Origin of the sequence: Stutzerimonas stutzeri (assembly GCF_002890915.1) — a bacterium.
Taxonomy (GTDB): domain Bacteria; phylum Pseudomonadota; class Gammaproteobacteria; order Pseudomonadales; family Pseudomonadaceae; genus Stutzerimonas; species Stutzerimonas stutzeri_AF.
This window is the reverse complement of sequence record NZ_POUT01000002.1, coordinates 677,988-723,823: the sequence shown is the minus strand read 5'-3', so window position 1 is coordinate 723,823 and position 45,836 is coordinate 677,988. Positions and strand designations below refer to the sequence as shown.

46 protein-coding genes and 3 tRNA genes (1 of these 49 only partly in view) are annotated in these 45,836 nt (G+C 59.6%); 23 read left to right on the top strand and 26 right to left on the bottom strand.

Translation table 11 applies throughout. The annotated features are described in order from the left end of the window. Positions 1–544: 544 nt before the first annotated feature. The 3 genes from CXK94_RS07150 (at position 545) to CXK94_RS07140 (ending at position 3,582) form a co-directional block, all read left to right on the top strand. Complete coding sequence (locus CXK94_RS07150; RefSeq protein ID WP_049247407.1) at positions 545–1,513, top strand: DUF932 domain-containing protein; 969 nt, start codon at positions 545–547, stop codon at positions 1,511–1,513. Between the two features lie 78 nt (positions 1,514–1,591). Next, positions 1,592–2,596 (top strand): YqaJ viral recombinase family protein, encoded by a 1,005-nt coding sequence (locus CXK94_RS07145; protein WP_049247408.1) that lies wholly within the window; start codon positions 1,592–1,594, stop codon positions 2,594–2,596. Between the two features lie 92 nt (positions 2,597–2,688). Beyond that, on the top strand, positions 2,689–3,582 hold the full coding sequence (locus tag CXK94_RS07140; RefSeq protein ID WP_049247409.1) for a hypothetical protein: 894 nt from the start codon (positions 2,689–2,691) through the stop codon (positions 3,580–3,582). A gap of 336 nt (positions 3,583–3,918) precedes the next feature. On the opposite strand, the gene CXK94_RS07135 is transcribed toward CXK94_RS07140, so the two are convergent. Beyond that, positions 3,919–4,266: a helix-turn-helix domain-containing protein gene (locus CXK94_RS07135; RefSeq protein ID WP_049247410.1), complete on the bottom strand. Its 348-nt coding sequence runs from the start codon at positions 4,264–4,266 to the stop codon at positions 3,919–3,921. Positions 4,267–4,441: 175 nt separating this feature from the next. Between CXK94_RS07135 and CXK94_RS07130 the strand changes: the two genes are divergently transcribed. The 3 genes from CXK94_RS07130 (at position 4,442) to radC (ending at position 6,542) form a co-directional block, all read left to right on the top strand. Then, the gene (locus CXK94_RS07130) at positions 4,442–5,455 is read left to right on the top strand and encodes a hypothetical protein (protein WP_049247411.1); all 1,014 of its coding nucleotides are present in this window, start codon (positions 4,442–4,444) and stop codon (positions 5,453–5,455) included. A gap of 7 nt (positions 5,456–5,462) precedes the next feature. Further along, the gene (locus tag CXK94_RS07125) at positions 5,463–5,927 is read left to right on the top strand and encodes a hypothetical protein (RefSeq protein WP_049247412.1); all 465 of its coding nucleotides are present in this window, start codon (positions 5,463–5,465) and stop codon (positions 5,925–5,927) included. Between the two features lie 120 nt (positions 5,928–6,047). Then, positions 6,048–6,542, top strand: a complete 495-nt coding sequence (gene radC / locus CXK94_RS07120; protein WP_049247413.1) for a RadC family protein — start codon at positions 6,048–6,050, stop codon at positions 6,540–6,542. Between the two features lie 186 nt (positions 6,543–6,728). On the opposite strand, the gene CXK94_RS07115 is transcribed toward radC, so the two are convergent. From CXK94_RS07115 to CXK94_RS22250, 3 genes are all read right to left on the bottom strand, one after another. Continuing rightward, positions 6,729–6,923 (bottom strand): AlpA family transcriptional regulator, encoded by a 195-nt coding sequence (locus tag CXK94_RS07115; protein WP_025297465.1) that lies wholly within the window; start codon positions 6,921–6,923, stop codon positions 6,729–6,731. Positions 6,924–6,972: 49 nt separating this feature from the next. Next, the gene (locus tag CXK94_RS07110) at positions 6,973–7,635 is read right to left on the bottom strand and encodes an inovirus Gp2 family protein (protein ID WP_049247414.1); all 663 of its coding nucleotides are present in this window, start codon (positions 7,633–7,635) and stop codon (positions 6,973–6,975) included. Between the two features lie 157 nt (positions 7,636–7,792). After that, a complete protein-coding gene (locus CXK94_RS22250; protein WP_124086567.1) occupies positions 7,793–8,611 on the bottom strand; it encodes a hypothetical protein in 819 nt (272 codons plus the stop codon). A 540-nt stretch (positions 8,612–9,151) separates the two neighbouring features. On the opposite strand from CXK94_RS22250, the gene CXK94_RS22245 reads away from it, so the two are divergent. Beyond that, positions 9,152–9,793, top strand: coding sequence for a hypothetical protein (locus tag CXK94_RS22245; RefSeq protein ID WP_146032303.1), 642 nt, complete (start codon positions 9,152–9,154; stop codon positions 9,791–9,793). Between the two features lie 202 nt (positions 9,794–9,995). Beyond that, on the top strand, positions 9,996–10,952 hold the full coding sequence (locus CXK94_RS07100; protein WP_073624872.1) for a phospholipase D-like domain-containing protein: 957 nt from the start codon (positions 9,996–9,998) through the stop codon (positions 10,950–10,952). A 621-nt stretch (positions 10,953–11,573) separates the two neighbouring features. On the opposite strand, the gene CXK94_RS07095 is transcribed toward CXK94_RS07100, so the two are convergent. The 11 genes from CXK94_RS07095 to CXK94_RS07045 form a co-directional block, all read right to left on the bottom strand. After that, positions 11,574–13,727: an AAA family ATPase gene (locus CXK94_RS07095; RefSeq protein WP_049247417.1), complete on the bottom strand. Its 2,154-nt coding sequence runs from the start codon at positions 13,725–13,727 to the stop codon at positions 11,574–11,576. A gap of 472 nt (positions 13,728–14,199) precedes the next feature. Further along, a tRNA-Pro gene (locus tag CXK94_RS07090) sits at positions 14,200–14,276 on the bottom strand. Between the two features lie 85 nt (positions 14,277–14,361). Next, positions 14,362–14,718, bottom strand: a complete 357-nt coding sequence (locus CXK94_RS07085; RefSeq protein WP_037037076.1) for a MerR family transcriptional regulator — start codon at positions 14,716–14,718, stop codon at positions 14,362–14,364. Further along, the gene (gene ihfA / locus CXK94_RS07080) at positions 14,699–15,001 is read right to left on the bottom strand and encodes an integration host factor subunit alpha (protein ID WP_003282572.1); all 303 of its coding nucleotides are present in this window, start codon (positions 14,999–15,001) and stop codon (positions 14,699–14,701) included. Before ihfA ends, CXK94_RS07085 begins: the two co-directional genes overlap by 20 nt. 3 nt (positions 15,002–15,004) lie before the next feature. Continuing rightward, positions 15,005–17,383, bottom strand: a complete 2,379-nt coding sequence (pheT, locus tag CXK94_RS07075) for a phenylalanine--tRNA ligase subunit beta (RefSeq protein WP_102893779.1) — start codon at positions 17,381–17,383, stop codon at positions 15,005–15,007. A gap of 36 nt (positions 17,384–17,419) precedes the next feature. Continuing rightward, the gene (gene pheS, locus CXK94_RS07070; RefSeq protein ID WP_102893778.1) at positions 17,420–18,436 is read right to left on the bottom strand and encodes a phenylalanine--tRNA ligase subunit alpha; all 1,017 of its coding nucleotides are present in this window, start codon (positions 18,434–18,436) and stop codon (positions 17,420–17,422) included. A 173-nt stretch (positions 18,437–18,609) separates the two neighbouring features. Further along, positions 18,610–18,966, bottom strand: coding sequence for a 50S ribosomal protein L20 (rplT, locus tag CXK94_RS07065; RefSeq protein WP_003282569.1), 357 nt, complete (start codon positions 18,964–18,966; stop codon positions 18,610–18,612). Positions 18,967–18,993: 27 nt separating this feature from the next. After that, positions 18,994–19,188, bottom strand: coding sequence for a 50S ribosomal protein L35 (gene rpmI, locus CXK94_RS07060; protein WP_003298367.1), 195 nt, complete (start codon positions 19,186–19,188; stop codon positions 18,994–18,996). Positions 19,189–19,249: 61 nt separating this feature from the next. Then, complete coding sequence (gene infC / locus CXK94_RS07055; RefSeq protein WP_180984394.1) at positions 19,250–19,801, bottom strand: translation initiation factor IF-3; 552 nt, start codon at positions 19,799–19,801, stop codon at positions 19,250–19,252. Next, the gene (gene thrS / locus CXK94_RS07050) at positions 19,801–21,723 is read right to left on the bottom strand and encodes a threonine--tRNA ligase (protein ID WP_102893776.1); all 1,923 of its coding nucleotides are present in this window, start codon (positions 21,721–21,723) and stop codon (positions 19,801–19,803) included. Before thrS ends, infC begins: the two co-directional genes overlap by 1 nt. Positions 21,724–21,954: 231 nt before the next feature. Beyond that, positions 21,955–22,031 (bottom strand) — tRNA-Val (locus CXK94_RS07045). A gap of 170 nt (positions 22,032–22,201) precedes the next feature. Here CXK94_RS07045 and CXK94_RS07040 point away from each other — a divergent pair. Next, positions 22,202–23,485 (top strand): NAD(P)/FAD-dependent oxidoreductase, encoded by a 1,284-nt coding sequence (locus tag CXK94_RS07040; protein WP_102893775.1) that lies wholly within the window; start codon positions 22,202–22,204, stop codon positions 23,483–23,485. Between the two features lie 7 nt (positions 23,486–23,492). Here the strand turns inward: CXK94_RS07040 and CXK94_RS07035 are convergent, their stop codons facing one another. Both CXK94_RS07035 and CXK94_RS07030 read right to left on the bottom strand, forming a co-directional pair. Then, on the bottom strand, positions 23,493–24,443 hold the full coding sequence (locus tag CXK94_RS07035) for a PA2778 family cysteine peptidase (protein WP_102893774.1): 951 nt from the start codon (positions 24,441–24,443) through the stop codon (positions 23,493–23,495). After that, positions 24,440–24,841: a PA2779 family protein gene (locus tag CXK94_RS07030; protein WP_102893773.1), complete on the bottom strand. Its 402-nt coding sequence runs from the start codon at positions 24,839–24,841 to the stop codon at positions 24,440–24,442. Before CXK94_RS07030 ends, CXK94_RS07035 begins: the two co-directional genes overlap by 4 nt. 214 nt (positions 24,842–25,055) lie before the next feature. Here CXK94_RS07030 and CXK94_RS07025 point away from each other — a divergent pair, with 214 nt between their 5' ends. Continuing rightward, positions 25,056–25,358 (top strand): I78 family peptidase inhibitor, encoded by a 303-nt coding sequence (locus CXK94_RS07025; RefSeq protein ID WP_102893772.1) that lies wholly within the window; start codon positions 25,056–25,058, stop codon positions 25,356–25,358. Positions 25,359–25,470: 112 nt separating this feature from the next. Next, entirely contained in the window at positions 25,471–25,911 is a 441-nt protein-coding gene (locus CXK94_RS07020; protein WP_102893771.1) for a VanZ family protein, read from the top strand. Positions 25,912–25,953: 42 nt separating this feature from the next. On the opposite strand, the gene CXK94_RS07015 is transcribed toward CXK94_RS07020, so the two are convergent. From CXK94_RS07015 to moaB, 3 genes are all read right to left on the bottom strand, one after another. Beyond that, positions 25,954–26,988 (bottom strand): acyltransferase family protein, encoded by a 1,035-nt coding sequence (locus CXK94_RS07015; protein ID WP_102893770.1) that lies wholly within the window; start codon positions 26,986–26,988, stop codon positions 25,954–25,956. A 124-nt stretch (positions 26,989–27,112) separates the two neighbouring features. Next, positions 27,113–28,324 carry a gephyrin-like molybdotransferase Glp gene (gene glp / locus CXK94_RS07010; RefSeq protein WP_102893807.1) on the bottom strand — a complete coding sequence of 404 codons (1,212 nt, stop codon included), beginning with the start codon at positions 28,322–28,324 and terminating at the stop codon, positions 27,113–27,115. Continuing rightward, positions 28,321–28,860 carry a molybdenum cofactor biosynthesis protein B gene (gene moaB / locus CXK94_RS07005; RefSeq protein ID WP_102893769.1) on the bottom strand — a complete coding sequence of 180 codons (540 nt, stop codon included), beginning with the start codon at positions 28,858–28,860 and terminating at the stop codon, positions 28,321–28,323. Before moaB ends, glp begins: the two co-directional genes overlap by 4 nt. A gap of 67 nt (positions 28,861–28,927) precedes the next feature. Between moaB and mobA the strand changes: the two genes are divergently transcribed. From mobA to CXK94_RS06990, 3 genes are all read left to right on the top strand, one after another. Then, positions 28,928–29,530, top strand: coding sequence for a molybdenum cofactor guanylyltransferase MobA (gene mobA, locus CXK94_RS07000; protein WP_102893768.1), 603 nt, complete (start codon positions 28,928–28,930; stop codon positions 29,528–29,530). 52 nt (positions 29,531–29,582) lie between these two features. Beyond that, positions 29,583–29,804: a YgdI/YgdR family lipoprotein gene (locus CXK94_RS06995; RefSeq protein ID WP_102893767.1), complete on the top strand. Its 222-nt coding sequence runs from the start codon at positions 29,583–29,585 to the stop codon at positions 29,802–29,804. Positions 29,805–30,214: 410 nt separating this feature from the next. Further along, positions 30,215–30,291, top strand: a tRNA-Pro gene (locus tag CXK94_RS06990). 158 nt (positions 30,292–30,449) lie between these two features. Here the strand turns inward: CXK94_RS06990 and CXK94_RS06985 are convergent. Then, positions 30,450–30,689, bottom strand: a complete 240-nt coding sequence (locus CXK94_RS06985) for a glutaredoxin family protein (protein WP_037037041.1) — start codon at positions 30,687–30,689, stop codon at positions 30,450–30,452. 410 nt (positions 30,690–31,099) lie between these two features. Between CXK94_RS06985 and CXK94_RS06980 the strand changes: the two genes are divergently transcribed. The 6 genes from CXK94_RS06980 to CXK94_RS06955 all read left to right on the top strand — a co-directional run bounded on the left by CXK94_RS06980 (position 31,100) and on the right by CXK94_RS06955 (position 36,362). After that, a complete protein-coding gene (locus CXK94_RS06980) occupies positions 31,100–32,353 on the top strand; it encodes an OprD family porin (RefSeq protein ID WP_102893766.1) in 1,254 nt (417 codons plus the stop codon). 222 nt (positions 32,354–32,575) lie between these two features. Next, a complete protein-coding gene (locus CXK94_RS06975) occupies positions 32,576–32,980 on the top strand; it encodes a DUF883 family protein (protein ID WP_102893765.1) in 405 nt (134 codons plus the stop codon). Between the two features lie 14 nt (positions 32,981–32,994). Continuing rightward, positions 32,995–33,375 (top strand): phage holin family protein, encoded by a 381-nt coding sequence (locus tag CXK94_RS06970; RefSeq protein ID WP_102893764.1) that lies wholly within the window; start codon positions 32,995–32,997, stop codon positions 33,373–33,375. Next, positions 33,372–33,692: a hypothetical protein gene (locus CXK94_RS06965; RefSeq protein ID WP_102893763.1), complete on the top strand. Its 321-nt coding sequence runs from the start codon at positions 33,372–33,374 to the stop codon at positions 33,690–33,692. Before CXK94_RS06970 ends, CXK94_RS06965 begins: the two co-directional genes overlap by 4 nt. A 245-nt stretch (positions 33,693–33,937) precedes the next feature. After that, a complete protein-coding gene (locus CXK94_RS06960; RefSeq protein WP_102893762.1) occupies positions 33,938–35,269 on the top strand; it encodes a deoxyguanosinetriphosphate triphosphohydrolase in 1,332 nt (443 codons plus the stop codon). 4 nt (positions 35,270–35,273) lie between these two features. Then, positions 35,274–36,362 (top strand): FUSC family protein, encoded by a 1,089-nt coding sequence (locus tag CXK94_RS06955; protein WP_102893761.1) that lies wholly within the window; start codon positions 35,274–35,276, stop codon positions 36,360–36,362. Here CXK94_RS06955 and CXK94_RS06950 read toward each other — a convergent pair. Further along, positions 36,346–36,690, bottom strand: coding sequence for a YggL family protein (locus tag CXK94_RS06950; protein ID WP_102893760.1), 345 nt, complete (start codon positions 36,688–36,690; stop codon positions 36,346–36,348). The two genes, CXK94_RS06955 and CXK94_RS06950, sit on opposite strands and share 17 nt — an antisense overlap. Before the next feature lie 279 nt (positions 36,691–36,969). Between CXK94_RS06950 and dacB the strand changes: the two genes are divergently transcribed. Next, on the top strand, positions 36,970–38,427 hold the full coding sequence (gene dacB, locus CXK94_RS06945) for a D-alanyl-D-alanine carboxypeptidase/D-alanyl-D-alanine endopeptidase (RefSeq protein ID WP_102893759.1): 1,458 nt from the start codon (positions 36,970–36,972) through the stop codon (positions 38,425–38,427). Positions 38,428–38,548: 121 nt separating this feature from the next. Here the strand turns inward: dacB and rlmKL are convergent, their stop codons facing one another. Further along, positions 38,549–40,723, bottom strand: coding sequence for a bifunctional 23S rRNA (guanine(2069)-N(7))-methyltransferase RlmK/23S rRNA (guanine(2445)-N(2))-methyltransferase RlmL (rlmKL, locus tag CXK94_RS06940; protein ID WP_102893758.1), 2,175 nt, complete (start codon positions 40,721–40,723; stop codon positions 38,549–38,551). A 350-nt stretch (positions 40,724–41,073) separates the two neighbouring features. Between rlmKL and rmf the strand changes: the two genes are divergently transcribed. Beyond that, entirely contained in the window at positions 41,074–41,289 is a 216-nt protein-coding gene (gene rmf, locus CXK94_RS06935) for a ribosome modulation factor (protein WP_003295213.1), read from the top strand. A 101-nt stretch (positions 41,290–41,390) separates the two neighbouring features. On the opposite strand, the gene CXK94_RS06930 is transcribed toward rmf, so the two are convergent. Both CXK94_RS06930 and CXK94_RS06925 read right to left on the bottom strand, forming a co-directional pair. Further along, positions 41,391–42,422, bottom strand: coding sequence for a quinone-dependent dihydroorotate dehydrogenase (locus CXK94_RS06930; RefSeq protein ID WP_102893757.1), 1,032 nt, complete (start codon positions 42,420–42,422; stop codon positions 41,391–41,393). Between the two features lie 89 nt (positions 42,423–42,511). Further along, the gene (locus CXK94_RS06925; RefSeq protein ID WP_037037006.1) at positions 42,512–42,733 is read right to left on the bottom strand and encodes a DUF2835 domain-containing protein; all 222 of its coding nucleotides are present in this window, start codon (positions 42,731–42,733) and stop codon (positions 42,512–42,514) included. 219 nt (positions 42,734–42,952) lie between these two features. Between CXK94_RS06925 and CXK94_RS06920 the strand changes: the two genes are divergently transcribed. Continuing rightward, a complete protein-coding gene (locus tag CXK94_RS06920) occupies positions 42,953–43,870 on the top strand; it encodes a DUF6685 family protein (protein WP_102893756.1) in 918 nt (305 codons plus the stop codon). Between the two features lie 224 nt (positions 43,871–44,094). Here the strand turns inward: CXK94_RS06920 and CXK94_RS06915 are convergent, their stop codons facing one another. Further along, positions 44,095–45,836, bottom strand: the end of a protein-coding gene (locus tag CXK94_RS06915) for an NAD-glutamate dehydrogenase (protein ID WP_102893755.1). 3,112 nt of this gene lie beyond the right edge of the window; the window shows 1,742 of its 4,854 coding nt (coding positions 3,113–4,854); its start codon lies off the right edge, out of view; the stop codon is at positions 44,095–44,097.

The following is a 45,836-nucleotide window of genomic DNA, read 5'->3' as shown; positions in this document are numbered from 1 at the left end:
GAAATGTACGGCGCTGTCGAGACACGAAACCCTCCAGAAAGTGGCTTGAAATGGTGTCCACCAAAAATAGGTGGACACCATGCCGTTATCTGGAAGAAGCGGGGAGATGGGTTCGGCGGACGGTTACCCTTCCTGTAACTCTGCGCGCGTCACAGCGCGCAACCATGCCCGCAAAATCGGTGGTGCAGCCGGTGCTGTAGGTGGAGCCGCGACCGGCGCGGCGAGCGCTGCCGCCGGAGCACAAAGTGGTGCTGCCCTGGGCGCAGTCGCGGGCCCCATCGGAGCGGCCTTGGGTGGCCTGGCTGGTGCCATCCTGGGCGGCTTGGCTGGCGGCGCAGTAGGCAGCCTCGCCGGTGCACGCATGGGTGAAGAAATTGATGCCCGTGTGCTCGATAACTTCGAGTGCCATGCCTGCGGCCACGTCTTTTCCCTCGACCAGTAGCCCTCCAACAAGGCGCGCCACGCGCCTTCATTCGCTCCCATTTCCACCGACTCGGCATTCGAGTGTCGGGCGATAGCCAGTTACTCTGGCAAGGAGATCTTTATGGCTCACCTCATCGAGCAAATGGCCTACGTCGGAGCCACCCCTTGGCACGGCCTGGGTAATCAACTCACGCAAAAGCAGCCCCTGGAAGTCTGGCAGCGCGAAGCCGGTATGGACTGGCAGATCCTTGAAAGCCCCGTGCACTTCAAATCGGATGCCATCGGCCATCTGGGCACCATCCATTCGTTCCCCGAGCAGAAGGTATTGTTCCGTTCGGATACCAAGGCGCCGCTGTCGGTGGTCTCCAAGCGCTACCACACCGTGCAACCCCGCGAAGTGCTGGAGTTCTACAGGGATCTGACCGAGGTCTCCGGCTATGAGCTGGAAACCGCTGGCGTACTCAAAGGCGGCCGCAAGTTCTGGGCGCTGGCGCGTACCGGGCAAGGCGCTGCACTCAAGGGTAACGACCAGGTAAACGGCTACTTACTGCTAGCCACCTCCTGCGATGGCACCCTGGCTACCACCGCCACGCCAACTACCGTGCGGGTGGTATGCAACAACACGCTGACCATCGCCCTAGAAGGCACCAGTCGCGCGATCAAGGTGCCGCACAACACCCGCTTCGATCCCCAGGCGGTGAAGAAGCAACTCGGTATCGCCGTCTCGCAATGGGACGACTTCATGTACCGCATGCGCGCGTTGGCCGAACGCAAGGTGCAGTGGCATGAGGCACTGGGCTTTTTCATGAACGTGATGTGCGAGACCAGCCCGACCGGTGCACTGCCAGAACATCTGCCCAACGAGCGCGCCCTGCGCAAGGTACAGGAGCTGTACGAGGGTCGTGGTCGCGGCAGTCAACTGGACTCGGCATGCGGTACCGCCTGGGGCTTGCTCAATGCCGTCACCGAGTACGTCGACCACGAGCGCCGTGCACGCAGCAACGAGTACCGCATGGACTCGGCCTGGTTCGGCCAAGGGGCGCAGATCAAGCAGCGCGCCCTGGACGCTGCGCTGCAGCTCGCCGCTTAAGCCTCCATCACATCAACAACCCTCGTGCCCGGTCAGCCCAGTGCTGGCCGGGCGTTTTTATGTCTGCAGGTGAGCACCATGAAAGCAACGTCACTGAACAGCAGCACCCGCAAGAAACGCCCTGCCCTGCGCCTGGTCAGCACCAAGGAGCTGCCGCGCGAGGACTGGCTGCAAATCCGCAAGCATGGTATCGGCAGTTCGGATGCAGCGGCAGCAGTCGGCCTCAATCCCTACAAATCGCAGCTGGAACTGTGGCTGGAGAAAACCGGCCGCGACACCAAACTGCCGAAAACCGATCCGCATGACGAAGAAAGCCCAGCCTACTGGGGCAACGTACTCGAGCCTATCGTGGCCTGGCACTACAGCAAGCGGACAAAGAACCGCGTGCGGCGCATCAACGCCGTGCTCCAGCATCCGGATCCGGAAATGTCCTGGATGTTGGCCAACATCGACCGAGAGGTGATCGGCGCTGACGATGTACAGATCCTCGAATGCAAGACTGCCGGCATAAACGGGGCACGCCTCTGGAAAGAAGGCGTGCCCGAGTATGTGCAACTGCAGGTCATGCACCAGCTCGCCGTAACCGGCAAGCAGGCGGCTGATGTGGCTGTACTGCTCGGCGGTCAGACACTGGAGATTCACCGAATCGAGCGTGACGAGCAGATGATCACGCGGCTCATCGAGCTCGAACGCAGGTTCTGGCAGTACGTGGAAACGAACACACCGCCACCGGCCGATGGCTCGGCATCCGCTGAAATGGCCCTGCGCTGCCTCTATCCGGAAGACAACGGCCAGGTCATTGACTTCAGCAGTCATGCCGGACTGACCGCAGCCTTCATCGAGCTGAAAGCCGTTCGCCAAGCGATTGCCGACAAGGAGAAGCGAGAAGCCGAGCTCAAGCAGATGTTGCAGCAAGCCATGGGTGACGCCAGCCGGGCTGAGTTCATCAGCGGTTACGTCAGTTGGCGCAAGGCCAAAGACAGCATTGGCTTGGACGTCACTCAGCTACTCAAGGACAAACCTCACTTGCAAGCCAAGTACCCGTTGCTGAGGCCCGGCGCGCGGCGCTTCTTGGTCGGCTGAATCCGGCTGTTTCCACCCGTTCCCTCCCCCTTGGCCAGTCCATGCAGTTCGCGCTGCATGGCTGGCCTTTTTTCGTTTCCAGGAGAACACCCATGTTGAAAGGTCTGGCTCTAACGCCCCCAGTGATTGGCCGCATCTCAATCGGTAAAGTCGTCGAGAGAAACGGCAGACGTCTGCCGGAGAAAGACGATCAATTCACCATCACCTCCCAGGTGCAAGGCAAGGATGGCTGGTTACTGCATCCACTCAACGACCAGCTGCGCCAGGGCAAAGAGGACAAACTGCGCAGCATCCCGATCCGTCTGATGTTCAACGAACCCGAGCTCAACTTTCGCGCCGACTACACCCTGTTTGATCGGCAAACCGGACGCCCGGTTTGTGTGGGCAATGGGGAAACCTGCAAGCGCATTGGCCAGGATGGAATCCAGACACTGCCGTGCCCCTCACCCGATGCCTGCCCACTGGCCAAAGGGGGCGCCTGCAAGCCGTATGGCCGACTGAACGTGGTTATCGGCGATGAGGATCCGCTTGGCAGCTTTGTGTTCCGCACCACTGGTTTCAACAGCATCCGCACCCTCGCAGCACGCCTGAAATACTTCCAGGCGATCTCAGGCAATCGCCTGGCCTGCCTGGCATTGGAGCTGCGCCTACGCGGCAAATCCACCCGGCAAAGCCATGGAACGCCAATCTTCTACGTGGACATCACGCTGCGTAGCGGCATGAGCGTGGAGGAGAACCTGCTGGCCGCCAAGCAACTGGATGAGGCTCGCCAAGCGGCCGGCTTCGACCAGCGCGCGCTCGATAGTGCTGCCGAGCAAGGGATGGGCAATGGCGCCTTCGAAGACAACGAAGAGGACAGCGGCGCGATTGCCGATGAGTTCTTCCCGCTCACCGAGCCAGCGTCCACCGCCAGCGAGCCTTCCCCCCCACAACGTACAGCCCTGGCCGCCAAGCTGGAATCGCTCAGCAGCGAAGCGAGGCCCTAAGTCACAGGAGGTTCTTCATGGAAACACGATGCCTGATTTGCGAGTCGATGCTAGTGATCACCAAAGCGCAGGCGCAAGCCGTCTCTCTACTGCTGGGAACGCTAGGCGGCTTCTTGGGCGGCTGTTCGGAGATGCATACGCAGAGCGGCGCACCCAGTATCGGCGACACCGTTCAGAGGGGGCTCGAACGGATTACGCGCGCCGTCGACAGCGCAACCTCTGGATGCGCCCAGAGCTGGGAATTCGCTCAGGACGTTCAGCGTTATCACTTCGGGGAATTCGAGTGCCTTTGCCTGCGCTGTGGTGCACGTTTCGACCAACAGCCTAGCGCCCCCCTTACGCCTCAGCCAGGCGATCCGCCAACTGCTCGATCAGCCCCAGGATCAACTGGCGATCCTCCGGTGAGACCGTAGCCAGCATACGACTGATCCGTTGCGCCTGATCGTCGGTTCGCGGGCTTGCTTCTGTCAGCAGGTCCGCGGCCTCGCACTCAAAGATGGCGGCGAACTCCAGCAACCGAGAAATGTTGGGGATGACGATACCCCGCTCAATGCGGGAAATCGCCTCGCTGCCAATGCCAAGCCGCTCCGCCACATGCTCTTGCGTCATACCGGCGCGGACACGCTGCTTGGCAATCGCTCGGCCTACAGCTTCGGCCAGGTGCTTCTGATCAATCTCGGACATGTCGCCTCCCATCTCGACCTGGATGGTTGGCTAACCACTTATTGACATGAAGGACTCAAAAAGTTGAACTTCAACCTTTAAAGTCCATAGACAACCTAAACACTCAGGAATCCCCCTGCAGGATGCAGCCCGCTTCAAACCCCTCCCTTTCATTTTCAAAGCATTCGAGGATCACATGAACCTGCGAACGATCATTCTCGCGCCGCTTCTGCCCCTGGCGCTGGCCGGCTGCAACGAAGCCATCGATACCGTCAAGAACGGCCGAATGAAAATCAACGAGCAATACACCGTCGACCAGGCGTTCAGCAATCGAAGCATTTGCGACAGCGTCGAGTGGGACGTCATCACCGATGACAGAAACAGAGAGCTTGTTCAGTACAAGTGCCATATCACCGGCATCGAGTCGTACTACGCACAGGAAAAGCAACGCATACGGGAGAACTTGCTCAGCGGCTTCGACTTGGAAAAGCGGGCTGCCCAAGTCCATCTAGAACCGGCACGCATGGAGGTGGAAGCCGCCGAGAACGCGCTGAATAAACCGCGGCCCGCCAACACTGCTAACTTGGACAGCGACCGGCTCACAGACCTGCTGGCCCGGGAGGATCTGCTCTCCGAAAACGCCCCCTCACGCTCGCTTCAGAACTACTCCGGCAGCCCAGAGATTGCTGCAGCTGCACAGCGTTACTTCTTGAGCTACGTACGAGACACAACCTCCCCTCAGTACGCTGCGCACAAGCAGAACGAACAGGAGCTACTTCGCGCCATGGCGGCTGAACGCGAAAAGGTTCAAGCCCAGATTGCTGAGGAGCGGGCTCGCTTGAGCGAAGTCCAGAATGCTCGCGGGCAAGAATCGGTGGCTCACGCTCAGCAGCGCCTGAACCGGGCAACGGAGCTCTATGAAAACCTGCAGAACTCCGTTGCTGCCAAGCTTGAGGAACTGAATGCCCAGCACGCCGCCAAGCTGAAGCAGTTCGACGGTGCAGCCACCATAAAGTCAGTAGCCGAGATCTTTGAGTGGGTCGTCAACGGTGAGGAAATCGAACTCGTCTGGTCGGGGCTGGAAGGTACTTACAGCGACGGGCAGATCAAGAGGTTTGGCCACATCGATCGGCTCAGCAGCCTTCAGGACGTCTACCGCAATAGCGCGAAGACCTATTCCGACCTACGCCAAAAAGCGCCGCTGCTGTAGGTGCCCCATGAAGCGACTGACCGCATTTGTTCCGATATTGCTGCTGGCCTCGTTCAACGTCCAGGCCAATGCCTACTGTGACTCCAGGCGATCTGCCCAAGAGGTTGAGACCTGCTATCGACAATCCCTGACGGCGCTTAAACGAGCTGTCGATAAGGGCTTCAATAAAATCATGAACAGTCGTCACTACAGCGAAGCCACCAAGCAGCGTGTTCAGGAGGAGCAACGCGTTTGGGAGCAGAGCGTCCAGACCAACTGCCAGAACTACGCTTGCGTTGAATATCAGTTCCAGGGCCGGCTGCTTCAGCTGGGTCGAATGAAAGCAGATCCGCCCCCCTCCGCAATGGATGCCGAAGCGTGCCTGGATGCCTGGATCGCTGCCTACCGCCAAGATGAAGGAGATGAGGTCGCGATCACTCACGACCAGATCACCGAATGGCAGCAATGGTGTAGCGAAGGCCGCCTGCCCTGATGCCCCACTGACACAGCTGACCTGAAATACGGGTTCAGCTGATCCCTCTCAAACCGCCAGATCACTCGATGGTCCGGCGGTTTTTTTATGCCCCTACAAACACAGCCGTATGGAGGTCCTATGACTGCCAAATTCAAGGCCGGCGAGTCCGCTGGCACCTACATCGCCGATGCACCGGTGACCGAAGCCGATATCGTGGAAATGGCTCAACATCTGGCCAGCAAGCGGCTGCGTAAAGGCCAAGCCTTGCATCAACCCAAGGAGGTCTTTAGCTACCTGCAGCTCCTGCTGCAGGACTATGAACATGAGGTATTTGCACTGCTACTGCTGGACAGCAAACACCGTGTCATTCGATTTGAGGAGCTGTTTCGCGGCACCCTGGACAGTGCCAGTGTCTATCCCCGCGAAGTCGTCAAAGTAGCGCTGGAACACAATGCAGCAGCAATAGTGTTGGTGCATAACCACCCTTCCGGTGATCCGGAGCCAAGCCATGCAGACCGTGTCCTGACCAGCAGGCTCAAGCAAGCACTCGAGATGGTGGGCGTACGCACGCTCGACCACATCATCGTGGGAGCTGAGGGCTGCGTATCGCTCGCCGAACAGGGATACCTGTGAAACCGTGCGGGTCCATGAAGACACACGTCGATATCGACCAGCACAGGATAGATCCAGCGTGGGCAGCGTGGCAGCTGCCCACGCCAATCCATGCCCGATATTTTTTTTGCCTTGAGAGACCAAAGCTCCGAGGTTTCGTTACGTCTGCAGACGGACGCGATGACGTCCTGCGGTTGTTTCCCAGGGCTACAGAGATGGCTGACCATCTCGTTCCCGAAGCCGAGCCAGGATCCATTCCTGCACCTCGGACTCAACCCACGCTACAGCCTTACCCCCCAAAGCAACTGAGCCAGGGAAGCTCCCCTCCTTCATGACCTTGTAGACGGTAGAGCGGCCAAGGCCGGTCAGTCGCATCACTTCTTTCAGTCGAATCAGTCTCATGGTCGGCACTCCGATAGTTAGTCCATGAGATGGCTCAGGGGTGTTCGGTTTAAAGACGACTCAGCTGGCTCATGCCGAAGTTTCGCTGGCCGTCCCCATACACCTTGGTCCTCTTTTTGGCGAAGTAGCTCAGGCGGTAGAAGACCGACTGATACTGCTGCTCGAACAGCGGATGCTGAGTTTTTAACGGCGATACCGGCCTCTGTGGGAAGTGCACTCCGTTCATTGCGACGGACCAATCCAGCCCCAGGGCCACACCCCAAGCTTTGTAGATGCGACCGGCGAGCATCTGGTCGTAACTGCAATCATCAGACTGCAACTGCGAGTAATCGCCTACGGAAAAGTAGGCATCATGGTTGAGCAGCAGCGCCAAGTGATAATGCGGGTACTCTGCAGTATCCCACTCGCGCACCCACGCATACCGAAGCATCGGGTCGTACGCTCTCTTCCCTGCCGCTGCCTTGATAGACCGGGCATGTTCGAGCTGGCTTTTGAGGGACTCGATGAAGTCGGTTATTGCCCGCTGTGGCAGAACGCATCCAGCTGGCACGTGCAGATCCAAACGGATGACTGTCCACCGCGGGTGCGCCATCAAGCTGTAGAAGAGCAACAAATAGATATTCTTCAGATAGTCTTCAAGACGCTCATGGGGTAACAATTGGACAGAAAGGTCTCGCCATTGAGGCGAGCCTACTGGTGGCTGATCGTACATGGGTAGCTCCTATGGTTAGTTCCATAGGAGCTACCCTGGTCAGTAAGTATTCACAGACTTACCAATAGCAAGGCCACATAGCCCAGAACACATCAAGAAATAGCACGCCAAACTTAAACGCTATTAATAATACTAACTAACCAACATCAGCAAGTCATTAAAGTAACACCTCCCCCTTAAGCTGCTCAGGCAGGGCCGACCGATAGCGCTTATGGCTCTCAAGTATTTTTACTCCGAACTTATACCCAGCCTCTTCGTCCTCTGTTACAAGATCCATCCGCATATAAGCGAGGCCGCTATCTAACACCGGGTAGCAACACAACCTTGCCCCACTCCCCAAGTCTCTTGCCTGAAACGAAACAGGCAAGAGCTGCCTCATTTCATTGACCAAAAGCAGCGATACCTGCTCGACAAAGCTGAGTAAGGCACGAGTGCGCGAATCAAGCTCGTTCGAGTCGACCTCTTCAATAACCGGATAGCCAGGTCTGCACATAACATCTGACAGGCCCAACTCTAACGCTAGGGCAATCTGAATTTTTGAAAACAAAACACGGCTACCCCAAAAATCCCCTTCAGTCGCGGAAAACGCATGCGACAATGCGACACAACACTGCATAAGAACATAGTAACGCGCTTGTATGAGCCCCCAACAGTTGGAAAGCTCATCGCGAACGGGAGACCACTGGCTATTGATGCCTTCTGCCCCTCGCTCAACTATACTTACCAGATTATCCCCTCTTAAAGAACCCTCATTCCCTGCAAACCATGCTAGCAATCCACTCAACTCAAAAACCCAGCTAAATGCACGAGGCCAGCATTGAATCAGATTCGGCCCAAGAAGAAAGTAAGCTTTTATCTTATCCTTCGAGCCGCTCTCAGCGAAAGCCGAAAGCGAAGACACCAATAACCGCCCTCTATTGAGTTTATCTAAAATCCGAATCACATCAGAACGATCAACACCGCTATCCTTAGCCAAGCTCGTAATACTTCGGCCATCCACTACGCAAGAGCGCGAGCCATTAGTCAAGCCCCAAAGAAAAGCCAATAATGCTCGCTCCGATATGGATAGATCACTGAAAGTATTATTATCCGGCTTAAGAATTCTGAGTACGAAGTGGGCGATACGATCAACGTACCTGGGTTGCTGTAAAGACTCCAAAAACCCATGATCAAGCCGATAGGTGGTTCTGGGGCGCCCGCCCGTACGTACTTGTGCCTTAATTAAAATGCGCTTCGAAACGAGAATAGATAAGCAACTTGCAGCCCCGTCCTTACTGAAACCAGTGTCTCTGGCTAGTCGCTGCACCCCAACTGAAACAACTTGCCCTGGCTGCGCTAGAGAATAAGCCAGGACTAGCCGAAAAAGCAGATACCGCGCCCTCAACGAGATGTGGCTACTCGCTAAGAAAGCTCGAAACGGGAGCGCCTCTAAAAGGCCTTTATCCTGAAATTCCACCCCATTGCCATCCTATGCAAATCACACGTAATATCACACGTGATACAATATGAAAATAGCATGAAAACCATGAAAAGAAAACAAAGCGTATATGAGTGGCTAAACAAAGACCCAGGCATAAAGAATTGGCTTATAGATACCACCTTCCCTAATGCGGATGATAAATTTGCACTTATAGTAGCGCTTAGCAATCTGACAGAAGAAGATCTTAGAAAAATAAAACAACGCTGGAATTCGTATTCTCACAGATCAAAACGAAGATCTATTAGTTGCGACATAACGCCAGAAGCCTTTAGCACGCTCAAAAAAATACAAGGCAAACGAAGCCTGACCGAGACTCTTGAAGAAATAATTGCTCTTAACTACGAAGCAAAAAAATACTACAAGAATTTTTTTGAAGAAAAGATCAAAAGCAGACGACCTAAAAAAGACCCTGGTATTTCACAGAGGTTACATCATTCCAGCAACACTCTCGAGAACGCGACCACCCATCGATCAGAGCTTTCTAAGCTAAACGGCAGAATAGAAGAACAAGAAGGTCAGATAGCCAAGCTTAAGCTTATAGCTATCACTCTGACAGAAAAACTACTAAACGAAGGAATCTCATTAGACTCAAGCATAACAAAGCATTTAAGCGATATCCTAGAACCATCGAGCCCAAGGACTCATGATATTCCTAGCAACAAAAATCAGATAGAATGAATACGGACAGCCAAGCAATTAGCTCTGAGCACATAATTCCGACCCTGCACGAGGTTGACATCCACCCCCTCATTTCGCAGAAACCTTTGAGCGCCTGAACTCAGCCAATAAAGTCATTCGTCGGTGACCGTTTCCGGCCATAAGCATCCAAAGCCGGAGGCGCAGATTTGGGAAAAACAGACATAACAGGGAAACTAACAAAATGCATCGAAACAGTACATCAATAAAAAACACATCACATTTTGAAGACATTAAATTCCATCTAAAGAACGAACTAAGAAAAGCCAAGTCATCAATAAAGATCTGCGTCGCTTGGATAAGCTGGTCAGATTACACCCCTGTATTCAATGAGCTATCTAGAAAGGGAGTGCACATTGAGATTTTATACAACGACGACTTCATAAATAGAAAAAATTTTGTCAGCCCTGACAGCGACGTCGAGCTATACCCAATCAAGGGAAGGTTCTACAAATCAATAATGCACAACAAATTTTGCATAATAGACAGCAAGACTGTTGTCACTGGAAGCTTCAATTGGTCACACAGGGCGTCCTCTCACTTTGAAAACATAGTCTTCATAGAGAACGACTTCAGGCTGGCAAAAAGTTTCCTGCATGAATTTGAAGATCTAAAGAATTACTTTAGTGAATTTTATCGGCAGGACAAATTACTCTGCGCAAGTGCAGGCTATACTGACTGCCTATCTGCCTCTTATAACCTTGGCATCTTAGGAGCTGAGTCAGGATTGTACGACGAATCATTGGTGGATATCTGGAATGTTTGCTTTAAAAGTGGACACATGACTTTTCTTGGCGAACAGTACGAGCACCATCTACATTTGAATTTAGGCCTCAAGGATTTACCTGATTGGGATGATTTTGAGAGCTTCTACGACATGGAGACGATGCTTGCCGAGTTTCGTCACGAAAGAGAACAAATACACAAGATACAGAATTATTTCAACCATAATCGAGGCAACAAAATACATGCCGTCGGCGTTATCGCAATGGATAATCCAAATGAACACATTGAGTGGGGGGAAGAGCCAGAGTATGTGATTAAGACTCTATGGAGAGATATGTATTATAGGAAATTAATTCCTGATGTTATCTATGATGGATACTTGGATATCGAATGCATAGTAAGAAGGCATGAGTAGTGTGTCGATCTTCTTCTACTAGCCGGAAACGGGCACCTACAAGTGGCAACTATCGGCCGATTCTGTTGAAAAAGTCCCATCGCGATTTTTGCCCATGAAAGGGCGCGCTCGACGTTGAAATCTGGCGCGCTCAGAAGGCAGAGTTGCCTTGGTCTTTACGTAGCAACGCCGAATCGAGCATTTTTTGAGCTGCCGAAAAACAGCTCTCTCAGAAACCGACTTGTTCAACAGAATCGGCCAGAAGCGGTCGCTCAACCTAGGCGTGTTCTTCATATCTGTGAGACGTTGGAGGCGACTCGACAGGAGCGCTGCAGATAGTGGAGACGGTCTGGAAGCAGAAGTGCAGCTACCACCTAGGTACGTTCAATTACCGGCGCGGCAGGGAACGCATGTGCATGCACACGGTTTCCCATTGCCCAAACCGGAAACGGTTGTACTGGCGAACCAGGACAACTTTCCCATGATCGGTCATGGCGTATTCTCCATCTGATCTCAGCAGGCCGCTGATAGCCTTTACACGCCACGTGCAAAGCGAGCAGATAAGCGCTAGGCAGGAAGGAGAGCCCTTTGGTGGTAGCTGCAGGCTTAATGCTATCAGCGGATAGCTCAACCTGGAAAGAGCTATGCCATCATCTTGTCAAAATGGGATTCGAAGTTGGTTTTGATGAACACATCCTTGAACCGCGCAACGAAGGTCGCCGGATTGATCTCACCGAAATCAGTGAGATTAACCGAGTCGGCATGTGATTCACGATTGATGTAGCGGTAGAGCGCTCTGAACTCTGGATTCTCCTCGCTAAGATCAGTCAACGCCTGGCGCAGGCTGGGGATCTGATGCACGAAGCTGAAGTAGTACTCCAAGATATTGCGCATCATGTTCGGAATCACGTTAGGGGACGTTCGGCCTTGCAACGCGTCCTTGATCGTTTGCCAGAAGGCTTGGTAGTCGTTCTGGATTTCCCGCTCCTCCATGGTCACGACCGAGCTGTATTCGGACTTGGTGATCCGGAACATTGCCAAGGATTTTTCTCCGTCATCCTTTAAGAGCTTGACCATTTCGTGGAAGAAGAAAAGGTTGTGCGTCAGGATGATCACCTGCTTGAACCGGTCTCTCGGAATGAGCACCTGCCGCCTGATCAGCGACGCAATATCGTAGACATAGTTATGGGAGAGGCTCGATATTGGGTCATCGATGACGATGATGCGATCACGCTTGAGCTTCCCACTAGCTGTGTCCAGCTCGCCATTGCAGACCTCAAGGAAGTAGAGAAACGAGATCAGCGTTTTCTCGCCCTCACTTAGCGTTCTGAACACCCCTTCAGTCTGGCCAGGGCGCTCAAGACGATATTGCGGCACCGGGCCCTCTTCTTTAATCAGCGCGAAGCCCTTCAGACCCAGCACACGCAACCAATTATTGATATTCTCGACCGACTGGTCGATGTTCGTGATGGCCGCCCTGGATTGGGCAATGATATCGCGTTGTGCCTGAATGCGATCCCGCAGAGACTGAACCTCATCCTTGGCGGCCTGGCGTTGGCGCCCCTGCTCCTTGTCGACCTTTTCGAATGCCACGAAAGCCGCGTCGCACGAAGCTCTGTACCAGCTCCAGAAGCGTCGCTTGATGTCCTCCTCATGCTGCTTCCTGTTTTTTATCCTCGCATTGATAGCGTCGATTTTCAGTTGCTCAGCCGCGATCTCACTATTCAACTCGGCGACCAGTGTTGCAGTGGACTCCAGCGTAATCGTGAGGGATGGACTGGCGAGCTTCGTAGCGAGGGACTGCAGGTTTTTCTGGAACACAGCGTGAAGCCTGGTGACACGGAGCTTTATGGCTTGCAGCTGATATTCCGGAGCCTCGCACCGTCGCAGGAATTGATCCACCGCGTCTCGGTATTGGCTTTCGAGTTGCCGAAGCAAACCAAGGCGCTGCTCATAGGTCTTATCGAAGACTTTACGAATTTCAGCATAGAAATCCTGCGGCAAGGGCTGCTGGCATAGTGGGCACTGGTCTTTTGACTCGACCTCATAGCGCAGTGCCTGCTTGACCCAATCCGAGTTTCCCAGTTGCTGAATGAACGCAGAAAGGTAGGAATCACCTGACCCAGTGATGACTTCCTGGATGATCGGATCGGCTTCTAGCTTATTCGCCTGGAAGGTCATTGACGCGATTCCGGGCAGCTCCTGATCACTGGCCTCGTTAAGTTCTGCCGCCTCGCTCAGCAGCCCCTGAGCGGTGTCAGTGGTTGCCACGAACTGGACGCGTCGGACAGCGTCAAGTAAACGCTCTTTGGTGTTGAGCGACCTGAAACAGTAAGCCAAAGCAGTGTTATCGAAGTCACGCTTGGGCTTCCATACACTGTCCAGCAGCGCCTCATGAGCTTGCTCCTGGGCCTTCTTACAGGTGACGCCCTTCTCCATTTCAGCATCATGGGCGATCGTCAGCTCAGCGATTGCTGCCTCAGCCGCTGCAAGGGCAGCTTCAGCCTCAATGTTGCCCTCATTAAGGGTGAAGACCCCTGGCTGGGATGCGGCTTCATGGAAATTTTTCTCCATGAATGCATGGTTGTAGACCAGGACCTCCCGGCCAACCTTTATTGGCTCCATGCCGCAAACGCTGTAGCAGGCCTCAGCAGGGGCCTGAAGGAAGTTACTGATGGTGGTCTTGCCCGTCCCGTTCTGACCGTAAAACAAACTCACGCGCTTGAGCGGGGCAATGGACACCGCTGAGTCAGGAGAGTAGCTGGAGACGTTGCGAAGCAGAATCTTTTCGATCATGGGGCAGTCCTTGGCATGACCTATTCATGCTCAAAGATAAGCGGAAAACTTCCGATTTCATAGTGCCATCATTCCCTACCTGAGCAACCCTATTGGGTGCTATCCCACGCCAAGGGAAGCTTTTGGCCGATAGCAGAAACTGACCGATTGCAGGTATCGTGACGCCGTAATGGCCCTCGCAACCTGCCCCAGCTCTTAGGGTTGCATCAAACTAGAAGCACGAAGTGCGCATACGAAGCGGAAACTTAGTGCTGTAGAGATGCACAAACCCAGGACTCCCAATGGCAGCAAAGAAGAGAAGCAGAGCCCTCGCCCACTGGACAAAGGCGACTGATAACTAACCAGCCTTTCGCTCGACAGCAGCACAAAATCCGGTGGCACAAAAAGTGGCACAAAATTCGGCAACCACACAAAACATCCGCCCATAAAAAAATCCAGACACCGCTAAGTGACTGGATTTTCTAGGGTTTTTTGGTCGGGACGGAGTGATTCGAACACTCGACCCCTTGCACCCCATGCAAGTGCGCTACCAGGCTGCGCTACGCCCCGACAGTGTTATCAGCACCGCTGAAAACGGATCGAACTATACCTTAAGCAACTGAAAATGTGAAAGTTTTTTAGAGGCCCGAGTGATTTATTTCCGGAGCACCAGCAATACTTCTTCCAATTCGGAAATCATCTGCCGAATCAGTTGCTTGTACTGGGTGGTGTCGTCGCGCGCCTCTTCGCCGGAAAGGCGCTGCCTTGCACCGCCGATCGTGAAGCCCTGGTCGTACAGGAGGGCACGGATCTGACGAATCATCAGCACGTCTTGCCGCTGATAATAACGCCGGTTTCCGCGCCGCTTCACCGGATTGAGCTGGGGAAATTCCTGCTCCCAGTAGCGCAGCACGTGGGGCTTCACCGCGCAGAGTTCGCTGACTTCACCGATGGTGAAATAGCGTTTGCCCGGAATCGACGGAAGCTCGTCGTTATGACTTGGTTCCAGCATAAGCCTCGACCCTGGCTTTGAGTTTCTGCCCCGGACGGAAGGTCACGACGCGTCGCGCCGTGATCGGAATCTCCTCGCCGGTCTTGGGGTTACGCCCCGGACGCTGGCGCTTGTCGCGCAGGTCGAAGTTGCCGAATCCGGACAGCTTGACCTGCTCGTTATGCTCCAGCGCCTGGCGGATCTCCTCGAAAAACAGCTCCACCAGTTCCTTGGCTTCGCGCTTATTCAAGCCTAGCTCTTCATATAGACGTTCCGCCATTTCAGCTTTCGTCAGAGCCCCCATACGCTATTTCCTTAACGTGGCGTTGAACCTTTCTTCCAGGGAGGTGAGGATTTGCTGCATCGCGCCGTTCACCTCGTCGTCGTTTAGAGTGCGCGAAGGGTGCTGCCAGGTCAAGCCGACTGCCACACTTTTGCTAAGCGGATCAATACCTTTTCCCTGATAGACATCAAATAGCTTGAGGTCTGTCAGATTCTCGCCCGCTGCATCGCGAATGCACTGCAGGACGGCTTGCGCCGGCACTTCCCGCGCGACCAGTACGGCGAGATCACGGCGCACTTCGGGGAAGCGCGACAGCTCGCTGAATTTCGGCAGGCGGCCTTCGACGATCTCGCCGAGCGCCAGCTCGAACAGGTAGACCGGCTGGTCGATGCCCAGGCTGGTCGCTAGTTCGGGGTGCAGGCTGCCGACGAAGCCAACCAGGCGACCTTCACGCTCGATACGCGCCGTCTGCCCCGGATGCAATGCCGGATGCTCGCCCGCGACGAAACGGTATGCCGCGCCATTTCCGGCAAAGGCCAGCAACGCTTCGACATCCGCCTTGACGTCATAGAAGTCCGTCGCCTCGCGGGCATTCGCCCAGCCTTCGGGCAGGCGACTGCCGGTCACGACGCCGGCGAGCATGCTTTCCTGCTTCAGCTCGTCCAGTTGGCCGACGAAACGCAGCCCTGCCTCGAACAGACGCACGCGCGACTGCTGGCGGTTGAGGTTGTACTGCAGCGCCTTGACCAGCCCTGGCCAGAGCGAGGCCCGCATGGCGGCCATGTCCGCGGAAATCGGGTTGGCCAGCTGCAGCGGCTTGACGCCTGGGGTGAACTGCTCGAACAGCTTGGGATCGATGAAGCTGTAGGTGATCGCTTCCTGGTAGCCACGGGCGACCAGCAGGCGCCGCAGCAACGGCAGCTCCGCGCGTGCTTCCGGCTTCGCTTCGGGGGCCAGGCGCGCCTGCGGGTAACGCACCGGCAGGCGGTCATAACCATACAGCCGACCGAGCTCTTCGATCAGATCGACTTCCAGGCTGATATCGAAACGATGACTCGGCACGCCGACCTGCCAGCGCCCCGCGGACTCCTCGCTCACGCCGAGCCCCAGCGAAGTCAGCAGACGCACCACCTCGGCAGCGTCCATTTCCAGGCCCAGCATCTGCTCGATGCGCTCAGCACGCAGCGTCACCGGCGCGACCTTCGGCAGGTGCTCTTCGCTGACCGCCTCGACGATCGGCCCGGCTTCGCCACCGACGATCTCCAGCAGCAGAGCGGTGGCCCGCTCCATCGCCTGGCGCGCCAGTTGCGAGTCGACACCGCGCTCGTAGCGATGCGATGCATCCGTATGCAGACCATAGGAGCGGGCCTTGCCGGCCAGCGCGATGGTGTCGAAGAACGCACTTTCCAGGAAGATGTCCCGGGTGGTGGCACTCACGCCGCTATGCTCGCCGCCCATGACACCGGCAATGGCCAGTGCCCGCTGGTGATCGGCGATGACCAGGGTGTCGGCGCGCAGGCTGATCTCCTGGCCGTCGAGCAGGACCAGCTTCTCGCCCTCTTCCGCCATCCGCACGCGGATGCCGGCATTGATTTCGGCCAGATCGAAGGCATGTAGCGGCTGCCCCAGTTCGAGCATCACGTAGTTGGTGATATCCACGACCGCATCGATGCTGCGGATATCCGAGCGGCGCAGGCGCTCCACCATCCACAGCGGCGTCGGCCGCGACAGGTCGACGTTGCGGATCACCCGTCCGAGGTAACGCGGGCAGGCCTTCGGCGCCAGAACTTCGACCGGACGCACTTCATCATGGCTTACGGCCATTGGGGAAATTTCGATCGGACTGACCGCCGCGCCGTAGATCGCCCCGACCTCGCGCGCCAGCCCCGCCAGGGAAAGGCAGTCACCGCGATTCGGCGTCAGGCCGATCTCGATGCTCGCGTCATCGAGGCCGAGGTATTCGCGCAGATCGGCGCCGACCGGCGCGTCGGCCGCAAGCTCCATGAGGCCGCTGTCGTCGCTGCCGATCTGCAGTTCGGTTTCCGAACAGAGCATGCCGTTGGACTCGACGCCCCGCAGCTTGGCCTTCTTGATCTTGAAATCGCCGGGCAACTGGGCGCCGATCATGGCGAACGGAATCTTCAGGCCCGGGCGCACATTGGGCGCACCGCAGACCACCTGGAAGGTCTCGCTGCCGTTGCTGACCTGGCAAACGCGCAGCTTGTCGGCATCGGGATGCTGCTCGGTCGCCTGCACTTCGCCCACGACCACGCCATTGAACGCACCGGCAACCGGCGTGACCGCATCGACTTCGAGGCCGACCATCGACAGCCGCGCAACCAGCTCTTCGCGGGAAACCTGCGGATTCACCCAGCTCCGCAGCCATTGTTCACTGAATTTCATCCTGTTCTCCTAAATATTCGTTGACGGGCAGCGGCACTAGCGAAATTGCGCGAGGAACCGCAGGTCGTTGTCGAAGAACAGGCGCAAGTCATTGACGCCGTAGCGCAGCATGGCGAGGCGCTCGGCGCCCATGCCGAAGGCGAAGCCGGAGAATTTCTCGGGATCGATGCCGGACATCCGCAGCACGTTCGGATGCACCATGCCGCAGCCCATCACCTCGAGCCAGCCGGTCTGCTTGCAGACACGACAGCCCTTGCCGCTGCACATCACGCATTGCATGTCGACTTCGGCGGAGGGCTCGGTGAACGGGAAGAACGACGGACGGAAACGCACGCCGAGCGGCTTCTCGAAGAACACCCGCAGGAACTCCTCGATGGTGCCCTTGAGGTCGGCGAAGCTGATCCCCTCGTCCACCAGCAGCCCTTCTACCTGATGGAACATCGGCGAGTGGGTGATATCCGAGTCGCAGCGATAGACTCGCCCCGGACAGACGATACGGATTGGCGGCTGCCGCGACTCCATGGTGCGCACCTGGACCGGCGAGGTATGGGTGCGCAGCAGCATGTTGGCGTTGAAATAGAAGGTGTCGTGCATCGCCCGTGCCGGGTGGTGGCCGGGGATATTGAGCGCTTCGAAGTTGTGGTAGTCGTCCTCGACCTCAGGCCCTTCCGCCACGCTGTAGCCGATATGGCTGAAGAACTGTTCGATGCGCTCCAGCGTGCGGGTCACCGGATGCAGTCCGCCGGACGCCTCGCCACGCCCCGGCAGGGTCACGTCGATACGTTCGGCGGCCAGCCTGGCGCTCAGCGCGGCCTGCTCGAGCTCGGCCTTGCGCACATTCAGGACGTCCTGCACCTGCGTCTTGGCGGCATTGATCAGCGCGCCGGCCTTCGGTCGTTCTTCGGCGGACAGCTTGCCCAGGGTCTGCATCACCTGGGTCAGTTCGCCCTTCTTGCCGAGATACTGGACCCGAATCTGCTCCAGGGCAGCGATGTCTTCACTTCGTTGCACGGCCTCGAGCGCTTGCGCGACCAGTGCATCCAGATTTTCCATGTACAACCTCCAGAGGTTCTTGCAGAACCGCACTGGCCAGCCGACCGTCGAAGCGGCCCGCCGCCACGCGCACTTTTGCAAAAGCCCCCTCAGATACGAAATAGGGGAAGAGCACAGGCTCTTCCCCTATCGATGGCGGTGCAACGAATCCGAAGATCCGTGATTGTCGGGGCTTAAGCCAGGGAAGCCTTGGCTTTCTCGACAATCGCAGCAAACGCCGCTTTCTCGTTCACTGCCAGATCGGCCAGAACCTTGCGATCGATCTCGATGGCCGCCTTCTTCAGGCCGGCGATCAGACGGCTGTAGGACAGACCGTTGACACGAGCACCAGCGTTGATACGGGCGATCCACAGAGCGCGGAACTGACGCTTGCGCTGACGGCGGTCGCGGTAGGCATATTGGCCAGCCTTGATTACCGCCTGCTTGGCAACGCGGAATACGCGCGAACGCGCACCGTAGTAGCCTTTGGCGAGTTTCAGAATTTTCTTGTGACGGCGACGGGCAACGACGCCACGCTTAACACGAGCCATGAGTTATTCCTCTGAGTCTTGACCGGATCAACGAACGCGCAGCATGCGCTCCACTTTTGCAACGTCGGACGGGTGCACTTGCGAGCAACCGCGCAGCTGACGCTTACGCTTGGTGGTCATCTTGGTCAGGATGTGGCTCTTGAAAGCGTGCTTGTGCTTGAAGCCATTCGCAGTCTTCTTGAAGCGCTTCGCAGCACCACTTTTAGTCTTCATCTTTGGCATGTTCGTTCTCCACAGTGTGGGTGATTACAAATAACCGCAAGGCCTGCCAGTGCCCTGGAGGTTACTTTTTCTTCTTGGGAGCGATGACCATGATCAGCTGGCGTCCTTCCATCTTCGGATGCTGCTCGACGGAACCGTATTCGGCGAGGTCGGTCTCGACCCGCTTCAGCAGTTCCATCCCCAGCTCCTGATGGGCCATCTCACGGCCGCGGAATCGCAAGGATACCTTGGCCCTGTCCCCGTCACTCAGGAAACGCACCAGGTTGCGCAGCTTGACCTGGTAGTCCCCTTCTTCCGTCCCTGGACGAAACTTCACTTCTTTGACCTGAACCTGTTTCTGGTTCTTCTTCGCCGCGGCGATCTGCTTCTTCTTCTCGAACAGATGCTTGCCGTAATCCATGATCCGGCATACCGGGGGATTCGCGTCGGCGGAAATTTCAACCAGATCCAGCTTGGCCTCTTCTGCTACCTGCAGCGCTTCATCAATCGAGACGATGCCAATCTGCTCGCCGTCAGCGCCAATCAAACGGACCTCACGAGCCGAGATATTCTCGTTGATCGGGGCCTTGGGTGCAGTTCGTTTATCCTGTCTCATTTCACGCTTAATAGTGATTACTCCAATTCTTGGCGACCACGCCGGGAAACCGCCTGTGCCAACAGCTGCGCGAATTGCTCGAGGGGCATGGAGCCCATATCGACGCCTTCACGGGTGCGCACAGCAACGGATCGAGTCTCAACCTCCCGATCCCCGATAACCAAGAGATAAGGAGTCTTGAGCAAAGTATGCTCGCGGATTTTAAAGCCGATCTTTTCGTTTCTCAAGTCGCACTTGGCACGGAATCCGCTTTGGACAAGGGTTTTCTCGACCTCGGAAGCAAAAGCGGCCTGCTTGTCGGTGATATTCATGATCACTGCCTGGGTAGGCGCCAGCCAGGCCGGGAAAGCCCCCTCGTAGTGCTCGATCAGGATACCGATGAAGCGCTCGAACGAACCGAGAATGGCCCGGTGCAGCATCACCGGGTGCTGCCGATCATTGTTCTCGCTGACGTACTCGGCACCGAGCCGTACCGGCAGGTTGAAATCCAGCTGCAGCGTACCGCACTGCCAGACGCGCCCCAGGCAATCGCGCAGGGAGAACTCGATCTTCGGCCCGTAGAAGGCACCCTCGCCCGGCTGCAGGTCGTAAGGCAGGCCCGCGCTATCCAGCGCCGCCGCCAGCGCCGCCTCGGCCCGATCCCAGAGGTCGTCTGAACCGACACGCTTTTCCGGACGAGTGGACAGCTTCAACTCGATATCCGAGAAACCGAAATCGGCATAGACCGCCTGGGTCAGCTTGATGAAGGCCGCGGACTCGGCCTGCATCTGCTCTTCGGTACAGAAGATGTGCGCGTCGTCCTGGGTGAAACCGCGCACGCGCATGATGCCGTGCAGCGCGCCGGACGGCTCGTTGCGATGACAGGCGCCGAACTCGGCCAGGCGCAGGGGCAGCTCGCGATAGCTCTTCAGCCCCTGGTTGTACACCTGGACATGGCACGGGCAGTTCATCGGCTTGATCGCATAGTCGCGACTTTCCGACTCGGTGGTGAACATGTTCTCGGCATAATTCGCCCAGTGCCCGGATTTTTCCCAGAGCACGCGGTCGACCACCTGCGGCGTCTTGATCTCCAGGTAGCCGTTTTCACGCTGCACCTGGCGCATGTACTGCTCGAGCACCTGGTAGAGCGTCCAGCCGTTCGGATGCCAGAAAACCATGCCCGGCGCCTCTTCCTGGGTATGGAACAGGTCCAGGCGCTTGCCGATCTTGCGATGATCGCGCTTCTCGGCCTCCTCGATGCGCTGGATGTAGGCGGCCAGCTGCTTCTTGTCGGCCCAGGCGGTCCCATAGATGCGCTGCAGCTGCTCGTTCTTGGCATCACCGCGCCAGTAGGCGCCCGATAGCTTGGTCAGCTTGAAGGACTTGAGGAAGCGGGTATTCGGCACGTGCGGCCCGCGGCACATGTCGACGTATTCTTCATGGTAGTACAACCCCATCGCCTGCTCGTCGGGCATATCCTCGATCAGACGCAGCTTATAGTCCTCGCCGCGGGACTTGAACACCTCGATCACCTCGGCGCGCGGCGTCATCTTCTTGATGACGTCGTAGTCGCGGTCAATCAGCTCTTTCATGCGCTGCTCGATCGCCGCCACGTCTTCGGGCGTGAAGGGGCGCTCGTAGGCGATATCGTAGTAGAAGCCTTCCTCGATGACCGGCCCAATGACCATGCGCGCGGTCGGATAGAGCTGCTTGACGGCATGCCCCACCAGATGAGCGCAGGAGTGGCGGATGATCTCCAGCCCCTCTTCATCCTTCGGCGTGATGATCTGCAGCGAGGCGTCCCGCTCGATCGGATCGCACGCATCGACCAGCCGCCCATCGACCTTGCCGGCAACGGTCGCCTTGGCAAGGCCCGCACCAATGGATTGAGCCACCTCGGCCACGGTGACCGGGTGATCGAACGAACGCTGACTGCCGTCGGGAAGAGTAATGGTGGGCATGGCGCCTCCTCTCCTAGTGGTGACCCGTACCAAAGGCCACATGGGTTGGGATGAGCCAGTAAAGCGATTCGGCGAGCATGCCTGCCGCACAGTGGCAGGCGCCTGACGAGCTCGACCCCGCCGAACCGGAGTCACTGGAAAAAACAAAGACCGGCGATGCTTTCAGAAAGCGGAGCTCCTGACAAGCGAGGCAAAAAAAAGGGCCGCTTACGCGACCCTTCTTCTTCGAATTGGTAGGCACAATTGGATTCGAACCAACGACCCCCACCATGTCAAGGTGGTGCTCTAACCAACTGAGCTATGTGCCTTCGATGGGGGCGCATTCTAAAGCCACGGCAGCAGGAGTCAAGCAGTTTTTTTCGCTAACTCACTGATATTTGGAATTTTTGAAATATTCATGCCCACTACCCCGCAGCTCTGGCGAGCAGCAGGGATAGGCGCTAGCATGCCGTCAAATATTCAGAACAGAGAATCCAATATGCCGCACACGGATTATCCTTCTTCCTACTATGCCGCCAGCGCCATCCCCACCAGCAGCCGGCCGGAACTGCAGGAAGACAAACAGACCGACGTCTGCGTCATCGGTGCGGGCTACACCGGATTGTCCACCGCCCTCTTCCTGCTCGAGAACGGCTTCAATGTCATCGTGCTGGAAGCTGCCAAGGTCGGCTTCGGTGCTTCAGGGCGCAACGGTGGCCAGATCGTCAACAGCTACAGCCGTGACCTGGATAGCGTCGAGCGAAGCGTCAGCCCTGCTGCCGCACAGCTGATCGGCGCGATGGCGTTCGAAGGCGGACGGATCATTCGCGAGCGCGTAGCGCGCTATGGTATCCAGTGCGACCTGAAAGACGGTGGAGTGTTCGCTGCCTTCACCGATAAGCAGATGCATCATCTCGAAGCACAAAAGGCATTGTGGGAACGCTACGGCTACGAGCAACTGGAACTGCTCGACCGACAAGGCATTGGCCAGGTCGTGGCGTGCGACCGCTACATTGGCGGGATGCTCGATAGACAGGCTGGGCATATCCATCCGCTCAACCTGGCACTGGGCGAAGCCGCGGCAATCGAGTCCCTGGGCGGCGTGATCCATGAACAGACGCCCGCCATTCGCATCGAGCGGGGCAGCGCACCGGTGGTCCACACCCCCAAGGGAACCGTGCGCGCCAATTTCGTCGTCGTGGCCGGCAACGCCTATCTCGGTGATCTGGTCCCCGAACTCGCGGCGAAATCCATGCCATGCGGTACCCAGGTGATCGCCACCGAGCCGCTCGGCGAAGAACTCGCCCACAGCCTGTTGCCACAAGATTATTGTGTCGAGGACTGCAACTACCTGCTCGACTACTACCGGCTCTCGGCCGACAAGCGCCTCATCTATGGTGGCGGGGTCGTCTATGGCGCACGCGATCCAGCGGATATCGAATCGATCATCCGCCCGAAAATGCTGAAGACCTTTCCCCAGCTCCGCCAGGTGAAAATCGACTATGCCTGGACGGGCAATTTCCTGCTGACCCTTTCCCGCCTGCCACAAGTGGGACGCCTGGGTGGCAATATCTACTACTCACAGGGCTGTAGCGGCCATGGCGTGACCTATACCCACATCGCCGGCAAGGTGATCGCCGAAGCCCTGCGCGGGCAGGCCGAGCGCTTCGATGCCTTTGCCAGCCTGCCGCACTACCCGTTCCCTGGCGGTCACAGCCTGAGGGTTCCACTGAGCGCGCTCGGCGCCATGTACTATAGCCTGCGCGACAGGCTCGGCATCTGAACCGCGCTCACTCCACCGGACACGCGGGAACCGGCAGGCACTGGCGCGCCTGTTCTCCGGCCGGCGGCAAGGGTACGGCGAGGCGTTCATCCTGCGGCGCCAGGCGCAAGGCACAGGCGCGAGCGTCCCGGGCGCCTGCGGCGCACCCCTGCTCCGCCATCAGTTGGGACAGGTTGAACCAGCCGACCGCAAAGGATGCGTCGCGCGCGATACTGGTACGCAACGACCGCTGCGCCCCGACCTTGTCACCCGCGGCATACTGACTGTTGGCCAGCGCAAACCAGGGCAGTCCGCTCGGCCAACGTGCAGCCGCGGTCTCGTATGCCTGGCGCGCCGCCTGGATCTGGCCGACCTGTTCGAGATCGCTCGCACTACGTAACCAGGCCGTTTCCTCCGCTGTTTCGGGCAGTCGAGCGGGATCGAGCGTCAGCACGGCCCAACGCCCCCCCTTGGCCCAGGATCGCTCGAACTGGCGAAAACTTCCCACCCAACGCTTCGTAGTGCCGGAACGCAGGATGATGCTCTGCTCGTCGAGGTCATACCCCACCACCACGGCGAAATGCCACTGAGGCCAACGGTCAAACGCAAGATTCTGCAACACCAGTACCGGATTGCCGGCCGAAACCTCGGCAAGTACCGTCTCCAGGCGCGGATGCAAAGGATAGACAAGCAAGCCCTTGGACCGGGCCGCGGCGACCATTTCCACCTGCAGGCTGCCTTTACGCTGGGGAATGTAGACCTGCTCGACGAGCTGCTCAGGACTGACGGCAATCCCGCGCTGCGTCAACATGGTCGCCAGCGCGGCCGGCCCACACTGGTAGTCCTCCTGCGGGAAGAAAGGCACATCGACCAGCTCGGCCCGCGCAGGCAGTTGCGCATCATCGACGAACACCGTCGATGTTCCCGCACAACCGCCGAGCAGGCCGGCGCCCAGCAGGATCAACAACCGCCAGCTCAACGGTTGATGCAGTTGACGAAGTTGAAGATGTTGGTTGCGCAGAGCATGTCAGTGATGATGAAGACCACCAGGAACAGCACGATCACGCCAACCACCCCGGCCCCCGCAGGCGCCTGGTCCAGCTGCTGGTTGAACTGTGCCAGCTCCGCGGGCGTCAGGCTGTTGATACGCTTCTCCACCTGCTCGCGTTCGACGCCCATCGACTCGAGCTTCTTCTGCACATCCTGATCGTCCAGCATGGTCAGCAATTGCTGCCGGTCCACCTGCTGTTGTTGTTCGGCGATCACCTCCGGCGTACCGATCATCGCCGCCTGTGCCATGGGTATCTGGGCTACCAGCAGCAAATGCAAGGCAGCCAGGACAGTCGCAACTCGCTTGAGTAAAGGTGATGTGAACATAGCGCAAACTCCTTCGTCATTATCAGCCCAGGGATTGCAAAGGGCCATCAAACAATATGACGAGGGCGATACGGCTTCGGTTCCCGAAGCGCCGCACTCTTTTTTATCCCAGGCATCGACATAGCGCTACGCCAATCGTACAGTCGGGCCGACTGCACTTTTGGTATTAACCGTGCATCCAAGAAGCTGCGGCGGCCATTCAAGGAAAATCATCATGCGTCCACTTCATCCCCTGATCGGCCTGACGATGGCGGCAGCCTTCCTGGCGGGCTGCCAGACCAACTCAACGGCAAAAAACGCCGACGCTGACACGAACAGTTGTAATGCAGATGCGGTACAGCATTTCATCGGGAAAACCGCCACCGCCGACCTGCTCGAAGAGGCACGGAACCAGGCCGGCGCGAACGTCGCACGAATCCTGCGGCCCGGCGATGTCGTGACACTCGAATACAACTCGCGCAGGCTTAATCTCAATACCGATGCATCCCTGACGATTGAACGCATCAACTGCGGCTAACACATAAGACGCGCATCGACTCCTCGCAGGAGGATGCCTGGTGCGCAGCAGTCAATCGTGTACATGTCGCAGACGCACCGATTGCCCGGCACAACTTGAAGTAAGGGATGGCATGACATACCGAAAGCTTGTAGCCAGCACGACCTTTTGGGTCGCACTGACAATCCTCATTTTCATGGCGCTGAAGAGTTCGCCCAACAGCCAATTATTTCCCGGCGCTGACAAGTTCTATCACTGGCTTGGCTTCTCCATTCTCGTTTTCACCGCGCATATAGCTTTCCCGAAGGCTCCGTTGCGCTCTCTTTTCATCTGGACATTGATCGGCGCTGCCGCGATAGAAGTGCTTCAGTCAATGACCCCCGGCAGAACAGCATCGCTCGCGGACATGACCGTCAACATCATCGGCGTACTCACTGGCCTGACGGCCATCCATCTTTATGGAGATGCGATGGGAAAACCGGCGCAATGGCGAAAGGCGCCCCGCAAGAGGCGGCGCCGCCGCCATCGCCGTACAACCAATGGTGTCTCGGCCAGTGGCGGCGACGCCCAGTGAGAGAGCGAAGCCCGCCCGAGAGCGAGCCACGCAAAGCGGTAGCTACTGCGCGACCGCTTTACGCATCCGGAGGCGGGACCCCGCGGACATCCATTTCGGCGGGGCGAGCAGGAAGTACAGGTTGTAACGATTGATGAGCAACTGTGCGGCCATCGGAGCGGCGATACCAATCACAGTGCCGAGCACGAGGTGCAAAACGACCGAATCAATGCCCATGAACTTGCTCAGGATCACCCTCACCCCGCTGCCCGCCAGGATATGCATCAAATAGATGGTCATCGACGATGCCCCGATGAACAGGAACCAGTCGACCCGGAAACGCCCCAGCCACATCGACAACGCGACCATGAAGAAAATGGAAATAGTGGCCAATGCCAGCACCGGCAAGCCACCGTCCGTGTAATTCAGGCCGAAGGTCACGTGAAACAGATACTGGCCGACGATGAACAGCACCCCGAAGAACGCCATCAACTGCGTGCAGCGCGCCAGGAAGAACGCCTTGATCTCGTTGAACCAGACGCCCAGGGCGAAGAAAACCGTGTTCCCCAGAATGAAGCGCGTCATGTTGTTCACGGTGAGGTCCTGCTGGAAGACGAACAGGACGCCGAACAGTGCCACCAGCGGAAGGAAATAGCGGCGGTCGGCACGGGCATAGAGGAACGCACAAACCACGAAGACCAGGAACAGTGCATAGAGGAACCAGAACTGCGCACGCGGCAACCAAAGCAACGACAATACCTCGGTCAGCGTGACTTGCCCATTGGTGTAATTCGACAGCGCGACCTCGATCAGCCCCTGCAATAAAGACCAGACAACAAAGGGATAAACGATCGTATCGACCTTATTGATAATCAGCCCGCCCCGGCCCCGTTTCTGCAGCGAGTCGAAGAAGAACAACCCCGACAAAAAGAAGAACAGCGGCATGTGGAAGCTGTAGATGATGCTGTCGACGAGCACGAACCGCGCCTCGTCCATGGGCAATCCGGCATTGAAAACACCCCGCGCGGCATGCCCATAGACGACGAGAATGATCCCGATTGCCTTGGCGTAATCGACCCAAACGTTTCTCTCCTGCATTGCCATGTTCTCCTTGTATTAGCCAATAGACAGGCAGCAACCGGCCGGAAACCGGATGGAGGAGATAGACAACAGGTTTTGGGGTTGGTTTTACCCAACGAGTCAAGCCCGACGGGCTGTATTTTCAGCCGAACAGCTCACTGAACGGGATGAACCGCACCGGCTCGCCCTCATCGAACCGAGCATGCTCGGGCACCACCACCAGGCCTTGCGCCCATGCGGCACTGCGCAGCACCGACGAACTCTGGTTGGCATAAAGCTGTGCCTTGCCCTGCTCGAGCCGGGCCCGCAGGTACTCGCGGCGCTTGCCGGGCTTCGGCCAGGCAAAGCCTGCGGCAACCGCAAAACCAAGCGGCTCGACCTCGGCGATCCCCATGCGCCGCAACAGGTAGGGCCGGCCCAGCAGGCCGAAGGTCACCAGAGTGGAAGTGGGATTGCCCGGCAGGCCTATCAGCGGAACACCACGATAGTACCCACAGGTCAGCGGCTTGCCCGGCTTGATCGCCAGCTTCCAGAGCGTCAGCTGGCCTTCCTCGCGAAGCACCTGGCCAAGAAAGTCCGCCTCACCAACCGACACTCCTCCAGTCGAGAGAATCAGGTCGACATCACCCAGCGATTCCAGGCAGTTGCGTATCTTCTGCCTATCGTCCGGCAGCACACCGGCATCGATTACCTCGCACCCCAACCGCTCGAGCCAATGGCGCAACAGCACACGGTTGCTGTTATAAATCTGCCCTGGTGCCAAGGCCTGCCCGGCCTCGACGAGCTCATCACCGGTGGAGAGCAGCGCCACCCTCGCCTTCCGCACCACCTTGAGCTCCGTCACGCCAAGCGACGCGACCAGGCCCAGTTCGACCGGCCCCAGACGCATTCCAGCTTCGAGCACGGGATCGCCACGGCGCGCCTCACCACCTTGTGGACGCACGTTCTGCCCAAACCGCACCGACTCGAGAAAACTCACGCGGCCATCGTCCAGCACCCTTACGTTCTCCTGCATCTCCACGGTATCGGCTCCATCCGGCAGCGGAGCCCCCGTGAAGATGCGTGCGCAAGTCCCCGGCATCAGCTCGATCGGCTGCATGCCGGCGAAGACCTTCTGACTGACCGGCAAAGGCCCTCCGGACAAATCCGCGTGGCGGATTGCATATCCATCCATGGCGCTATTGGGCCATGGCGGCAAATCCAGCCCGGCGACCAGCGTTTCGGCCAGCACTCGCCCTAGCGCCGCGCTCGCGGCGACAGTTTCATGCTCACGAATAGACTCGGCATCCGCCTGCTTCAGCAGGAGAGCAAGCGCCTCTTCGACGGGCAACAGATCCATCCGGTCAGCGGTCATGCACGTGTCCCGCACGCACGCCCTGCCTTGAGATGGGCGACAAAGTTACAGGGTCGATGACGCGCATCGAGCTGCTCGGCAAGAATACCGTCCCACGCGGTGCGGCACGCATTGGTGGAGCCGGGCAGGCAGCACACCAGCGTCGCGTTGGCAAGGCCGGCCAGGGCGCGAGACTGCACCGTGGAGGTCCCTATATCGGCAACGGATATCTGCCGAAACAGCTCCCCAAAACCATCGACCTGCTTGTCCAGCAGGCAAGAGACGGCCTCCGGCGTGCTATCGCGTCCAGTGAAACCGGTGCCGCCGGTCACCAGGATCACCTGTACCGCATCGTCGGCAATCCAGCTGGCTACCTGGGCGCGAATGCGATAGAGGTCATCCTTGAGCAGTACCCGGGCAGCCAGCCAATGCCCCGCGGCATCCAGACGATCGACCAGCAGTTGCCCCGAGGTATCGGTCTCAAGGGTGCGAGTGTCGCTGACGGTCAGCACGGCGATGTTCAGAGGAACGAAAACTTGATCGGCAAGATGGCTCATGGCATGCATCCGGTTGTTAGCGTACAGACCGGGTGTTATATCACAGGCTTTTACCGGAGCACCTTCCATGCTCGACTGCAGACTTCCCTCGTGCTCCATCCTGCTGCTGGCAGGCGGTCGCGGGCAGCGTATGGGTGGCCAGGACAAAGGCCTGATCGAATGGCATGGGCGTCCCCTGATCGCCTGGCTGCACGAACTCACACATCCAATGACGGACCAGCTGTTGCTATCGTGCAACCGCAACCAGGAGCGCTACGCAGCCTATGCCGATCGCCTGGTGAGCGATGAAGAAGCGGATTATCCGGGGCCATTGGCAGGGATACGTGCCGGGCTCGCCGTTGCACGCAATCCGTGGCTGCTCGTACTGCCATGCGATACTCCCCTGCTCGACCGCCCCCTGCTGCAGGCCATGTACTCGGCAGCGATCTCCACCCCGGACAGGCCGCTGATGCTGCGCAGTGGCCAGCAATGGGAGCCACTGTTCAGCCTGATCCCTACTCATCTTTCAGAAGCAATCGAAACGCACTGGCAGGCGGGAGAACGAAGCGTACAGCGCCTGCTGCTGCAACTCGGTGCGCACGGCCTCGAGCTGGAGGAAAACGACCACCGCCTTGCCAACCTGAACACGCCGGAGCTACTCGAGCGAACCGCACGACAGATGGGAACTTAGCCGCTGCCCGGTTCGTCCCATGGGTATCGTCACCAGGAATAAGGAATACGTCATGCGTACACGCATCATTCCGGCCCTATTGCTTGCCCTAGGCTTCGGTGTGCTCGCAGGCTGCGCCAACCCGAGCGTGATCACCCTCAACGACGGCCGCGAGATCCAGACACTGGATCGCCCCGAGTACGATGAGGACTCCGGCTTCTATGAATACGAGCTGATCGATGGCAAGCCTGGCAAGGTGAACAAGGACCAGGTCCGCACCGTGAAGGAGCTCTGACACCCCGGTCGAGCCCTTGCGGCACCCCCAACGTAAAGGTGCGCTATGTGCATTGCATGCACCGAGCCAAGTTGGCGCGCCGATGAAAAGCCAGGCAGCTTTTGTGGGAGCCCGACCTCGGGGCGCTGCTCTGAGCTTCCCGGCAGGCCTTCGGCCTGCAATCGCCGCGGGGCACCTCCCACAGGAGCGATGCGTGCCAGTTATGCAATGTTGCCCGCAGGAGCCAGCTTGCTGCGAAACCTGGTGCTGCGGACTGATCGCCAGCAAGCTGGCTCCTACAACCCGCGAACGATCCCGATTGCAGGCGGCAGAATATTTGCCCCTTCAGAAGCCCCTCGCCTCGTCCGTAAAAAAAATCCTGGCTAACCCCTTGTGCAACAAAACTTTTTCTGTAGAATGCGCGCCATCTTCGGAGCGTAGCGCAGCTTGGTAGCGCGTCTCGTTCGGGACGAGAAGGTCGCTGGTTCGAATCCAGTCGCTCCGACCATATCCCGACTATCAGAGCGATTCAGTTTGCTTCTGATAACAAAAAACCGGCCCCTGAGCCGGTTTTTTCATGCCCAGCCTTTCCGGCTACCCTCTCGAACTATCGCAAGTCATACAAAAAAATGGCTCTCAACCATTTTTCTGTCCTCACCCACACCGCTATTCCTGCAGAAATCCCACCACCTGCTCGACTTCGAAAGGCCAGTCCAACTCCGCCCCTGTATCGACTCGCCGCAATACCGGAATGCGAAGCCCGTAGTCATCGACCCATTCCGCCCGCTCGGAAATATCGAGAAGCTCGACCAGCAACCCGTACTCGACCAAGGGCAACAGCACATCTTCGGCCTGTTCGCAAAGGTGACAGCCCAAGGTCCCGAAAAGCTGGCATTCAGGCAACATTTGTTCTCTCTCGCATCGATCGCGTCGACATTCTAGCAGTTGAACGCAGCACCTTCGTCTCTTCAGAAGCAATCGACATCAATGAAACCCCCTCGAAATTGTGAAGTCGTACCCACTCGATTGCAGCCTCCGATATCGCCATTCGACTCCGGACAATCAAAACGCTAGGATGCAGCGGTCAAGACAACGTAGATTGTCTGGCATTAGCGCCTTGTTCTCTCGCCGGCAAGACACCATGGGAGTACCGACGAGAGATATCGAACAGGGAATTACCCTGCGAGAGCGTCTAGTACGTTGACTATCGACCCCTGACGACTAAAGTCTAAAGGTTGAAAAATCCATGTAATGTTTTATTGCATGGCGCCGCAAAGAGCGACTTCAGAGCATCATCCAACGAGGAGAAATAAGAAATGCTCAAGACCCCCATCGCCCGGGGCGTGGCCCTCGCCACTCTGGGAGCAACACTGGCTATCCCCACCCTGGCTCAAGCCGCCTTCATCGAAGACACCAAGGCCGGTCTGGAACTGCGCAACTTCTACTACAACAGTGATAATCGCCAAGAAGGCGCTAGCCAATCCAAGCAAGACGAATGGGCACAAGGCTTCATTCTGCGCGTGGAGTCGGGCTATACCGAAGGCCCTGTAGGCTTTGGTGTCGATGCGCTTGGCCTGCTGGGTGTGAAACTCGACTCGAGCCCGGACCGCACCGGTACCGGCCTTCTGCCGGTGGGCGATTCCGGCGCCCCGGATGATTATTCCGAGCTGGGCCTGACCGCCAAGGCGAAAGTATCCAAGAGTGTTCTGAAAGTCGGCACGCTGCAATTGAAGAACCCTGCGATCGGCACTAGCGACAGCCGTCTGCTGCCGGCAGTAATGCGCGGTGGCCAGCTGGTTTCCAACGAGATCGACGGCCTGACTCTAGACCTGGGTTATATCGACCAGATCAACAACCGGAACTCGACTAACTATGAAGACATGGTCGTCAACAATACCGGCAAAGACATCACTGGCACTAGCGGCGTAGAGTCCGATGAACTTGTCTACCTGGGCGGCACCTACAAGGTCACCAAGGACCTGAGCGCTTCCTACTACTACAGCAACCTGGAAGACTTCTACAAGCAGCACGCACTGAACCTCATTCATGTGCTACCGATTGCTGACGGCCAGTCGCTGAAGACCGACCTGCGCTACCAGCGCTCCAAGGACGACGGCAGCACCAACGTCGATAACAAGGCCTTCGGCGCCATGGTCACCTATTCGATCAGTGGCCATAGCTTCGGCCTGGGTTACCAGAAGATGTCCGGCGACACCGGTTTCGCCTACGTCGGCGGCAACATCGACCCCTACCTCGTCAACTACGTACAGATCGGCGATTTCGCGCGGACCGACGAGAAATCCTGGCAAGCACGCTACGACTTCAACTTTGCCGCCGTCGGCATCCCCGGCCTGACCTTCATGACCCGCTATCTCAGCGGTGAAGACTTCGGGGCTAATGGCGATGGTAAGGAGTGGGAACGCAATACCGATATCGGCTACACCTTCCAGGAAGGTGCTCTGAAGAACCTGAACCTCAAATGGCGTAACGCTACTTTCCGCACCAATGGCACCGGCAACGACATCGATCAGAACCGTCTGATCGTCAGCTACACCATTCCGCTGATGTAATTAGCGGTTGCAGGTGCAGTAGAAGGAAAACCCGCTTCGGCGGGTTTTCTTTTGTCCGCTATTTCCAACGAAGTTTTCCACGCAACCGACAGAACTTCATAGGCCCATTGGCAGCAAGCCACTCAGCGAAGGCCACCGAAGCGGGAACCTTGCATCGCCATCACGCTCGAAACTTGAGGCACAGGGACTTTCCGTTCCTGCAAGACTCATGAGGAGCTGCAGATGTCTACCGATTCCACTTTCGGCACCAGCGACAACACTCCGATTCCCGAAGCGCCCACAGGCGGCACCCCGCCGCTGATCGACAAAACCGCTCATCGCCGCAATCTGCAGGCTGCACAGCATGCGTTGATCGAGGAGTTCCACACCCTGATCGGCGATACCGAACGCCTGCTCAAACATACTCAGGAAACCGCGGGCGGCCAGACCGAAGAACTGCGCAGCAAGATCAACGCGAACATCGCCAAGGCCCGGGAGATGCTCAAGGAGCGGGAAAGCTCGATGCGCGACCAGAGCCAGGCGGCAATTCAATGCACCGAGGAATATGTGCACACGCACCCCTGGCAATCGATCGGTATCGCCGCCGGCGTCGGCTTCTTGCTCGGCCTGCTGTCTTCGCGCCGCTGATGGGAGAGCAGCCAATGGAAGCCAAGCCTGGCGAAGACTCCCCGAAACCCTCGCTGAAGAAGCTGGGCGGTGCATTCGTCGGTCTGCTGCAAGGGCATCTGGAACTGCTCGGTATCGAGGTCCAGGAAGAGAAAGCCCGGACTTTCCGGCTTTTTCTTCTAGCCGGGATCAGCTTGATCCTGGGCCTGCTGATTCTGGTCGGGTTGTCGGCTGCCATTGTCATCGCCTTTTGGGAAACTCATCTGATTACCGCGATTCTGCTGCTCTGCGCCGCCTATGCCATTGCCCTGATCATCTGCATAAGCCGCGCGCTGGCACTTGCCAAGCAATGTGCCGCCCCCTTCCAGGCCACCCTCGAAGAACTTGAGCGTAACCGGGAGCGATTACTGCCATGAGCCGATCCCTGAGCACTCCCAACGATCCGAAGTTGCGCAAGGATCTGGTACGACTTCGGATGGAAATGCACCGCCAGCAGTTGCTCTACCATGCACAGCCCCTGTCGCATCCTCTGCAGCAGGTCAAAGGCATGATGATGACCAGAATAGCGTCGGCCGAACATTCGGCGGGCAAAGGCCCGCTGGTGATAGCCGCAACCGTGGTCCTCGCATTGTTCGGCCGCCGCCTCGGCAAGGTGGGCACGCTCGCCCGCTTCGCGCTGACCCTCTATCCACTGTTCAAGGGGCAACAGAAACTCCGACAGAAACTGCAGTAGCAGCGGGTATTCGAAAGGATGCGATATTGCAGCTCGGCACGATGATGCTTGTGGTAGCTTCACACCTGTCACGACAACACGATGATTGGGTTGCTTGCGCGGGGCTCATACGCTGCCGTAGGTTGGGTTGAGCAACGCGAAGCCCAACAGGCGCGGGATCTCCCCCTTGGCATATCCAGCCGGGCTTCGTTCTCGGACGGTATATATTCTGTGCTGCAACTCTGAAGGCGATATGGAGATAGTCCTTGGACTGGCATACCCTGCTCACCCGCGAACGACTCGGCAAGTCCGTCCACAGCAGCGAGGAACTCGGCCGCAGTCCATTCCACAAGGACCACGATCGCATCATCTTCTCCGGGGCCTTCCGCCGTCTGGGCCGCAAGACCCAGGTACATCCGGTATCGAGCAACGATCATATCCACACACGCCTGACGCACTCGCTGGAAGTGAGTTGCGTCGGCCGCTCGCTGGGTATGCGCGTCGGCGAGGTATTGCGCGACGAGCTGCCGGATTGGTGCAGCCCGGCCGACCTCGGCATGATCGTCCAGTCCGCCTGCCTGGCGCATGACATCGGCAACCCGCCCTTCGGCCACTCCGGCGAGGACGCGATACGCTACTGGTTCCAGCAGGCGGCCGGGCGCGGGTGGCTCGATGACATGAGCGATGCGCAGCGTGCCGACTTCCTCAACTTCGAAGGCAATGCTCAGAGCTTTCGTGTGCTCACGCAGCTGGAATACCACCAGTTCGACGGTGGAACGCGGCTGACCTATGCCACGCTGGGCACCTACCTCAAATACCCCTGGACGTCGCGTCACGCCGAAGCCCTTGGCTACAAGAAGCACAAGTTCGGCTGCTACCAGAACGAGCTGCCGCTGCTGGAACAGATCGCGCAGAAGCTGAACCTGCCCAAGACGGAAGAACAGCGTTGGGGTCGTCATCCGCTCGTCTACCTGATGGAGGCGGCCGACGATATCTGTTATGGCCTGATCGATCTCGAAGATGGCCTGGAAATGGAACTGCTCGATTACGCGGAAGTGGAGGCGCTGCTGCTCGGGCTGGTCGGCGACGATCTGCCGGAAACCTACCGCCAGCTGGGCCCCGGCGACTCGCGGCGGCGCAAGCTGGCGATCCTGCGCGGCAAGGCCATCGAGCACCTGACCAATGCCGCCGCACGCGCCTTCGTCGAGCAGCAGCATGGCTTGCTCGCCGGGCAGCTGCAGGGCGATCTGGTCGAGCACATGCACGGTCCCGCCAAGGCGTGCGTGGTTCAGGCCAAGGCCATGGCGCGGCAGAAGATCTTCCAGGACAAGCGCAAGACGCTGCATGAAATAGGCGCCTACACGACACTGGAAATATTGCTCAACGCCTTTTGCGGCGCGGCCTTGGAGCAACATCGAGGTGGCACGCTCTCCTTCAAGAACCAGCGCATCCTCGATCTGCTCGGACGCGGCGCCCCAGCGCCGGAGTTGCCGCTCTACCATGCATTCCTGCGCATGATCGACTTCATCGCCGGCATGACCGACAGCTACGCCACGGAGATGGCCGGTGAGATGACCGGCCGTTCCAGCCCGGTATAAGCGAATGAAGCGCTTGCTGCGACAGAGCTTTCATTGGCATCCCGTGCGTCCCGCCTGGGGCGCGGCACTGGTCGCCGGCTTCGGCTGCGCCCTACCGTTGCTGCTGGGTTTGTTCAGCGGCCATCCGGGGTTTCTCTGGGCCACCGTGGGGGCCTTTCAGGCGGCCAAGGCCAACCCCCTGCATCGCTTCGGCATGCTGCGCATGCTGCTGCTCATCGCACTGGGCGCCTGCAGTGCAGGCCTGGGCTTCTGGTCGGCTACCCATCCCTTGATCAGTCTTGGCCTGTTCGCCTTTTTCGGCCTGCTGTTGGCCTGGTTGCAGCGCTACGGAAGCGAGGCCGGGAAGCTGGGTATCGGCTTGGCGATCTGCCTGTGCCTCGGCCAGGGGCAGTACGGTATCGCTGACTTCAACAACCCCTATGCGATCGCCGTACTGTTCGCCCTCGGTGGACTATGGGTGACCTTGCTGGCCTTCGGCCTGCGCGGCATGCATGGACTGCGCATGTGGCCGTACATGCCGCGGCTGATGAGCATTCTGCGAGTGCTTCGCCGGCATGCCCGGCGGACGCCGATACGCCAGTGGCGTGCGCATGCCCTGACCTACATGCTGGCCGCGGCCCTGGGCGGGGTAATCGTCAATCTGGCCGGACTGCCACGAGGATACTGGCTGACGCTGGCGGTGTTCACCACCCTGCAGATGGACCTGGAACAGAGCCTGGTGCGAGCGCTACAGGCCGGCATCGGGATATTCGCCGCCGCCGCCATCCTGATCTACCTGGGGCACGGCCTGGCCGATCCACCGTTGATGGTGATGATCCTGCTGCCGCTGGTGGTGCTGGGCAGAGCCTTCCAGGCCAACCACTACGGATTGTTCGTCCTGCAGACGACACTGCTGTTCCTGCTGCTGGCGGAGACCCTGGCGCAAGACTGGAATCTACCGCAGACACGGCTGCTGAACGCAGCCATTGGCGTCGGCCTGGCGCTGCTGGTCGCGTCGTTGATGCATCTCGTGCGGCGGCTGCTGACCAGGCGTTCGCGCAAGAACGCCCGGGCGGCTCAGCCGCCGGAGGACCAGACTATTTCTCGGTCCTGATCGGGTTTTCCGGATACCACACATCCATCAGCGGGCTGAGGGTGTATTCGGCCAGTTCGCTACGGCCTTTCAGCCAGGCATCCACCTTTTCGCGTTGCTCTTCGCTGACCGAGCCTCGGCGGGCAAGGCACACGAAGCCGTAGTCCTCACCCCCGATGTAGCCCAGCTCGTTGGCTTCCATCGCTTCGCTGATGAACGCTTCGAGAAAATCGTCCACGACCTTGCCGTCAGCCCCTTCGCGATAGGTGAGATTGACCTCGAAGCCCAGCTCCTGGAATTCGTCGACACAGAGTTTCTTGCGCAGGCGACGCGAGCGGTTGGTAGCCATTGGATCGATCCTTTTCTACATGATGACGGCGCGCACTCTAACAGCAACCCACAGCCAAGGCGATGATCCACCGGTTCCGGACCAGCCATCGGAAGGTCGGGCCGATCCATATCGCCGTTTTGCAGGAACCCAGCCGGCCCGGCTACGCTTATCGGATAGAGGCACAGCGCCTCTACGGCCCGGGCATAATGGCCCGCAATCGTTCCCTTGGAGCAGTGGGAAACTCATGTCGTACCGTAGCGCCAGCAATTTTCCGTGCCCGTTCAGAGGCGCACATAAATGAACAGAATCCTCCGTGGCATCGCCGTCGCCGCCCTGTCCTTGCCGATGGCACTTCCCCTGCATGCCGCAGGCGTCAACCAGGCCTTGCCGGCGCGGGTCGAAAAGGCCCTGAAAGCCAACAAGATCGACCGGGACGCGCTCTCGGTGGTCATGCTGCCCCTCAACGGCAATGGCGCGCCGACGTTCGTCAACGCCGACGTCTCGGTCAACCCGGCATCGACCATGAAGCTGGTCACCACCTATGCGGCGCTGGAGCTGCTGGGGCCCAACCATCAATGGAAGACCGAGTTTCATACCGACGGTCCGCTGGTGGACGGCACGCTCAACGGTAACCTGTACCTCAAGGGCGGCGGCGACCCGAAGCTGAACATGGAAAAGCTCTGGCTGCTGCTGCGCGATCTGCGCGCCAACGGAGTGAAAAAGGTCACCGGCGACCTGGTGCTGGACCGCAGCCACTTCGTCCAACCCAGCCTGCCGGTGTTCGACGACGATGGGGGCGATCGGAACAAGCCCTTCCTGGTCGGCCCGGACTCCCTGCTGGTCAACCTCAAGGCATTGCGCTTCATCGTTCGCAACGACGGCGGCAGGGTGAACGTCGCGGTCGAGCCGCCGATCGCCAGCGTGCGCGTCGACAATCGCGTGCAGGCCCTGCCTGCCGCCAAGTGCCCGGGCTGGCCGGACGTGCTCTACAACCCGGTGCCGGACGGCGATGGTGTCACCGTAGTGGTCACCGGCAAGCTCGCCGAAGGCTGCAGTGCCCAGACCTATCTGTCGCTGCTGGACCACGAGCGTTATGCCGCCGGCGCCGTCCGCGCCATCTGGGAAGAGCTGGGCGGCAGCATCCTCGGCCGCGACCGCGTCGCGCAGGTGCCCGGCAATGCCCGCCTGCTGGCCAGGGCCTATTCGCCGGACCTGACCGAGATCATTCGCGACATCAACAAGTACAGCAACAACACCATGGCCAAGCAGCTGTTCCTGAGCCTGGGCGCGGAGTTTCGCAACGAAGCGGATGGCGACGATGCCAAGGCCGCACAGCGGGTCATCCGCCAGTGGCTGGCCAAGAAGGGCCTGATCTCGCCCCACCTGGTGATCGAGAACGGCTCCGGCCTGTCGCGTGCCGAGCGGGTCAGCGCGCGCGAGCTCGCCAGCCTGTTGCAGGCCGCCTGGCGCAGCCCCTACGCCGCCGAGTTCATCTCGTCGATGCCGCTGGCCGCGGTGGACGGCACCATGCGCAAACGCCTGCGCAACACGCCGGTGGCCGGCAAGGCGCACGTCAAGACCGGCACGCTGAACACCGTGCGGGCGATCGCCGGCTACAGCCGTGACGGCGACGGCAATACCTGGGCGGTCGTGGCCATCCTCAACCATCCCCGCCCCTGGGGCGCCGCGTCGATCCTCGATCAGGTGCTGGTCAGCCTCTACAGCCAGCGTAACGAGAGTACCGCGCAGCGCTGATACGGGCCTGAGCAACAATGGCAGGCCTTGCGGGCCTGCAATCGCCGCGAGGGCGCGCCTCCTACAGGATTCGGTGGGCGCCCCGCTGCCTTTGTGGGAGGCCCGACCTCGGGGCGATGCTTTAGCGCGCCTGCAGCTTCCAGGCGCGGTGAATCCGGTTGTTGCGGCGGAAGTCCTCGTCCAGCGTGGCGGCGGTGATTTCCTCCACGGCATAGCGCTCGCTCAAGCCTGCATCCAGCACGAACTTGCGGAAATTGTTGGAGAAATACAGCGTCCCGCCCGGTGCCAGCCGTGCCATGGCCAGGTCGAGCAAGGCAACATGGTCACGTTGCACATCGAACACGCCCTCCATGCGCTTGGAGTTGGAGAACGTCGGCGGGTCGATGAAGATCAGGTCGTATTCGCCCCGGTCGTCCGCCAGCCAGGCCATCACGTCGCCCTGCTCCAGCCGCTGGCGGTCCGAGAAGCCATTGAGCGACAGGTTGCGCCGCGCCCAGTCGAGATAGGTCTTCGACAGGTCGACGCTGGTGGTGCTGCGCGCGCCGCCCTTGGCGGCATGCACCGTGGCAGTGGCGGTATAGCAGAACAGGTTGAGAAAGCGCTTGCCGGCGGCCTCGCGCTGGATGCGCAGGCGCAGCGGGCGGTGGTCGAGGAACAGCCCGGTATCCAGGTAATCGGTGAGGTTGACCAGCAGCTTGACGCTGCCTTCGCTCACTTCGAGGAATTCGCCCTGGGTCGCCTGGCGCTCGTACTGGCGGGTGCCCGTCTGGCGCTCACGGCGCTTGACCACCACCCTCTCGCGGGGAATGCCCAGCGCCTGAGGGATCGCCGCCAGCGCATCGAGCAGGCGCGCCTGGGCCTTCTCCGGGTCGATGGAGCGCGGCGGCGCATATTCCTGCACGTGCACCCAGTCGCGGTACAGATCGACGGCCAGCGCATATTCCGGCATGTCGGCATCGTAGAGCCGGTAGCACTCGATGCCTTGGCGGCGCGCCCATTTGCCGAGCTGGCGCAGGTTCTTCTGCAGGCGATTGGCGAACATCTGCCCGCCCTCGCTGAGCCGCGCCTGCTCCAACGGCGCCGGCTCCGCCCGCTCACCGGCAGGCGCACGCTGGCCGGTGACGAACTGGTCAAGCTCGACCTTGATCAGCAGCAGCTTGCAGGGCAAGGCGCCGTTCCAGAACGCGTACTGCTTGTGGCTGCGAACCCCCATGCGCTTGCCGAGGTCCGGTGCCGCGGTGAACACCGCCGCTTCCCAGCCCAGGCAGGCCTGGCGCAGGCGCTCGCCGAGGTTCTGATAGAGATAGAGCAGGCTCGCCTCGTCGCCCAGGCGTTCGCCATAAGGCGGGTTGCAGACGACCAGGCCCTTCTGGTTCTGGTCCGGGCGCGGTTCGAAGGTCGCCACATCGCCCTGGTAGATCCGGATCCAGTTCGCCAGCCCGGCCCGTTCGATATTGTTGCGCCCAGGCTGGATCAGCCGCGGATCGGCTTCGTAGCCACGTATCCACAGCGGTGGACGGGCCAGGCCGGCCTGCGCCCGCGCCTGGGCTTCGGCGTGCAGCCGGTTCCATAGCGCCGGCACATGGCCCAGCCAGGCGCTGAAGCCCCAGCGCTCGCGCTTGAGGTTCGGTGCGATGTCCGCCGCCATCATCGCGCCTTCCACCAGAAAGGTGCCGACACCGCACATGGGGTCGGTCAGCGCGCCACCTGCGGCGGCGATGCGCGGCCAGCCGGCACGGATCAGGATGGCGGCGGCCAGGTTCTCCTTCAACGGCGCCGCGCCCTGCTGCAGGCGGTAGCCACGCTGATGCAGGCTGTGTCCGGAAAGGTCCAGCGACAGCACCGCCTGGCCCTTGTCCAGGCGCAGGTGCACGCGCAGATCGGGATTCAGCTTGTCGACGCTCGGCCGCTCGCCGGATGCGGTGCGCAACCGATCGACAATGGCATCCTTGACCTTCAGCGCGCCGAAATGCGTGTTGTCGATGCCCGAGCCACGGCCACTGAACTCCACCGCCAGGCTGCCACCGGGTTGCAGATGCTCGGCCCAATCGACTGCATGCACGCCCTGATACAGGGTATCGGCGTCGACCGTGGGGAAACGGCTGAGCACCAGCAGCACGCGGTTGGCCAGACGCGACCACAGGCATAGCCGGTAGGCCACTTCGAGCCCGCCGAAACCTCGGATAGCGGAGGTCTGCTCGCGGGCCTCCTCCAGCCCCAGGCCTGTGGCTTCCTCGAGCAGCAGGTTTTCCAGCCCCTTTGGACAGGTGAGTATCAGTTCATGGCGATCGGTCATGGCAGTTCCAGAAATAACCGCTGTGCCCCTTTCGTCGGAACAGGCCCAGCAGGAAAAAACGAGGATGGCGCGGGTAAAAATATCAGGCGACGAATGAGACGGCCCTGGGATGAGGTTCAGATACCGCAGTAAACGCGGCTTATGGGTAGAACCATAGTTTCGTTACCTACTTATGACAAAACGATCATTCCAGCCTCTCGGGCATTGGGTTAGAACTCACCTCAGGCCGGCACCGCAATGGTGCCTGGCGAAACCCGCCACGCCGGCAGCGGGTTTCACTGGCAGCCTAGCTGCCCGGTCTCGCCATGAGGCCACCAGGAACACCAGTCAACCACTGAGGGCAATACCCAATGAGAAGACTCAAGCGTGATCCGATGGAACGAGCATTTCTGCGCGGTTATCAACATGGCATACATGGCAAATCTCGCGACCTCTGTCCTTTTTCACATCCCACCGTTCGCCAAGCCTGGATCAATGGCTGGCGGGAGGGTCGCGGCGACAACTGGGATGGACTGACCGGTACCGCCGGTCTGCATCGACTCAACGAACTTCACGCGGTCGGCTGATTCACCGATCTATCTGACTTCAAACGGCACGCCCCATCCGGGCGGCGGGCTAGCAGCCCTGGGGCTCCGACAGGAGCCCCATTCCGGCAATCGGACCCCACTCAACCTGCCTGCGAGCGCAACGCCGCAATGGCATCCACCGCCTCGCGAATCAGCGCCGGCCCCTTGTAGATGAACCCCGAATACAACTGAACCAGGCTCGCGCCCGCCTCGATCTTCTCGGCTGCGTGGCGGCCTTCGGTGATGCCGCCCACGGCGATGATCGGCAGCCGTCCACCCAGGGTCTGGGCCAGCACTTTCACGGTATGCGTGCTCTTGTCCCGCACCGGCGCACCGGACAGGCCGCCCGCTTCGTCGGCATGGGCCAGCCCGGCCACGCCTTCGCGCCCGAGGGTGGTATTGGTGGCGATGATCGCATCCATCCCCGCCTGGAATACCGCCTCGCCCACCAGCGCGGTTTCTTCATCGGTCATGTCGGGAGCGATCTTGATCGCCAGCGGCACGCGCTTGCCGTGCATCAGCTCGAGGTCTTCGCGGCGCAGCCGCAGCGCATCGAGCAGGTGCTTGAGCGAATCGCCGAACTGCAGGCTGCGCAGCCCGGGCGTGTTGGGCGAACTGACATTGACGGTGACGTAGCTGGCATGGTGGTAGACCTTCTCCAGGCACAGCAGGTAATCGTCCTCGGCACGTTCCACCGGCGTATCGAAATTCTTGCCGATATTGATGCCCAGCACGCCCTCGAAGCGGGCCGCCTCCACCCGCGCCAGCAAGGCATCGACACCCTGGTTGTTGAAGCCCATGCGATTGATGATCGCCTCGGCCTCGGGCAGCCGGAACAGGCGCGGCTTGGGATTGCCCGGTTGCGGGCGCGGCGTGACCGTGCCCACTTCGATGAAACCGAACCCCAGCTGCGATAGCCCGCGAATCGCTTCGCCATTCTTGTCCAGCCCGGCAGCGAGCCCCACGGGGTTGGGAAAATCCAGCCCCATCACCCGTACCGGCAGGCTCGCCGGGGGTTTGCCCAGCATCGCGTTGAGCCCGAGACGGCCGCCTGCGCCAATCAGTTCGAGGGAAAGCTCGTGGGAAGTTTCCGGGGATAACTTGAACAACAACTGGCGGGCCAGGTTATACATACGCAGCCTAACGTCTCGGAAAGTGTGGGCGCGGAGTATAGCAGGCCGGCGCGATTTTCAGCGGCTCGCCGATGCCCTGGAGCATGCATTCATTGCAGCCGGCGCAAGCTCAGCAGCTGCCCTTGCTCGGCGAATTCCAGCTCGAAGGAACCATAGACGCCTTCGCTGGTCAGAAACGGGCGCAGGTGATGCGCAGGCAAACTGACACGCGTTCCGTCACGGCTTCGAATCAGGATTCGATTGGCGCGGCCCTGATACACCGCCTTCATTCGTTCGGCGGGCAATGCGATGTCCAGCACCAGGTTTGGCATGGAGGCTCCTCAGGTGATCCATTCGGCGATATTGCCACATCGACGCGGCACGGCGACGCGAGCCCAGCGCGCCCCTTTTTCTCTCCCGGCGACACCCATTTGCAGCAAAGCCCGTGCGCAAATGCTTCCGGTCTGCCACACTCCGGCCCAAGGCTCTGCCGAACGTTCATCCGCGGCCGCGGTGCAACCTCGACAGCCCTTCATTCTGAGAGCTCACCCATGATGAGCCTGCCCGAGCCAATGCCTTCACTGACATCTCATCTCGCCAGATTGGCGCAACGTTTCGGCGTGAGGACCAAGGCCTCGCACCAGATACTGGAGCGCGCCAGCCGGCTGCAACTGCCCTTTGCGCGGCTCCCCGAGCCCGAACCGAGCATCTTCTGGAACGACGGCCCCTGCCTGCAACGCCTCCTGGAACTGCCCCGCGGCGCGCTTTCCGGGCCGGTGCAGGAGGACAAGGCCCGCGCCCACGCGGCCTTGACCCGCCTGATCAGGAAGGAAAGCGATCCCCATTGCGAAATCGATCTGCGCCAGATCGACGGGATCGGCGGTTGCGCCAGCGACGGCGTCGGCTACCCGAGCATCGAAGCCTTCGCCGCCACACCGGCCTGCCGGCAGCTGCGCGTCATCAGCTACAAGGACTTCCTGCGTGCCCTTGGCACCGCCCTGCCCGGCTTCGACAAGGGCACACCGATCGAACTGCGCCAGGCCAGCTGGCTCGGCGAACGCCTCTACTGGACCGGCGAGCATCACATCGAAGCCTTCGCCTGCGCCGTCGCCTATGCCCGCCTGCGTGGCCTTGAAGTCATGCTGCCGGCCGAAGTCACCGACTACCGCCTCGACCGCGCCGGCCTCCAGGCACTCGATGCCGGCTACCATGCCGTCACCATGCCCGCCCAGGCCTGGAACGACCGCGACTTCATGGCGCTGCTGCTCGACACCAAGGTGGCGTATGCGCGACTGACGCTGCTGCGCAACGCCAGCAACTCGGAGCTGTTGCTGCTGGAAAAGCGCGACCCCACCGCCAACGCCATCGGCGAAGGCCTCAAGCTCGCCGGCGCGCCGGACATGCTCCGCTACCTGCGCGACCTACCGCAGATCACCCGTTTCAAGCGCGGACAACCTGCACCGAGCTGAAGGCTTACCGTGTAAAGCCAGCAAGCCTTGCGGCCTGCAATCGCCGCGAGGGCGCACCGCCCACAGAATAGGTGCAGCTTGGGCGCTCTTGTGGGAGGCCCGCCCTCGGGGCGATGCGTCTTGAGCAATCATGGGCCGGTCGGCGCTCCGCTTCATCCCACCGCGCTGCGCTGCTCGAGACCGGCTGCGCGGGTTTCAACCGCGCAGCATGATGGACGACAACCTCACCCCTGCCCCACCGATTGCGCCAGGTCCTGCAGCTCGCGGCTGGCCACGGCATAGATCGCATAGTCGCTGCCGCTGGCACCGCGTAGCTCGGCCAGCATCTCGCGCCAACGCTCGAGCGGATAGGGCCGCTGTGCCAGCCAGGCATCGACACGCTCGCCGATCTGCTCGGGCCCACCCGCCATTTGCAGCACCGATACGGTGATGCTGCGCTGCTGCGAATCCAGATCGTCGCGAAAGCCCTCGCGTGCCAGGGCCTGCCAGTTGTTGGCCACCGGCATGCTGGTCAGCTGGTGCAAGTACCAGGGCAGCTCCAGCGCCCCGCCGACGGCGAAATAGGCCGCGGCGACCTGCGCTGGCGCCTGGCCGGTCTCGTCCGCCGCCTCGAGGATCGGCAGCAGCGTGTAGAGGTGGCTGGTTCCGGCCACCATCCGCGCCAGCAGTTCCGGCACGCCAGCCTCGGTATAACGCTGATAGCGCCCCTGCCAGCGCTCGCGGGTAGCGCCCTGCAGCAGCTCATCGAGCTTGAGTCCGAGGGCAGCCACCCGCGGGCCGAAATGGGCGACATCGCGCGCCGCATCCAGCTCGTTGCGCCGATTGCGCAGGAACCAGCGGGTCGCCCGGCGCCCCAGCCGCATCAGCTCGTCCATCAGGGTCAGTTGCAGTTCGGCGGGCACCTTGTGGTCCAGCGCCTCGACCTGGCGGAACCAGTGCGGCAGATGGAAGATGTCGCGCACGATGACATAGGCACCGGCGACGTTGGCCGCACTCATCCCGGTGGCTTCCTTGAGCCGCTGGACGAAGGTGATGCCCATGTTGTTGACCAGGTCGTTGGCGATCTGCGTACTGACGATCTCGCGCTTGAGGCGATGCTGCAGCATGGCATCATGGAAGCGCTCGACCAGCAGCTGCGGAAATGCGCTGTCCATTTCCCGGGCCAGATAGGCATCGTCCGGTACGCGTGATTCCAGCAGCGCCTTCTTCAGCTCGATCTTGCTGTAGGAAATCAGCACCGACAGCTCGGGCCGGCTCAGCCCCTGGCCCAGATTCGCCCGCTCGGCCAGCGCCTCGTCCGACGGCAGGAACTCCAGGTTGCGGTCCAGCTGGCCCGCGGCCTCCAGCGCCGCGATCAGGCGGATGTATTCGCCGCCGCGCTCGCGCGCGCGATGCTGCGCCTGCGACAGCGCCTGGGTCTGCTTGTAGTTGTTGTGCAGCACCAGCTCAGCCACGGCATCGGTCATCTCGAACAGCAGCTGGTTGCGCTGCTTGCCGGTCATGTCGCCGCTGCTGACCACCTCGTTGAGCAGGATCTTGATGTTCACTTCATGGTCGGAACAATCGACCCCGCCGGCGTTATCGATGAAGTCGGTGTTGCTGGCGCCGCCATGCAGGGCGTATTCGACCCGGCCCAGCTGGGTCATGCCGAGGTTGCCACCCTCGCCCACCACCTTGGCACGCAGCTCGTTGCCGTTGACCCGCACCGCATCGTTGGCCTTGTCACCCACCTCGGCATGGCTTTCGCTGCTGCTCTTCACATAGGTGCCGATGCCACCGTTCCAGAGCAGGTCCACCGGCGCCTTGAGCAGGGCATTGATCAGCTCGGCAGGCGTCAGCTGGTCCGCGTCGATGGCGAAGCGCTGCTTCATCTGCGGGGTGATCTCCACGCGCTTGGCCGCACGCGGGAAGATGCCGCCGCCGGCGGAGATCAGCGAGCGGTCGTAATCGGTCCAGGCCGAGCGCG

Coding starts and splice junctions, on each gene's coding strand:
- CXK94_RS07150 (WP_049247407.1), top strand. CDS start 545: ATGGCTCACCTCATCGAGCAAATGGCCTACGTCGGAGCCACCCCTTGG.
- CXK94_RS07145 (WP_049247408.1), top strand. CDS start 1,592: ATGAAAGCAACGTCACTGAACAGCAGCACCCGCAAGAAACGCCCTGCC.
- CXK94_RS07140 (WP_049247409.1), top strand. CDS start 2,689: ATGTTGAAAGGTCTGGCTCTAACGCCCCCAGTGATTGGCCGCATCTCA.
- CXK94_RS07135 (WP_049247410.1), bottom strand. CDS start 4,266: ATGTCCGAGATTGATCAGAAGCACCTGGCCGAAGCTGTAGGCCGAGCG.
- CXK94_RS07130 (WP_049247411.1), top strand. CDS start 4,442: ATGAACCTGCGAACGATCATTCTCGCGCCGCTTCTGCCCCTGGCGCTG.
- CXK94_RS07125 (WP_049247412.1), top strand. CDS start 5,463: ATGAAGCGACTGACCGCATTTGTTCCGATATTGCTGCTGGCCTCGTTC.
- radC (WP_049247413.1), top strand. CDS start 6,048: ATGACTGCCAAATTCAAGGCCGGCGAGTCCGCTGGCACCTACATCGCC.
- CXK94_RS07115 (WP_025297465.1), bottom strand. CDS start 6,923: ATGAGACTGATTCGACTGAAAGAAGTGATGCGACTGACCGGCCTTGGC.
- CXK94_RS07110 (WP_049247414.1), bottom strand. CDS start 7,635: ATGTACGATCAGCCACCAGTAGGCTCGCCTCAATGGCGAGACCTTTCT.
- CXK94_RS22245 (WP_146032303.1), top strand. CDS start 9,152: ATGAAAACCATGAAAAGAAAACAAAGCGTATATGAGTGGCTAAACAAA.
- CXK94_RS07100 (WP_073624872.1), top strand. CDS start 9,996: ATGCATCGAAACAGTACATCAATAAAAAACACATCACATTTTGAAGAC.
- CXK94_RS07095 (WP_049247417.1), bottom strand. CDS start 13,727: ATGATCGAAAAGATTCTGCTTCGCAACGTCTCCAGCTACTCTCCTGAC.
- CXK94_RS07085 (WP_037037076.1), bottom strand. CDS start 14,718: ATGCTGGAACCAAGTCATAACGACGAGCTTCCGTCGATTCCGGGCAAA.
- ihfA (WP_003282572.1), bottom strand. CDS start 15,001: ATGGGGGCTCTGACGAAAGCTGAAATGGCGGAACGTCTATATGAAGAG.
- pheT (WP_102893779.1), bottom strand. CDS start 17,383: ATGAAATTCAGTGAACAATGGCTGCGGAGCTGGGTGAATCCGCAGGTT.
- pheS (WP_102893778.1), bottom strand. CDS start 18,436: ATGGAAAATCTGGATGCACTGGTCGCGCAAGCGCTCGAGGCCGTGCAA.
- rplT (WP_003282569.1), bottom strand. CDS start 18,966: ATGGCTCGTGTTAAGCGTGGCGTCGTTGCCCGTCGCCGTCACAAGAAA.
- rpmI (WP_003298367.1), bottom strand. CDS start 19,188: ATGCCAAAGATGAAGACTAAAAGTGGTGCTGCGAAGCGCTTCAAGAAG.
- thrS (WP_102893776.1), bottom strand. CDS start 21,723: ATGCCCACCATTACTCTTCCCGACGGCAGTCAGCGTTCGTTCGATCAC.
- CXK94_RS07040 (WP_102893775.1), top strand. CDS start 22,202: ATGCCGCACACGGATTATCCTTCTTCCTACTATGCCGCCAGCGCCATC.
- CXK94_RS07030 (WP_102893773.1), bottom strand. CDS start 24,841: ATGTTCACATCACCTTTACTCAAGCGAGTTGCGACTGTCCTGGCTGCC.
- CXK94_RS07025 (WP_102893772.1), top strand. CDS start 25,056: ATGCGTCCACTTCATCCCCTGATCGGCCTGACGATGGCGGCAGCCTTC.
- CXK94_RS07020 (WP_102893771.1), top strand. CDS start 25,471: ATGACATACCGAAAGCTTGTAGCCAGCACGACCTTTTGGGTCGCACTG.
- CXK94_RS07015 (WP_102893770.1), bottom strand. CDS start 26,988: ATGCAGGAGAGAAACGTTTGGGTCGATTACGCCAAGGCAATCGGGATC.
- glp (WP_102893807.1), bottom strand. CDS start 28,324: ATGACCGCTGACCGGATGGATCTGTTGCCCGTCGAAGAGGCGCTTGCT.
- moaB (WP_102893769.1), bottom strand. CDS start 28,860: ATGAGCCATCTTGCCGATCAAGTTTTCGTTCCTCTGAACATCGCCGTG.
- mobA (WP_102893768.1), top strand. CDS start 28,928: ATGCTCGACTGCAGACTTCCCTCGTGCTCCATCCTGCTGCTGGCAGGC.
- CXK94_RS06995 (WP_102893767.1), top strand. CDS start 29,583: ATGCGTACACGCATCATTCCGGCCCTATTGCTTGCCCTAGGCTTCGGT.
- CXK94_RS06985 (WP_037037041.1), bottom strand. CDS start 30,689: ATGTTGCCTGAATGCCAGCTTTTCGGGACCTTGGGCTGTCACCTTTGC.
- CXK94_RS06980 (WP_102893766.1), top strand. CDS start 31,100: ATGCTCAAGACCCCCATCGCCCGGGGCGTGGCCCTCGCCACTCTGGGA.
- CXK94_RS06975 (WP_102893765.1), top strand. CDS start 32,576: ATGTCTACCGATTCCACTTTCGGCACCAGCGACAACACTCCGATTCCC.
- CXK94_RS06970 (WP_102893764.1), top strand. CDS start 32,995: ATGGAAGCCAAGCCTGGCGAAGACTCCCCGAAACCCTCGCTGAAGAAG.
- CXK94_RS06965 (WP_102893763.1), top strand. CDS start 33,372: ATGAGCCGATCCCTGAGCACTCCCAACGATCCGAAGTTGCGCAAGGAT.
- CXK94_RS06955 (WP_102893761.1), top strand. CDS start 35,274: ATGAAGCGCTTGCTGCGACAGAGCTTTCATTGGCATCCCGTGCGTCCC.
- CXK94_RS06950 (WP_102893760.1), bottom strand. CDS start 36,690: ATGGCTACCAACCGCTCGCGTCGCCTGCGCAAGAAACTCTGTGTCGAC.
- dacB (WP_102893759.1), top strand. CDS start 36,970: ATGAACAGAATCCTCCGTGGCATCGCCGTCGCCGCCCTGTCCTTGCCG.
- rlmKL (WP_102893758.1), bottom strand. CDS start 40,723: ATGACCGATCGCCATGAACTGATACTCACCTGTCCAAAGGGGCTGGAA.
- rmf (WP_003295213.1), top strand. CDS start 41,074: ATGAGAAGACTCAAGCGTGATCCGATGGAACGAGCATTTCTGCGCGGT.
- CXK94_RS06930 (WP_102893757.1), bottom strand. CDS start 42,422: ATGTATAACCTGGCCCGCCAGTTGTTGTTCAAGTTATCCCCGGAAACT.
- CXK94_RS06925 (WP_037037006.1), bottom strand. CDS start 42,733: ATGCCAAACCTGGTGCTGGACATCGCATTGCCCGCCGAACGAATGAAG.
- CXK94_RS06920 (WP_102893756.1), top strand. CDS start 42,953: ATGATGAGCCTGCCCGAGCCAATGCCTTCACTGACATCTCATCTCGCC.